The organism is Arthrobacter sp. YC-RL1, assembly GCF_001454985.1.
Taxonomy (GTDB): Bacteria; Actinomycetota; Actinomycetes; order Actinomycetales; family Micrococcaceae; genus Glutamicibacter; species Glutamicibacter soli.
The window spans coordinates 1,472,343-1,530,013 of sequence record NZ_CP013297.1; the positions used below are offsets into that span (position 1 = coordinate 1,472,343).

45 protein-coding genes and 3 tRNA genes (2 of these 48 cut by a window edge) are annotated in these 57,671 nt (G+C 65.4%); 31 read left to right on the plus strand and 17 right to left on the minus strand.

Annotated elements, in window-relative coordinates; all coding sequences use genetic code 11:
* A protein-coding gene (hemL, locus tag ATC04_RS06960; RefSeq protein ID WP_047119545.1) for a glutamate-1-semialdehyde 2,1-aminomutase crosses the window boundary here: on the plus strand, positions 1-826 show its 3' portion. It extends 482 nt beyond the left edge of the window; only the last 826 of its 1,308 coding nucleotides appear in the window; the start codon falls outside the window, past its left edge; its stop codon occupies positions 824-826.
* A gap of 390 nt (positions 827-1,216) precedes the next feature.
* The gene (locus ATC04_RS06965) at positions 1,217-2,758 is read left to right on the plus strand and encodes an amino acid permease (RefSeq protein WP_047119544.1); all 1,542 of its coding nucleotides are present in this window, start codon (positions 1,217-1,219) and stop codon (positions 2,756-2,758) included.
* Positions 2,759-3,113: 355 nt separating this feature from the next.
* Here the strand turns inward: ATC04_RS06965 and ATC04_RS06970 are convergent, their stop codons facing one another.
* The 4 genes from ATC04_RS06970 to ATC04_RS06985 form a co-directional block, all read right to left on the minus strand.
* On the minus strand, positions 3,114-3,968 hold the full coding sequence (locus tag ATC04_RS06970; protein ID WP_047119543.1) for a MetQ/NlpA family ABC transporter substrate-binding protein: 855 nt from the start codon (positions 3,966-3,968) through the stop codon (positions 3,114-3,116).
* A gap of 106 nt (positions 3,969-4,074) precedes the next feature.
* The gene (locus tag ATC04_RS06975) at positions 4,075-4,740 is read right to left on the minus strand and encodes a methionine ABC transporter permease (RefSeq protein ID WP_047119542.1); all 666 of its coding nucleotides are present in this window, start codon (positions 4,738-4,740) and stop codon (positions 4,075-4,077) included.
* Positions 4,741-4,744: 4 nt separating this feature from the next.
* Positions 4,745-5,737, minus strand: coding sequence for an ATP-binding cassette domain-containing protein (locus ATC04_RS06980; protein WP_047119541.1), 993 nt, complete (start codon positions 5,735-5,737; stop codon positions 4,745-4,747).
* A 258-nt stretch (positions 5,738-5,995) separates the two neighbouring features.
* Positions 5,996-6,679 (minus strand): 3'-5' exonuclease, encoded by a 684-nt coding sequence (locus ATC04_RS06985; protein WP_047119540.1) that lies wholly within the window; start codon positions 6,677-6,679, stop codon positions 5,996-5,998.
* Positions 6,680-6,766: 87 nt separating this feature from the next.
* Here ATC04_RS06985 and ATC04_RS06990 point away from each other — a divergent pair, with 87 nt between their 5' ends.
* The 3 genes from ATC04_RS06990 to ATC04_RS07000 are packed head-to-tail and all read left to right on the plus strand — an operon-like array spanning position 6,767 to position 13,694.
* Positions 6,767-7,156: an MGMT family protein gene (locus ATC04_RS06990; RefSeq protein WP_047119539.1), complete on the plus strand. Its 390-nt coding sequence runs from the start codon at positions 6,767-6,769 to the stop codon at positions 7,154-7,156.
* Positions 7,157-7,158: 2 nt separating this feature from the next.
* Positions 7,159-10,353: an ATP-dependent DNA helicase gene (locus ATC04_RS06995; protein WP_231735930.1), complete on the plus strand. Its 3,195-nt coding sequence runs from the start codon at positions 7,159-7,161 to the stop codon at positions 10,351-10,353.
* On the plus strand, positions 10,350-13,694 hold the full coding sequence (locus ATC04_RS07000) for an ATP-dependent DNA helicase (protein ID WP_047119537.1): 3,345 nt from the start codon (positions 10,350-10,352) through the stop codon (positions 13,692-13,694). Before ATC04_RS06995 ends, ATC04_RS07000 begins: the two co-directional genes overlap by 4 nt.
* A gap of 3 nt (positions 13,695-13,697) precedes the next feature.
* Here the strand turns inward: ATC04_RS07000 and ATC04_RS07005 are convergent, their stop codons facing one another.
* Positions 13,698-15,050, minus strand: a complete 1,353-nt coding sequence (locus tag ATC04_RS07005) for a phosphotransferase (RefSeq protein WP_231735931.1) — start codon at positions 15,048-15,050, stop codon at positions 13,698-13,700.
* A 228-nt stretch (positions 15,051-15,278) separates the two neighbouring features.
* On the opposite strand from ATC04_RS07005, the gene nudC reads away from it, so the two are divergent.
* From nudC to ATC04_RS07020, 3 genes are all read left to right on the plus strand, one after another.
* Positions 15,279-16,133 (plus strand): NAD(+) diphosphatase, encoded by an 855-nt coding sequence (gene nudC, locus ATC04_RS07010; protein WP_052772419.1) that lies wholly within the window; start codon positions 15,279-15,281, stop codon positions 16,131-16,133.
* A complete protein-coding gene (locus tag ATC04_RS07015; protein WP_047119536.1) occupies positions 16,133-18,256 on the plus strand; it encodes an ATP-dependent DNA helicase UvrD2 in 2,124 nt (707 codons plus the stop codon). Before nudC ends, ATC04_RS07015 begins: the two co-directional genes overlap by 1 nt.
* A gap of 123 nt (positions 18,257-18,379) precedes the next feature.
* Complete coding sequence (locus ATC04_RS07020; protein WP_047119535.1) at positions 18,380-18,991, plus strand: M48 family metallopeptidase; 612 nt, start codon at positions 18,380-18,382, stop codon at positions 18,989-18,991.
* A gap of 107 nt (positions 18,992-19,098) precedes the next feature.
* On the opposite strand, the gene ATC04_RS07025 is transcribed toward ATC04_RS07020, so the two are convergent.
* Positions 19,099-20,541 carry a zinc-dependent metalloprotease gene (locus tag ATC04_RS07025; RefSeq protein ID WP_047119534.1) on the minus strand — a complete coding sequence of 481 codons (1,443 nt, stop codon included), beginning with the start codon at positions 20,539-20,541 and terminating at the stop codon, positions 19,099-19,101.
* 177 nt (positions 20,542-20,718) lie between these two features.
* Between ATC04_RS07025 and ATC04_RS07030 the strand changes: the two genes are divergently transcribed.
* The 5 genes from ATC04_RS07030 (at position 20,719) to ATC04_RS07050 (ending at position 26,324) form a co-directional block, all read left to right on the plus strand.
* Positions 20,719-21,834: a S16 family serine protease gene (locus tag ATC04_RS07030; RefSeq protein ID WP_052772418.1), complete on the plus strand. Its 1,116-nt coding sequence runs from the start codon at positions 20,719-20,721 to the stop codon at positions 21,832-21,834.
* 212 nt (positions 21,835-22,046) lie between these two features.
* Positions 22,047-25,007, plus strand: coding sequence for a UPF0182 family protein (locus ATC04_RS07035; RefSeq protein WP_231735932.1), 2,961 nt, complete (start codon positions 22,047-22,049; stop codon positions 25,005-25,007).
* A 64-nt stretch (positions 25,008-25,071) separates the two neighbouring features.
* Positions 25,072-25,145 (plus strand) — tRNA-Met (locus ATC04_RS07040).
* An 841-nt stretch (positions 25,146-25,986) separates the two neighbouring features.
* Positions 25,987-26,063: transfer RNA gene (locus ATC04_RS07045), tRNA-Met, on the plus strand.
* Between the two features lie 184 nt (positions 26,064-26,247).
* Positions 26,248-26,324 (plus strand) — tRNA-Met (locus ATC04_RS07050).
* Positions 26,325-26,446: 122 nt separating this feature from the next.
* Here ATC04_RS07050 and ATC04_RS07055 read toward each other — a convergent pair.
* The 3 genes from ATC04_RS07055 to ATC04_RS07070 all read right to left on the minus strand — a co-directional run bounded on the left by ATC04_RS07055 (position 26,447) and on the right by ATC04_RS07070 (position 30,728).
* Positions 26,447-27,655 carry an IS1249 family transposase gene (locus ATC04_RS07055; protein ID WP_082123928.1) on the minus strand — a complete coding sequence of 403 codons (1,209 nt, stop codon included), beginning with the start codon at positions 27,653-27,655 and terminating at the stop codon, positions 26,447-26,449.
* A 209-nt stretch (positions 27,656-27,864) separates the two neighbouring features.
* Complete coding sequence (locus ATC04_RS07065) at positions 27,865-28,596, minus strand: PspA/IM30 family protein (protein WP_047119532.1); 732 nt, start codon at positions 28,594-28,596, stop codon at positions 27,865-27,867.
* A 74-nt stretch (positions 28,597-28,670) separates the two neighbouring features.
* Positions 28,671-30,728, minus strand: coding sequence for a TPM domain-containing protein (locus ATC04_RS07070; RefSeq protein ID WP_047119531.1), 2,058 nt, complete (start codon positions 30,726-30,728; stop codon positions 28,671-28,673).
* Positions 30,729-30,968: 240 nt separating this feature from the next.
* On the opposite strand from ATC04_RS07070, the gene ATC04_RS07075 reads away from it, so the two are divergent.
* The 4 genes from ATC04_RS07075 (at position 30,969) to ATC04_RS07090 (ending at position 35,253) form a co-directional block, all read left to right on the plus strand.
* Positions 30,969-32,516: a trypsin-like peptidase domain-containing protein gene (locus ATC04_RS07075; protein WP_047119530.1), complete on the plus strand. Its 1,548-nt coding sequence runs from the start codon at positions 30,969-30,971 to the stop codon at positions 32,514-32,516.
* A gap of 199 nt (positions 32,517-32,715) precedes the next feature.
* Complete coding sequence (locus tag ATC04_RS07080) at positions 32,716-33,537, plus strand: electron transfer flavoprotein subunit beta/FixA family protein (RefSeq protein WP_113606484.1); 822 nt, start codon at positions 32,716-32,718, stop codon at positions 33,535-33,537.
* Between the two features lie 13 nt (positions 33,538-33,550).
* Positions 33,551-34,495, plus strand: coding sequence for an electron transfer flavoprotein subunit alpha/FixB family protein (locus ATC04_RS07085; RefSeq protein WP_047119529.1), 945 nt, complete (start codon positions 33,551-33,553; stop codon positions 34,493-34,495).
* On the plus strand, positions 34,492-35,253 hold the full coding sequence (locus ATC04_RS07090) for a PIG-L deacetylase family protein (protein ID WP_047119528.1): 762 nt from the start codon (positions 34,492-34,494) through the stop codon (positions 35,251-35,253). The genes ATC04_RS07085 and ATC04_RS07090 overlap by 4 nt, the downstream gene beginning before the upstream one ends.
* Before the next feature lie 82 nt (positions 35,254-35,335).
* On the opposite strand, the gene ATC04_RS07095 is transcribed toward ATC04_RS07090, so the two are convergent.
* From ATC04_RS07095 to ATC04_RS07105, 3 genes are all read right to left on the minus strand, one after another.
* Entirely contained in the window at positions 35,336-35,941 is a 606-nt protein-coding gene (locus tag ATC04_RS07095) for an anti-sigma factor (RefSeq protein WP_047119527.1), read from the minus strand.
* Between the two features lie 121 nt (positions 35,942-36,062).
* Positions 36,063-36,524, minus strand: coding sequence for a tRNA (cytidine(34)-2'-O)-methyltransferase (locus tag ATC04_RS07100; RefSeq protein WP_047119526.1), 462 nt, complete (start codon positions 36,522-36,524; stop codon positions 36,063-36,065).
* Positions 36,525-36,566: 42 nt separating this feature from the next.
* A complete protein-coding gene (locus ATC04_RS07105; RefSeq protein ID WP_160309085.1) occupies positions 36,567-37,466 on the minus strand; it encodes a J domain-containing protein in 900 nt (299 codons plus the stop codon).
* A gap of 115 nt (positions 37,467-37,581) precedes the next feature.
* On the opposite strand from ATC04_RS07105, the gene ATC04_RS07110 reads away from it, so the two are divergent.
* Positions 37,582-38,481 (plus strand): diacylglycerol kinase family protein, encoded by a 900-nt coding sequence (locus ATC04_RS07110; RefSeq protein ID WP_047119525.1) that lies wholly within the window; start codon positions 37,582-37,584, stop codon positions 38,479-38,481.
* Here the strand turns inward: ATC04_RS07110 and ATC04_RS07115 are convergent.
* Both ATC04_RS07115 and folP read right to left on the minus strand, forming a co-directional pair.
* Complete coding sequence (locus ATC04_RS07115; RefSeq protein WP_052772413.1) at positions 38,478-39,215, minus strand: dihydrofolate reductase family protein; 738 nt, start codon at positions 39,213-39,215, stop codon at positions 38,478-38,480. The two genes, ATC04_RS07110 and ATC04_RS07115, sit on opposite strands and share 4 nt — an antisense overlap.
* A 17-nt stretch (positions 39,216-39,232) precedes the next feature.
* Positions 39,233-40,159: a dihydropteroate synthase gene (gene folP, locus ATC04_RS07120; protein WP_047119524.1), complete on the minus strand. Its 927-nt coding sequence runs from the start codon at positions 40,157-40,159 to the stop codon at positions 39,233-39,235.
* A 115-nt stretch (positions 40,160-40,274) separates the two neighbouring features.
* On the opposite strand from folP, the gene ATC04_RS07125 reads away from it, so the two are divergent.
* The 3 genes from ATC04_RS07125 to mnmA are packed head-to-tail and all read left to right on the plus strand — an operon-like array spanning position 40,275 to position 43,479.
* Complete coding sequence (locus ATC04_RS07125; RefSeq protein WP_047119523.1) at positions 40,275-41,081, plus strand: hypothetical protein; 807 nt, start codon at positions 40,275-40,277, stop codon at positions 41,079-41,081.
* A 29-nt stretch (positions 41,082-41,110) separates the two neighbouring features.
* The gene (locus ATC04_RS07130) at positions 41,111-42,346 is read left to right on the plus strand and encodes a cysteine desulfurase family protein (RefSeq protein ID WP_047119522.1); all 1,236 of its coding nucleotides are present in this window, start codon (positions 41,111-41,113) and stop codon (positions 42,344-42,346) included.
* Complete coding sequence (gene mnmA / locus ATC04_RS07135; RefSeq protein ID WP_047119521.1) at positions 42,343-43,479, plus strand: tRNA 2-thiouridine(34) synthase MnmA; 1,137 nt, start codon at positions 42,343-42,345, stop codon at positions 43,477-43,479. Before ATC04_RS07130 ends, mnmA begins: the two co-directional genes overlap by 4 nt.
* Before the next feature lie 96 nt (positions 43,480-43,575).
* Here mnmA and ATC04_RS07140 read toward each other — a convergent pair whose 3' ends face one another.
* The gene (locus ATC04_RS07140) at positions 43,576-43,890 is read right to left on the minus strand and encodes a DUF2249 domain-containing protein (protein ID WP_082123926.1); all 315 of its coding nucleotides are present in this window, start codon (positions 43,888-43,890) and stop codon (positions 43,576-43,578) included.
* A gap of 142 nt (positions 43,891-44,032) precedes the next feature.
* On the opposite strand from ATC04_RS07140, the gene ATC04_RS07145 reads away from it, so the two are divergent.
* From ATC04_RS07145 to ATC04_RS07155, 3 genes are read left to right on the plus strand one after another with little or no spacing between them, the layout of a single operon-like run.
* Positions 44,033-44,698 (plus strand): helix-turn-helix domain-containing protein, encoded by a 666-nt coding sequence (locus tag ATC04_RS07145; protein ID WP_052772412.1) that lies wholly within the window; start codon positions 44,033-44,035, stop codon positions 44,696-44,698.
* Positions 44,695-45,828 (plus strand): hypothetical protein, encoded by a 1,134-nt coding sequence (locus ATC04_RS07150; protein WP_052772411.1) that lies wholly within the window; start codon positions 44,695-44,697, stop codon positions 45,826-45,828. The genes ATC04_RS07145 and ATC04_RS07150 overlap by 4 nt, the downstream gene beginning before the upstream one ends.
* Entirely contained in the window at positions 45,825-48,530 is a 2,706-nt protein-coding gene (locus tag ATC04_RS07155; RefSeq protein WP_047119519.1) for a multicopper oxidase domain-containing protein, read from the plus strand. The genes ATC04_RS07150 and ATC04_RS07155 overlap by 4 nt, the downstream gene beginning before the upstream one ends.
* Here the strand turns inward: ATC04_RS07155 and ATC04_RS07160 are convergent.
* Complete coding sequence (locus tag ATC04_RS07160) at positions 48,527-49,036, minus strand: SRPBCC domain-containing protein (protein ID WP_052772410.1); 510 nt, start codon at positions 49,034-49,036, stop codon at positions 48,527-48,529. The genes ATC04_RS07155 and ATC04_RS07160 overlap by 4 nt on opposite strands.
* Before the next feature lie 197 nt (positions 49,037-49,233).
* On the opposite strand from ATC04_RS07160, the gene ATC04_RS07165 reads away from it, so the two are divergent.
* Both ATC04_RS07165 and ATC04_RS07170 read left to right on the plus strand, forming a co-directional pair.
* The gene (locus ATC04_RS07165; RefSeq protein WP_047119518.1) at positions 49,234-50,244 is read left to right on the plus strand and encodes an LLM class flavin-dependent oxidoreductase; all 1,011 of its coding nucleotides are present in this window, start codon (positions 49,234-49,236) and stop codon (positions 50,242-50,244) included.
* 289 nt (positions 50,245-50,533) lie between these two features.
* Positions 50,534-51,181 (plus strand): hypothetical protein, encoded by a 648-nt coding sequence (locus ATC04_RS07170; protein ID WP_047119517.1) that lies wholly within the window; start codon positions 50,534-50,536, stop codon positions 51,179-51,181.
* A 139-nt stretch (positions 51,182-51,320) separates the two neighbouring features.
* Here the strand turns inward: ATC04_RS07170 and ATC04_RS07175 are convergent, their stop codons facing one another.
* The gene (locus ATC04_RS07175; RefSeq protein ID WP_047119516.1) at positions 51,321-51,680 is read right to left on the minus strand and encodes a hypothetical protein; all 360 of its coding nucleotides are present in this window, start codon (positions 51,678-51,680) and stop codon (positions 51,321-51,323) included.
* A gap of 225 nt (positions 51,681-51,905) precedes the next feature.
* Here ATC04_RS07175 and ATC04_RS07180 point away from each other — a divergent pair, with 225 nt between their 5' ends.
* From ATC04_RS07180 to ATC04_RS07200, 5 genes are all read left to right on the plus strand, one after another.
* Complete coding sequence (locus ATC04_RS07180; protein WP_047119515.1) at positions 51,906-53,546, plus strand: ABC transporter substrate-binding protein; 1,641 nt, start codon at positions 51,906-51,908, stop codon at positions 53,544-53,546.
* Between the two features lie 142 nt (positions 53,547-53,688).
* Positions 53,689-54,780: an ABC transporter permease gene (locus tag ATC04_RS07185; RefSeq protein ID WP_113606472.1), complete on the plus strand. Its 1,092-nt coding sequence runs from the start codon at positions 53,689-53,691 to the stop codon at positions 54,778-54,780.
* A 2-nt stretch (positions 54,781-54,782) separates the two neighbouring features.
* Positions 54,783-55,760 carry an ABC transporter permease gene (locus tag ATC04_RS07190; RefSeq protein WP_047119513.1) on the plus strand — a complete coding sequence of 326 codons (978 nt, stop codon included), beginning with the start codon at positions 54,783-54,785 and terminating at the stop codon, positions 55,758-55,760.
* Complete coding sequence (locus ATC04_RS07195) at positions 55,757-57,445, plus strand: ABC transporter ATP-binding protein (protein ID WP_047119512.1); 1,689 nt, start codon at positions 55,757-55,759, stop codon at positions 57,443-57,445. Before ATC04_RS07190 ends, ATC04_RS07195 begins: the two co-directional genes overlap by 4 nt.
* Positions 57,446-57,586: 141 nt before the next feature.
* On the plus strand, positions 57,587-57,671 hold the 5' end (the start) of the coding sequence (locus ATC04_RS07200; RefSeq protein WP_047119511.1) for a chorismate mutase. 299 nt of this gene lie beyond the right edge of the window; 85 of the gene's 384 nt are visible here — the first part of the coding sequence; the start codon lies at positions 57,587-57,589; its stop codon lies beyond the right edge, outside the window.

Below are 57,671 nucleotides of genomic sequence, written 5' to 3' on the forward strand. Positions count from 1 at the left end.
CCTGCCGGGATCCGCCGGCGTCACCGCCGCCACCGCCGCCGAAACCCTGGTGCTGCCGTACAACGACCGCGCCGCCGTTCAAGCCGCCTTCGCCGAGCACGGAAGCAACATCGCCGCGGTGATCACCGAATCCGCACCGTGCAACATGGGTGTGGTGACCCCGGAGGAGGGCTTCAACAAGTTCCTCAAGGACACCACCGCCCAGCACGGCGCCCTGCTGATCCTGGATGAGGTGCTCACCGGCTTCCGCGCCTCGGATGCCGGCTACTGGGGCCTGACCGGACGCGTGGAAGGCTGGAACGCCGACCTGTACACCTTCGGCAAGGTCATCGGCGGCGGCCTGCCGACCGCCGCCCTGGGCGGCCGCGCCGAGGTCATGGACTACCTGGCCCCGCTGGGCCCGGTCTACCAGGCCGGAACCCTGTCAGGCAACCCGGTGGCCATGGCCGCCGGCATCGCCCAGCTGGAGAACGCCACCGACGAGGTCTACGCGTTCCTGGCCAAGCAGTCCGCCGCCCTGCAGGACGCCATCACCTCGGCCTTCAACGCCGAGGGCCTGGACCACTCGATCCAGCGCGCCGGCACCCTGTTCTCGGTCGCCTTCGGCACCTCCGCCACCGGCGTGCACAACTACGCCGACGCCCAGAAGCAGGAAGCGTTCCGCTACGCGCCGTTCTTCCACTCCATGCTGGACTCGGGCGTCTACCTGCCGCCAAGCGTGTTCGAAGCCTGGTTCGTCTCCGCCGCGCACGACGACGCGGCGCTGGACAAGATCGTCTCGGCCCTGCCGGCAGCTGCCAAGGCCGCGGCGGCCGCCACGGCCTAGGTTATTCGTCCCGGCAACGGGCATCGCAGGCTCCCCGGACATCTGCCCGACACCATGTGTCGTGCCAATGGGCGGGGAGCCTGCTGCGTTAAATGTGGGTTTCGTCTTCCCAATCCGCGAGTCCTGAGTCACAGGGCTTTGCTCCAAGGCGCCGGGGCTTGACGCAGACCTGCCCGCCGGCGTTGAGTGCTCCGAGCGGCGTGGACCGCGAAATCGACCCACGTCAGCCCGGTTATTGTTGAACAATGTTCGGCGGCCTCACAACTCCCGGGCTGCTGAAGATGATGCCTTGTTGCGTTCTGATCTGGGAAAATGCGAAAAATGGCTCCCATGTTGCACAGCTAAGCTTGGGCGGTAAGTTTTTCGCATTTCATCTCACAAGGGATCAAAGTGAGCCTATTTCGTACCAAGCCAGTTGAGAGTTTCCTGGCGGACGCCGCAGGGCCCGGGCGTCAGCTGAAAAGGACCCTGAACACCTGGGATCTGATGATCATGGGTGTCGCAGTATCGGTAGGTGCGGGAATCTTTTCCGTGGGCGCGCGGGCGGCAGCCAACTTTGCCGGCCCCGCCGTCACGGTATCTTTTGTCATCGCCGCACTAACCTGTGCCATGGCGATCATGTGTTACGCGGAATTCGCGACGGCGATTCCCGTCGCAGGTTCCGCGTATGTCTTTTCCTACGCCACCATGGGCGAGTTCATTGCCTGGACCATCGGATGGAACCTGATCCTCGAACTGTTCACCGCGGCAGCGGTCATCGCCAAATATTGGGGTATCTACCTCACTGAAGTGTTCCAGTTCGCCGGGATCCATCTCTCTGCGACCATCGACCTGGGTCCCGTGACCATGAGCTGGGGGCCGTTGCTGATTGTTGCGCTGTTCACGGTGCTGCTCGTTTTGGGGACCAAGTTGTCGGCGACCGTGGGGAACGTGTTCACCGTCATCAAGATCGCCGTGGTGCTCTTCGTGATCGCCGCCGGGCTGTTCTACTTCAACGCGGATAACATCACCCCGTTTGTCCCCGAAGCAGTTCCGTCCGCCGGGAACGGCACCGCCGACGTGCTCCAGCAGTCGCTCTTCTCCTTTGCCACGGGAGCCGCACCGGCCCAGTACGGCGTGGCGGGAGTGCTGGCAGGCGCCGCCTTGGTCTTCTTCGCCTTCGTCGGCTTCGATGTCGTCGCCACCAGCGCCGAAGAGGTCAAGAACCCGAACAAGACGCTGCCGCGCGGCATCTTCGCGGGCCTTGCGCTCACCACCCTGCTCTACATCGGCGTGTCCTTCGCGCTGACCGGAATGGTCTCCTACAAGGATCTTGCAGCCGTCGAGAATCCGACCTTGGCCACGGCCTTCGCAGCGGTAGGCAACGACGGCGCGGCCTCCATCATCGCCGTCGGCTCGCTCATCGGGTTGACCACCGTGGTGATGGTGCTGCTGATGGGCCTGACGCGTGTGGTGCTTGCCATCAGCCGCGACGGGCTGCTGCCGCATTCGCTGTCCAAGGTCAGCGCCAAGCGCGGCACCCCGGTGCGCATCACGGTCGTCTGCGGCACCCTGGTGGCCCTGGCCGCTGGCTTCACGCGCGTGGATGTGCTTGAAGAGATGATCAACATCGGTACGCTGTCCGCCTTCGTGATGGTCAGCCTGGGTATCCTGGTGCTGCGCCGCAAGCGCCCGGACCTGAAGCCCGCGTTCCGTGTTCCCTTTGGCCCGGTGATCCCGATCGTTTCGGCTTTGCTGTGCACCTACCTGATGCTCAACTTGGCCATTGAAACCTGGATGTATTTTGTCGTGTGGCTGGTCATTGGCGTGGTCATCTACTTCGCCTACGGCCGAGGCCATTCGCGGCTGAACGATGAGGAAGTCGCCGAGAACACTGCGTCCGCCGAGGCTGGGCCAGAACTCGAAGGCAGTTCGGCGGCATCAGCCCGGTAGCCGTGTAACCCGCTGGCCGTGCCGCTGGTATTGCCCGACCCCTCGGGCTTGTGAAAGCACCGATGCATTCCGCCGTCCCTGTGATCCAGGCGAGGAAGAATGCATCGGTGTTTTGTGTTGGTGCGCTGGCATCCGTGAGGATCCTCTGGGCGCCTGTGCCTTTTGGTCTCCGCTTCGTGGCCCAGTCACGGAAATGCCCGGGGGAGCGCGGCCGCGGTGCCGTCACCGACTGCGAGGGGGCTGGTCTGGCGGGCTGGGAATCAGCGGATGCAAAATAAGAACGGCCGCCCATCCGGTTCAATGACGAGAGTCGCTGAGGATGGGCGGCCGTGCAATTCATACGGTGCCGTGGAGACTAGAAGGCCGGGATGACGCTTCCGTCGGTCCAGGTGTCCTTGATGTAGGTGCGGACCTCGTCCGAGTGCAGCAGCTCTTCGAGCTTTGCGATGGCCGGGGTCTCTTCGCCTTCACGCCAGGTCAGGAAGTTGGCGTTCGGGTTGTTCTCGCCGGATTCCTGGGCCAGAATTTCGTCCTTGTTCAGCTTGGCCTGGACGATGAAGTTGCCGTTGATCACGGCGATGTCGACCGAGTTGTCCTTGGTGTAGTACTGCGGAACCTGCTCGGCGCTTACCTCGTCGAGCTTCAGGCCCTTGGGATTCTTGGCCTTGTCGTCCTGCACGGTCAGCACCGAGTCGGTGTCTTCCAGACCGGCCAGCAGGCCTGCGGACTCCAGCACGCGCATGCCGCGCAGCTGGTTGACCGGGTCGTTGTTCAGCACCACGCTGGCGCCCTCGGTAACGTCTTCCGGCTTGTCGAACTTCTTCGAGAAGACGGTCATCGGCTCAACGTGGATGCCGGCGCCGTGGGCGAACTTATAGCCCTTCTCGGCAACCTCGGTGGCCAGGTACTTCTCGGTCTGGAAGTAGTTGGCGTCCAGCGACTTATCGTCCAGGGAAGTGTTCGGGGTGACGTAGTCGTCGATTTCCACGACATCCAGGTCGATGCCTGCGTCCTTGGCCAGGTTCTCGTCGATGTAGGTCAGGATCTGGGCCTGCGGAACCGGGCTGGCACCGACCTTGAGGACTACCGGGTTCGCCGGATCCAGCGGCTGTGCCGAGGCGTCGGCGGCAGGTGCATCGCTGCCGCCGCAGGCGGAGAGGGCGAAGATTGCTGCGACACCGGTCAGTGCAAGAGCGAGCTTTTTGCGCATTGCGTGTTTCCTTAGTTTGACGTGCCGGGAACGGCGTGTGCGAGTGATTTTTGCCCGGAGAAGCCGCTGGCTTCCGGGCGTCCGTCGGATGGACCGATGGACGTTTCTAGCGGTGGTCGACCTTGCGGGCGATCACATCGCCGATGATCTGGACAACCTGCACCATGACCACGATGATGATGATCGTCATGAGCATGATCTCAGGGTTGTAGCGGGTATAGCCGTAGGTGTAGGCCATGCGGCCCAAGCCACCGCCGCCGACCAGACCGGCCATGGCCGAGTAGCCGATCAGCGTGACCACTGTCGTGGTGACGGCCGCGACGATGCCGGGCATCGCTTCGGGCACCATGACCTTGCGGATGACCTGCATCTTGGTGGAGCCCATGACCAGGGCGGCGTCGACCTTGCCGGAGGAGACGTCGCGCAGGGCGGTCTCGACCAGGCGGGCGAAGAACGGGATGGTGCCGATGGTCAACGAGACCGAGGCCGCGATGGGGCCCAGCGAGGTTCCCACGACAATGACCGCGAACGGAATCAGCGCCACCATCAGGATGGCGAACGGGATCGAGCGGGTGATATTCACGATGATCCCGGAGAGCACGACGTTCAGCCAGCGCACGGGCATCAGCCCGCCCTTGCCGGTGACGTGCAGCAGGATGCCGAGCAGCAGGCCGATGACCACGGTGACGACGCCGGAAATGAGCACCATCTCGATGGTTTCCCAGGTCGCGGTCAGCATGGCCTTCTGGACGGTAGGGGTGAGGAAATCCATGGGCTTACTTGGTTCCCTTCACGGTGACGGCAATGCCGTTCGACTTCAGATAATTGGTGATCGCCTCGACGTCCGCATCGACCGGCAGCTGGATGCGCAGGTGCGCGTACTGCTGGTCGCTGAGCTGTTCAACCGAACCGGCCAGGACGTTGACGTCGATGTTGAAGGTGCGGGAAACCGCTGAAATGACCGGCTCGGTGGCCTGGTCTCCGGTGTACAGGAGGTCGAGGATCATGCCGGCGCCGGCCGAACGCGGCGCGTCCCCTGGCAGCGGCAGCAGCGTGTGGGCCAGGCGGCCCTGGGCGTTGGTGATCACCGAGGCGATATCGCCGTGCTCGACAATGAAGCCGCCCTCAAGCAGCGACACCGAATCGCAGGCCTGCTTCACGACGTGCATCTCATGGGTGATGATCAGCACCGTGATGTTCAGGCGGTCGCGCAGCTTCTTGACCAGTTCCAGGATCTCGTCGGTGGTCTTCGGATCCAGGGCGCTGGTGGGCTCGTCGCACAGCAGGACATCCGGATCGGTGGCCAGGGCGCGGGCGATGCCCACACGCTGGCGCTGGCCGCCGGAGAGCTGCGACGGATAAGCCTTGGCGAACTTGGCCAGGCCCACAAGTTCCAGCAGCTCGGCGACCTTGGCGGCGATCTCCTTCTTGGGAGTGCCGGTCAGCTCCAGCGGGTAGCCGACGTTCTGCTCGGTGGTGCGGGAATCGAAGAGGTTAGCGTGCTGGAAAACCATGCCGATCCGGCGGCGCGCATCGCGCAGCTCGTCCGCGCTGACGTTGGTCAGCTCCTTGCCGTTTACCGACACGGTTCCGGAAGTAGGCTGGTCGAGCAAGGTCAGGCAGCGGACGAGGGTGGATTTACCAGCTCCGGAATGTCCGACGATGCCATGAATTTTCCCGGTAGGGACTTCAAGGCTGACCCCGCCCAGGGCGACAACGTCGTTGCTTCCCTGGCGGTAGACCTTGCGCAGGTCACTAACTGTGATCACTAGGCGTGTTCCTTCAGATTCTCAAAGGGTGTAGAGAGTACCCTCCATTCAACCACTATCGAACAAAATCGCCCGAATAACCCCCTGCATTGGGTCATCGTACTTAAAATCCGGCATTCAGCGACCCAGCGTCGAATATACTTCGCGCGATGGCCGCGATAAATGAACGAATGCCCTGTTTCACAGCGTGCCCAGCGAGCCCGAGCTCTCTGTGAAGTGCATTACCTTGCCGTCGCAACTCGGCCGCGGCAGGGCGTATTAATCATCCTTGATGGGCCATGCGCCGTCGACAAGCGCCTCGGGCTTGGTCTTGCGCAGGTAGGTTTGGAAGCTTTCGGCCTGTTCGCGCGCCCAGCCGATCTGCCAGCCGTGGAGCACCTGCGGGTCGACCTGGAGCTGCGGGTATTTCTCCGCGATCGCCCTGGCCACCGCCACGCAGGCGACGGCGTCGGCGAATGAGGTGTGCGCGTTTTCCAGCACCACGCCGTAATGCTCGCAGGCGGCGCCCAGAGTCCGCTTGCCTTTGCGCCATTTGTCGACCTGCTTGTCGATGATGAACGGATCGATCACGTTGCCGGGAATGAACGGCGGCATGTTGTAGCGCAGCGCCTCGGCATGCAGGACGGAGAAATCGTAGGCGGCATTGAAGGCGATCAGCGGAGCCTGCTCGGAGGCGAAGGCGAGCAGGCCCAGGATCTCGCGTACCGCCTGCGCCGCCGGAATGCCTTCGGCACGGGCCTTCTCGGTAGAGATTCCGTGCACGGCGGTGGCCGCCTCGGGGATCTCGATCCCCGGATCAACCAGCCACTCGCGTTGGTTGACGATATTCTCCTGCGCATCGAGCAGCACCACCGAGGCGGTGACGATGCGCGCGGTGGCGGTGTCAACGCCGGTAGTTTCCAAGTCAAAGCCTACGGCGAGGCCGTTCTGCCATTCAGTCATGGTTCAACGCTACAGCCCGGCGCGGACATGTCGGGTCTTGGACGCACCGGATGTGGAGCACGCCGGACGGCTTGGCACAATGGAGTCATGACCCCAGCCGAGCGCGAAGAATCACTGGCCTACCCCGATGCCGTCCACGAACTGGCCCAGCTGGTCCCGCGCGGTGCGGTCCTGAGCTACGGGGACGTGGCCGAGCTGCTGGGCAGCGGCTCCGCCCGGCAGGCGGGCAAGGCCATGGGGGCCGCCCCGGAGGGCACGCCGTGGTGGCGGATCCTGCGCTCCGACGGAACGATCACCGGGGCGCTGATGGCCGAAGCCTCCGGGCACTGGGCCGCAGAGGAGCTCGCGTCTCCCGGCCGGCGGATCGACATGAACCGCAAACGGTGGAAACCCGACCCCGCCCAGTGGGAGCGCATCGACGCGCTGCGCGCGGCGCTGGGCAACCCGAAAATGTCCGAGGCGGATGATCAACTATGAGTATGCACGACGTACCCGCCGAGGAATCGGCCCCGCTGCTGGAAACCCTGGCCGGCGCACGAACCCCCATGCTGGTCGCCGGTGCCCCCGGCACCGGCAAGACCACCGCGCTCATCGACACCGCGGTGGCCCGCCTGGACGACGGTCTGGACCCGCTCTCGCTGCTGGTCATCGCGCCCACCCGGCTGAGCGCCGCGGCCATCCGCGACGAGCTCAGCCGCCGCGCCCAGCGCACCTTCACCGAACCGGTGGTCCGCACCTGGTCCGCCTACGCGTTCGACCTGATCCGCCGTGCCCGGGTCGAGGGGCTGCTGCCCTTCGTCGAGCGCGCCCCGCGGCTGCTCTCGGGCCCCGAGCAGGACACCCTCATCGGCAACCTGCTCGAAGGCCACGCCCAGGGCCTGACCCCGGGCCCAGGCTGGCCTGCCGACCTGGAGCTGGCGGTGGAAACCCGGGGCTTCCGCAAGGAGCTGCGCGAATTCTTCGACCGCGTCTCGGAACTGGGCCTGGACCCGGCGGACATCGCCGACTACGGGCAGGCCGCCGCCCGCCCGGAATGGCTTGCCGCCGCCCGGTTCTACCAGGAGTACCGCGACCTGCTGGATTTGGGCAACGCCGAAGCCTTCGACCCGGCGGGGCTGATCACCCGCGCCGCGCAGCTGCTGGAGGAGAACCCCGACTTCCTGCACGCCGAGCAGGACCGGCTGGCGCTGATCCTGGTTGACGACCTGCAGGAAGCCACCCTGTCCCAGCACCGGCTGCTGGCGCTGCTGGGCCGCGACCGCCCGCTGCTGGCCTTCGCTGCGCCGGACAGCGTGGTCCAGGGATTCCGCGGCGCCCGCGCCGACCAGCTGCACCGCTTCTCCGCCCGCTACACCAGCGCCGATGACGCGCAGATCCTCGAACTGGGCACCGGCTACCGGATGGGCCCTGAAATCACCGAAGCCTGGCGCCGCATCGTGCGCCGCATCCCGGTGGCCACCGGAACCCGTGGCCGCGCCGTGGAGCCGGTGGCGGCCGCCGGCGTCGGGGCCGCGCAGGCGCTCACCTTCGAGAACTCCACCCTGGAAGAGCGCTTCATCGCCCAGCGCATCGTGCAGCTGAACCTCTTCGAAGGCAAGGACCTCTCGGACATCGCCATCGTGGTGCGCAACGGTTCCCAAGTGCGTTCGCTCAGCCGCTTCCTGGAAGGCCAAGGCATCGCCGTGCAGGTGCCCCCGGCCGAAATCCCGCTCAAGGACGAATCCGCGGTCCGCCCGCTGCTGGACCTGCTGGACCTGGCGTTCGCCGACGGGGCGGGCGAGGATCCGCTGCTGATGCAGAACCTGCTGCTCTCGCGCTACGGCATGAGCACCGCGCTGGAAATCCGCCGGCTGCGCCAGCTGCTGCGCCAGCAGGAGTCGTCCCGCGGCGGTCGGCGCTCCAGCCAGGAGCTGCTCGAAGCCTGCCTCGCGGAGCCGGAGCTCGCCGCGGACCTGGGTAAGCCGGCCTTCGGGCTGCAGCGTCTGCTGAAGATGTACACCGCGCTGCGCGAGGAGCTTGCCTCCGGCACCGCCACCCCGGAAACCGCCCTGTGGGTCATGTGGGAAGCCTCCGGGCGCGCCAAGGCCTGGCGGGAGGAAGCCCTGGGCGCCGGAACCACCGCACGCCGGGCCGACCATGACCTGGATGCGGTGCTGTCCCTGTTCCAGGCCGCCGAGCGATTCGTCGACCAGCTGCCCGGAGCAAGCGTGGAGCAGTTCATCGAGCACATCCTGCACCAGGAGCTGCCCATGGACTCGCTGGCCAGCCGCGGCTCCGGAGGCCAGCACGTCACGGTGCTGACCACCGCGGCAGCCGCCGGCAAGCAGTGGCCCATCGTTTTCATCCCGGGTCTGCAGGAAGGATCCTGGCCCAACCTGCGGCTGCGCGGCGAACTGCTGGGCTCGAACGCGCTGGCCGACGTGGTGGAGCACGGCATCGGGTTCCTGGCCACCCGGACCCCCACACATCTGGTCCGCCAGATCCGCAGCGACGAGCTGCGCAGCTTCAGCAACGCGGTCTCCCGCGCCAGCTCCCAGCTGATCTGCACCGCCGTGGACAACGAGGACTCCCAGCCTTCCTCCTTCATGGACCTGGTGGATCCGCCGGGGGATGAGGGCCGCGCCCCGACCCCGGTGCCGCGCATCCGCGCGCTACCCGCCCTGGTGGCGGAGCTGCGCAATACCGCAGAACGCGCCAAGGCCGCGCAGCTCGGGGCGATCGCCCCACCGCCGCAGGTCAGCGCCGACGACCTGTACCGGGATGCAGCCCAGGTGCTCTCCCGGCTGGCGGCGCAGCCGCGCACCGTCCGAGGGGCGCACCCCTCCTCCTGGTGGGGCATGCTGCCGTTGAGCAGCCATGGGCCGGTCATCCCGGAAGGCCAGCCGCGCAGGATCTCGCCCTCCAAGGTCGAGACCCTGGTCAAGTCGCCGCTGAACTGGTTTGTGCAAAGCGCCGGAGGCACCGCGGCCCACGACTTCGCAGCCTCCCTGGGAACCTTGATCCACTCCATCGCGGAGGAACACCCCGAGGCCAGCTGCTCGGAATACGAGCGCATCCTGGAGGAGCGCTGGCCGGAGCTGGAGAAGCCGGAGAACTGGGAAGGCCAGCGGGACTTCGACCGGGCCAACTCGATGCTCAAGAAGTTCGCCCAGTATTGCGTGGCCTCCCGCCAGGAAGGCCGCCGGCTCGTGGCCCGCGAGCTGCCCTTCAACGTGGAGGTCCCCACCGGCGGGGATCCGGTGCAGATCCGCGGCATCATCGACCGCGTCGAAGCCGATGCCAACGGCAGGGTCACCGTGGTGGACCTGAAGACCGGCGCCTCGGCGCCGAGCAAAAACGACGTGCTGGAGCACGCCCAGCTGGGCGTCTACCAGACCGCCATCCAGCTCGGTGCCCTGCAGGAGCACGAGCAGACTGCCGGGCTCTCGGACGACCCCGCCGGGGCGACCCTGGTCTACGTGGGCACCTCCGCCAAAAGCCCCGCATTGCGCGACCAGCCGGCGCTGGGCCAGGAAGACTGGGCCCGCAAACTCATCCTGGAAGCCGCCGAGCTGATGGGCCACACCGAATTCACCACCCGGCATGTGGCTGGATCCGCAGGCCTGCTGGGCAGCTGCACCCTTCCCGAAATCTGTCCGCTGTGCAACGAAGGACGACAGGTCACCGAACCATGAGCATGATCAAGTACACCCCGCAGGAGCTCTCCGAGGCGCTGGGGGAGAAGTTCCCGCCCACCAAGCAGCAGGCGCAGATCATCAGCGCCCCGCTGGAGCCCATGCTGGTTATCGCCGGCGCCGGATCCGGCAAGACCAAGACCATGGCTGACAAGGTGGTCTGGCTGGTCGCCAACCAGCTGGTGCGCCCGGAGGAAATCCTCGGAGTGACCTTCACCCGCAAGGCCGCCGGCGAGCTGTCGGTGCGCATCCGCGCAAAGATCGCCCAGCTGGTGGCCACCGGACTGCTCAGCGAGGAAACCACCCGGGACTTCCTGGACCCCGCGGTATCCACCTACCACTCCTACGCCAACACCCTGGTCCAGGACCACGGGCTGCGCCTCGGACTGGAGGAGGACACCGTGCTGCTGGGCGCCGCGCAGTCCTGGCAGCTGGCCCACACGGTGCTTGAAAGCTATACGGGGGACTACCGCCACCTGAACAGCGCCACCAGCACGCTGATCGACGCCATCGTGTCCTTCAGCTCCGAAGCGGCCGAGCACCTGCTCACCGCGCCCGAGGCGCACGGCTGGATCGACGACCTGGTGGCCCGGCTGCGCACCTTGCCGATGGACCCGGAGAAGAACAAGGCGCCCACGCAGGCCGCCCTCAAGCTCATCGACAAGCTGGCCTCCCGCGCCACCATCGCGCAGCTGGCCGAGGACTACGCGGCGCAGAAGAAGAAGCTCGGCGTCATGGACTACGGCGACCTGGTCGCCCACGCAGCGACCATCGCCCAGCAGGTTCCCGCCGCGGCGCTCGCCGAACGCACGACGCACAAGGTGGTGCTGCTGGACGAGTTCCAGGACACCTCGCACGCCCAAATGGTGCTGTTCTCCGAACTCTACGGCCAGGGCCACCCGGTGACCGCGGTGGGCGACCCCAACCAGTCGATCTACGGCTTCCGCGGAGCCAGCGCCGGGCAGCTGTTCCGCTTCCCGGAGAAGTTCCCGATCCACCGTCCCAACGGCCGCGAACTGGCCCACGTCAACCACCTGACCATCGCCTGGCGCAACACCGTCAACGTGCTGGAGGCCGCCAACGCCATCACCGGCGGCGGGGCGCAGCAGTCCACCGGGCCGGTGGCAGTGAAGCCGCTGGAGCCCTCGGCCTTCGCGCTGCCCGGGCGGGTGGTGCTCAACCGCTGCGCCACCGTGCGCCAGGAAGCCGAAGCCATTGCCGACCTGATCCAGGGCGAAGGCTTCGTCGCCGCCGATGGCACCGTGCTCACCAGCGCCGTGCTTTCGCGCAACCGCGGGCAGCTCGCCTCCATGGCCGAGGTGCTCGACGAGCGCGGCATCGCCTACCAGTTCGTGGGCCTTTCCGGGCTGCTCAGCACCCCGGAACTGACCGATTTGGTCGCTTGCCTGCACGTGCTGGTGGATCCGCTGCGCTCGGACAAGCTCATGCGGCTGCTGGCCGGCGCGCGCTGGCGGCTGGGCCCCGCGGACCTGACTGCCTTCGCGGACTGGTCCCGGCAGCTTGAACGCCGCCGGGCACGCGGACTGAACCCGCAGGAGATCCAGAACGAGACGGGGACGGAATCCGAGCCTGCGCTGGAAGCCGTCCGCGCGGAGCTGAACGACGGCGCCAGCCTGGTGGAAGCCCTGGACTACCTGCCGCCGGAGCACTGGACCAGCGGCGACGGACGCCAGCTCAGCGCCGAGGGCCGGGCCCGGCTGGTCCGGCTGCGCGAGGAGCTGGCCGGGCTGCGGCTGCTGGCCAACGACGACCTGGACACGCTGATCCGCGAGGTCGAACGATCCATGAACCTGGACATCGAGGTCGCCGCCCGTCCGTGGGTCGACCGCGACAAGTCCCGGGCGAACCTCGATGCCTTCGCTGACGTGGTCCGCGAATACTGCCGCAACGCCCCGCGAGTGGAACTGGCCGGATTCCTGATGTGGCTGGAACAGGCAGCCGAAAAGGAAAAGGGCCTGCCGCTGCCGGGCGAGGACGCAGACCCGAAGGCGGTGCAGCTGCTCACCGTGCATGCCTCCAAGGGCCTTGAATGGGACACCGTGGCGGTCATGTCGATGAACGACGGGGTGTTCCCGGGATCGAAGTCAGACCGCTGGACCAGCGGCGACAAGGCGGTCCCGTGGCCGCTGCGCGGCGATGCCAGGGATCTGCCGCAATGGGACACCGACCAGTCCTCGCTCAAGGAGCTGCTCGAAGCCGAATCCATGTTCACCTCCGATGTGGAAGACCACCACATCGCCGAGGAACGGCGCTTGGCCTACGTGGCGGTGACCCGCGCCAAGACCCTGCTGATCTGCAGCAGCAGCATCTGGACCAACAGCCGGACCAAGCCGACCGACCCATCGTTGTTCTTCAGCGCGCTGATGCCGCTGGCCGAGGGGGAGCACCCGCGGGCTGAGATCGGCGTGTGGGTGAAGGACGAGGATGCGCCGGAGCAAAACCCCAGCCGCATGACGCCGCTGGAGGCCGATTGGCCCTATGACCCGCTGGCCGGGCCCGAGATCCGCGGCGGCGTGGCCAAGAGCCCGCACCCGTATTCGCGGCGTGAGGTGCTCCAGGAACTTGCAGATGACGTCCTGTCGCCGGGCACCGGCCGCGAGATCAGCACCGACGTGGGTCGAGCCTGGGCCGAGGAAGCGCGGCGCCTTCTCGCCCAGCGTGAATTCCTGGCCAACCGGGAACGCGGCATCGAAGCGCCGGAACACGTGCGCGCCTCGCTCTTCGTCGAACTGGCCGAAGACCCCGTCGAGGTGCTGGAGAACCTGCGCCGGCCGGTGCCTCGCCGCCCGGGCCTGGCGGCCCGCCGCGGCACCGCGTTCCATGCCTGGATCGAGGAGTACTACGAGAAGACCTCGATGCTGGACTTGGGCGACATCATGGAGCCGGCCGACAGCTATCTGGACGACGCGCTGGACTTGGCATCCATGAAGGAGGCCTTCCTCGCCAGCGAATGGGCGCAGCTTCAGCCTGCCTATGTGGAGGTGCCGCTGGAAACGCGCGTGGGCCCGGTGGCAGTGCGCGGCCGAATCGACGCGGTGTTCCGCCTGGAGGACGGAACCTGGCTGATGCTCGACTGGAAGACCGGACGGGTGCCCTCGGGCAAGGACTTGAAGAGCAAGCTGGTCCAGCTGGCCGTTTACCGGCTGGGCTGGTCCAGGCTCCACGGCATTCCGCTGGACCAGATCAAGGCCGCGTTCTACTATGTTGCCGCGGGCGTGACGATCCATGCGGAGCACCTGTCCGGCGAACAGGAGCTCGAGGAAATGATCACCACTGCGTTCGAGCAGCTGGAAGAAGGGGAGCCGGCCGGCACCCCGTAAGCGTCACTTGGCGGAGTCGTTTCCATCCGTGTCGGAGGGGGACGATTCCTTCGCCGGAGCTGCGCCGTCGGGTGCCGCGGAACCAGCCTGGTTCCCGGTTTCCTGCGCGGCGGTGCCGGTCTTGGAATCACCGGCGGGCTTCTGTCCCTCGTCCTTCAGGCCAGGCGCTGCGGTGGACTGCTCCTTGGAATTGTCCAGGGTGCTCGACTCCGGGCCGTTCGAGTCGGAGCTGTCCTGCCCTGCGGCAGGAGCGGCTGCAGGAGAATTGCCACCCAATGCGGTGACCTTCGACGAATTGATGGTCGGCGCCGAAGACTTCGGCACCATGACCGGACGTTCGGTTGCAGGGGTCGGCTGCGCCGGGCTTGCGGCCGGGGTTGGTGCCGGGGTGCTGAGGGGACGCGGGGCCTCGACGACGGACAGCGGCTGCCCGCCGTATTCGGCGATATTCCGGTCCAGCTCCTGGAGCATCTCCTCGGCTTCGGCGATGCGCTCGGCATCCTTGCTGTCCAGCGACTTGACCAGCCACTGGGCCAAGGCGAACTCGGCGGCCAGCGCGGCGCGGCGCATGATGTGCGGGTCGGCGGACTTGCCACGGGCCTCCACATAGGCGGCGAATACGCGCTCGCTGAAGTTCTGGTCCTCGATGGCTGACAGCCACGCGAAGTCATCGGCGGGATCCCCCACATGCAGGTCGGTCCAACCCTTGACCGCAGAAATGCGCGACTGGGAAATCTGGATCTGCTCTTCATCGAAATCGCCGTGCACTACCGCCGCGTTGAAGCGCCACAGTGCAACGTCTTCCATGGCGTGTTCCCAGCGGCGCAGCAGCCGGCTGGGGACCTTGCCGGTAGCGGCGGCTGTATCCAGCTCGTTGAGCTTGCGCTGGCGCACCTCGTCGGCGGTGTAGGTCGGAAGCCCCGCGATCTCTACAGACTCGTCCGGGATCTGGTGGATCGCCGCCATGCACTGGCCCAGGGCCGTCGCCAAGCGGCTTCCCTCGTCAACCAGTTCGTCCAGGCTCGGGACACGGCCCGGGAGATCCTTGTAGACGAAGGTGCGCAGCGAACCCTGGCGCACCGTGCCGGCAACGCTGGGCAGCGCGAACGGCAGGGAAGCGCGGACCTTCGCGGAGAAGGCGCGCAATGCCGACAGTTCGGCTTCAAGCCTCATGCTCGCTTCGTCATGGCGCGGCGAACGCACGCGCCAACGGTGCTTCTGTGCGTCGATGAGCAGAGCTGAATCGAAATCTTCTGCATCATCGGATAGCGCGGCAAAGCCCACCGGGGACAACCCGGGTACAGCAGCGGTGGCAATAGCGGCGAGTTCCATGGCAGAGCGTTTCACAATGTCCACCGTATGCGAGATTCCTTTCTGCATCGTTGAATGACGCACGGAAGATAGGCCGTTTCCCAGCGAAATTCGGGTGTTGCGATGAAGATCATTGTCAATTATTTCCACAGCGTATTGCTGCCGCGGTCCCCGCTGCTCGAAGTGCACTAGGTTAGAAGTATGGCGCTGGCAGACATTTACCGTTCACCGATTAGTGGTTTGAGCTTTTCCCGGTCACAGATTCAACGACCTTTGACCGAACAGGACGATCCGGAGAAGCTGCCCCGCGCGCTTGCCGAAGCATCAACCCGGGTCATGCTGCTTTCCGAAACCGGTGCCGCCGTCACCGGCGACGGGCTGCTGTTCCTCGACGGCCCCGACTATACCCCGCAGGCCCAGGACCGCCAGGTGTACCTCGGAACCCACGGAACGAGCACCTACGTGCTGGCCATCGTCCAGGCGGAGCACTACCCGCAGATTGAACGCGCGCAGTGGATTAGCCTGCGCGAGGCATTCACGGTCCTTGACGACATCGAGGCCGAGCTTTTCGTCGAATCCCAGGCCATCGCGAACTGGATCCGTACCGAGAAGTTCTGCCCCCGCTGCGGGTCGGAAACCCGGTCGGCCACCTTCGGCTGGGGGCAGCGCTGCATGGCGAACGACCATGAGCTGTTCCCGCGCACCGATCCGGCGGTCATCGCCGCAATCATCGACGCCGAGGACCGCATCCTGCTCGGGGCCAACGCGGCGTTTCGAACGCACATGTACTCGGTGCTGGCAGGTTTCGTGGAAGCCGGAGAGTCGCTGGAATCCGCGGTACGGCGTGAAATCTTCGAGGAATCCGGCGTCCAGGTGGGGGACGTGGCCTACCGCGGCTCCCAGCCCTGGCCGCTGCCGCGTTCGCTCATGCTCGGCTTCACCGGTGAAGCGCTGAGCACCGAACTGGTCCCGGACGGCGCTGAAATCCAGGACCTGCGCTGGTTCACCCGTGAACAGCTTGCCGCCGAGCTACGTGCCGGCAGCTTGCAGATTCCCCGCGGTGCGTCCATCGCCCATGCACTGATCAAGTCCTGGTACGGCGAGGACCTTCCGGAGGCATCCAAGTAGTGAGCTCGTACGACAACCCTCCACTGCACGACCTGCTGGCAGGCCTCGACGCCGAACAGCGGCAAGCCGCCGAAACCCTGCGCGGGCCGCTGTGCATCCTGGCTGGTGCCGGCACCGGAAAAACCCGGGCCATCACGCACCGCATCGCCCACGGCGTCCATTCGGGCATCTACAACCCGACTAGCGTGCTGGCCCTGACCTTCACCACGCGCGCCGCCTCGGAGATGCGCACCCGGCTGCGCCAGCTCGGGGCCGCCGGGGTCCAGGCACGCACTTTCCACGCCGCCGCGCTGCGCCAGCTGCAGTACTTCTGGCCCCAGTCCATCGGCGGAACGCTGCCGAACCTGGTGGAGCACAAGGCTCCGCTGATCGCCGAGGCCGCGCGCAGGTTGCGCATCTCCAGCGACCGGGCCATGGTGCGCGACCTGGCCGCCGAGGTTGAATGGGCCAAGGTGTCCATGCATTCCCCGGAAAGCTACGCCAAAATCGTTGAAAGCCGCGAAATGCCCAACGGCCTGGCCCCGGTAAGCATGGCCAGGATCTTCCAGACCTACGAGGAACTCAAGGACGACCGCAGCGTCATCGACTTCGAAGACGTGCTGCTGCTGACCAGCGCCATCCTTGAAGAAGACGAAAAAGTCGCGGCGAGCGTGCGCCTGCAATACCGCCACTTTGTGGTCGACGAGTACCAGGACGTCTCGCCGCTGCAGCAACGGCTGCTTGACCTGTGGCTCGGCGCGCGCGACGAGCTGTGCGTGGTCGGCGATGCCTCGCAGACCATCTACTCCTTCACCGGAGCGCGCCCGGACTACCTGCTGAACTTCGGCACCCGCTTCCCGGAAGCCAAGGTCGTCAAGCTCGTGCGCGACTACCGTTCCACCCCTGAAATCGTGTCCCTGGCCAACAAGGTGCTTGCCACCCGCCGCATCGAGACCGCGGTGCCCGACCGCACCGTCACCTGGCCGGAGCCGCTGGAACTCATTGCCCAGCGCGACCACGGGCCAGCCCCCGAGTTCTTCGAGGCCACCGACGACGAGAACGAAGCCGACGAGGTCGCCCAGCGGATCAAGATGCTGGTCAAGCAGGGCCAGGACATCTCAGAGATCGCGGTGCTCTACCGCACCAACGGGCAGTCGCAGGCCTTCGAGCAGGCGCTGACCGCCCACTCGATTCCGTACGTCATGCGCGGAGCCGAACGCTTCTTCTCACGCCGCGAGGTCAAGGAGGGAATGCTCGCCCTGCGCGCCGCGCTGAACGTCTCGCAGGGTGACGACGTGGCACAGCTGGTCCGCGACGTGCTTTCCTCCCACGGTTATTCAGCCAACGCGCCCAGCGGCGGCACCGGCGCCGTGCGGCAGCGCTGGGAATCCCTGTCGGCCCTGGTGCGCCTGGCCGATGAACTCGTCGAGGGCCGCAAGGCGCAGGGGGAGAAGGCGACCTTGCACGATGTGGTCCGGGAGCTCGAAGAACGGGCGGCGATCCAGCACGCACCGACCCTTGACGGCGTGACGCTTGCGTCCTTCCATGCCGCCAAGGGCCTGGAATGGGACGTGGTGTTCCTGGCCGGTCTGAGCGACGGACTGGTCCCGATCACCTATGCCAAGGACCAGGCCGGATACGACGAAGAGCGCCGGTTGCTGTATGTCGGCATCACCCGTGCACGGATCCGCTTGTACCTGTCCTGGTCGCTGGCCCGGACCCCCGGCGGCCGGGCCCACCGCTACCCGTCGAGGTTCCTGGACGGCATCAAGTCGGTCCGCCAGGCCAGTAGCCGGCAGCAGGCCCCGGTCAAGCGCCGCGAGCAGAAAGTGACCCCGGCGGTGTGCAGCACCTGCGGTTCATTCCTCACCAGCGCCAAGGAGCGCAAGCTCAAGCGCTGCTCCTCGTGCCCGGCCACCTACGACGAAGCCCTCTTCGAAGCGCTTCGGGCGTGGCGCTCGCAGGTCGCCAGCACGAACTCGGTTCCCGCCTTCGTGATCTTCACCGATGCGACGCTGATGGCGATCTCCGAGCACCGGCCGACCTCCGAGCAGGCGCTGGGCAAGATCTCCGGCGTGGGCCGCACCAAGCTGGAGCGCTACGGCCAGGCAGTGCTGGAAGTGCTCTCCGACCACCTCGGCTAGGCTCTGCACAGCCCGCGCCGGCGACGGCGCAGCCGTGATACCCGCAGCCTGTCCTGAACCGCGCAGTCCGGGGCCCGATTCCGGGCCCCGGTTTCCTGCCCCAGCTCTGAAGGGAACGCACCCATGCCAGCCTTGCCAAAAACCGCGGACTTCCTCGCCCCGGACGAGATTCCGGTGCGCATCGTGCGTTCTGCCAAACGACGGAAGACGATCTCGTCCCAGTGGAGGGAGGACCGTCTTGTCGTCCAGGTGCCTGCGGCGCTGGATGAACGCTCCGAACAGATGCTGGTCGATGAGATGGTCAAGAAATATCGCCGGAATCGTGTGCAGCGGGCCGAAGCCACCAGCGATGCGAGTCTCGAAGCCCGGGCTGAGCAGCTGGATCGGCGCTATTTCGGCGGCTTGGCCCAGCCCGTCTCGGTGCGCTGGGTAAACAACCAGAACAAGCGCTGGGGTTCGGCTAGCGTGTATCAAAAGACAATTCGGCTGTCCTCGAAGCTGCTGCACACCCCGCAGTGGGTGCAGGACTACGTGCTGGTGCACGAACTCGCGCACCTGATGGCGCCCAAGGACGGGCACGGGGCCAAGTTCCAGGCGCTGCTGGACAGGTTCGAGCGCCGCGCCGAGGCGGACCAGTTCCTGGCAGGATTCAGCGCAGGGTTCCGGGCACACGCAGCAGAAAACGGGCAGGGCGCAGCCGAGGCCGGGGGATTCGACGGCGACGAGGACGAATAGTCGTTCCCGCACGATCGCTCGTCGAATCCGGGGCTCACTAAAAAGAGTGCGGGCACCGAACCGGGAAGTTCGGTGCCCGCACCTGTCAGCTGGTCTCCGCCAGGCGGTTATGCCTTGGGATCCTGCGGATCTTCGTCGTTCTTGTCCTTCTCGTCCTTCGGCGCCTCGGCGAGCGGGTCGATGCCGTCGAATTCGCCGTCGAGCAGCTTGCCCAAGGCCACGTCGAACTCGTCGAATTCATCAGCTGCCTCTTCGCGGCGCTTGGTGAATCCGGCGGGATCGCTCAGGTCCGTCTGGGTAGGCATCAGGTCAGGATGGTCCCAGATCGCGTCGCGTCCTTCGATGCCGCGTTCCTCGAACAGGTGCTCCCACAAGGCGGCTGCCTCGCGCAGCTTGCGCGGGCGCAGCTCCAAGCCGACCAGTGCGGCGAACGTGGACTCTGCCGGGCCGCCCGAAGCGCGGCGGCGGCGCATGGTCTCGCGCAGGTGGCCTGCGAACGGCAGGTTCTGAGCCGCTTCGGAGACTACATGGTCGACCCAGCCTTCGATCAGGGCCAAGGTGAGCTCCAGGTTTTCCAGGGCCTTGTCCTGGGCCTGGGTGCGCTGCGGGGTGAACAGACCCTCGCCGAGCATGGACTGCAGGGCCTCGGGGTTCGACGGGTCGATGCCGCGAACGGCTTCTTCGATACGCGACATGTCGATGTGGATGCCGCGGGCGTAGGACTCCACTGCGCCGATGAGCTTGGAGCTCAGCCAGGGCACGCGGTTGAACAACCGGGCGTGGGCGCTTTCGCGCAGCACTGCGTAGAGCAGCACTTCCTGCTCTGGAATTTCCAAGCCGTCGCCGAACGCGGCGACATTGGTTGCCACGATGCCCGGGGTGGTGCCGGCCAGCGGCAAGCCGATATCGGTGCCGCCGAGCACGTCCTTGGCCAGCTCGCCCAGAGCGGAGCCGAGCTGCATGCCGAACATGCTGGCGCCGAGGTTGCGGAACATGCCGTCGGCGTTGCCGAGCATGCCCTTCATCTCCTCGGGGATCTGGTCCTTCATGGCGCTGGTGATCGCCTGCGCCACGGATTCCGCCACCGGCTCCGTGATCTTTTTCCAGGTGCCCAGCGTCTTGTCGTACCAGCGCTTGCGGGTCCAGGACTCGATCGGGGCGGAACCCGTCTCGAAGGCGGTGGCGTTGTTCAGCCAGAGGTCTGCCAAGTAGGAGGCATCGGTGATCGCGCTCTGGCGTGCGACCGACACCTCGGGGTCGTCGCTGGCATAGGCCTGCAGGGCAGTGTCCGAGGCGAGTTTCCAGTTCACCGGACCGGATGAGGCATTGCTGCTCATCATGGCCGACATCATGGCTTGCGCCTGCTGCATCATTTTCTGCATTGCCGCAGGGTCGCCCTGGGCTCCCAGCGCATCCCTCAACTGAGGTGGAAGATTGTTTGGGTCGAATCCGCTGCCGAAGAGCTGACCAAACATCGCAGAGAACGGATCCTGCGGGTTGTTTTCGTCGTCGTTACCGTCGGGGCGGTTATTCGGGGGGTTCTGTGCCATGTACTTAAAGCTACCGCCTGCGGCTGGGAGTTCGCAGTCGGAACGGCCCCAGTTCGCTTTCGGCACATAGATTATGCACGCTTCCTCATGAATTTCACAGCATCGCTTCAGTAGGGTTAACAGTAGCCTTGCCATTCTTGGCATTGCTGCATCAAACTTCGGTCAGGAGCAGGGTACGTGTACGAACAGGAACCAGTCATTTCAGCCAGCGACTCGGCTCCCACCGGCGCGCCTGGCAAGGGTTCCCCGGGAGTGCGACGCACCAGCGCCGGAATGGTAGCCCTGCTGCTCATCGGCGTGATGATGTTCCTGCCCACGAACTTCGTGATCCGCTCGCCGGGGCCGGTGCTCAACACCCTTGGCGAAGTCGACGGCACCGAACTGATCACCATCGAGGGCGCCAAGTCCTATGAGTCCGAAAGCACACTGGACATGCTCACGGTGTTCGTCCAGGGCGGCGGCACCAACCGGGTGACCATCCCGGTGGTGCTTGAGGCGCTGTTCAACCCGACGAAAGACATCGCCCCCGAGGAAACCGTCATCCCGCGCGGCGTGACTACCGATGAGCAGTCTGAGCAGAACGACATGCAGATGGTTTCCTCGCAGGACCAGTCGGTGGCCGCTGCGCTGACCGAGCTGGGCTACGACTTCAAGACGTGGCTGGATGTTGCAGGCTTCGCCACCGAGACGAACCAGTCGGTCCTCAAGGAAGGGGACCGGCTGCTGAAGTTCGAGGGCAAGGACATCACGTCGCTTGAGCAGCTGAAGGCTGACCTGGACAAGCACGGCGAGGCGCCGGCGACGATGACCATCCAGCGCCCCGGCGGCAAGGACAATGCCAGGCAGATGGACGTTGAAGTTTCCACGACGCTGGGGGACACGGGCAACCGGCAGCTGGGCGTGCTGCTGAACACCACCCATGATTTCCCGATCGACGTGAAGTTCGGAGTCGAGAACATCGGCGGCCCCAGTGCCGGCATGATGTTCGCCTTGGCGATCATCGACCGGCTCACCGAGGGATCCCTGGCCGGGGACCACCATATTTCCGGAACGGGAAGCATCGACCAGGCCGGCAACGTCGGTCCCATCGGCGGCATCGCCCAGAAAATGGTCTCCGCCAAGAAAGAAGGGGCGACGGTGTTCCTGGCCCCGGCGGAGAACTGCTCGGAAGTCGTCGGGCGAGTTCCCGACGGCTTAGATGTTGTCAAGGTATCGACGTTGCACGAAGCTCGCGAAGTCCTTGAAAAGGTCGCCGGCGGCGCAGATCCGGCCAGCATGGCGACCTGCGAATAGATTTAGCTGCGCATCACGGGAAGAATGTGGTGCAGGCAGCAAGACTGGTGCGTATCGCTCGCACGTGGATTAGGTACATGAGTTCTGACGTGAAAGCAGCGTCTGGGACACAAGGTAAGGAATAAATAGTGTCATACGGATCGGATACACCGTCCGGGGGCCCACCGCGGCCCCGCCAACCGCAGCAACCGTCCAGGCCCTCGGGCAAGAAGGTGTCGCCGCTGACTCTGACCATCTTCGCGGTGGTCATCCTGGTCGCGGTGTTCGTTTTCCTGTCCAATTTCTACGCAGATATCCTGTGGTTCAATCAGCTGGGCTACTCCGAGGTCTATTGGACCGAACGCATCGCCAAGGTGGTGATCTTCCTGATCGCCCTGCTCCTCATGGCCGTCCCGATGTGGTTCTCCATGCGCAGCGCCTACAAGCACCGTCCGGTGTACGCGCCGGACGGCGGGCGCGCAGACTCGATGTCGCGCTACCAGAGCCAGCTGGAGCCGGTGCGCCGTTTCCTGATGATCGGCATCCCGCTGGTGGTCGGCATCTTCGCCGCCGTGGCTGTCGCCGGCCAGTGGAAGACCATCCTGCTGTTCCTCAACCGCACCCCGTGGGGCAGCACCGATCCGCAGTTCAACATGGATCTGTCCTTCTTCATGTTCTCGCTGCCGTTCATCGCGCTGCTCAACGGATTCCTGATTTCGGTAGTCCTGCTCAGCGGTGTGGCCGGTCTGCTGACCCACTACCTGTACGGCGGCATCCGCGTTGAGGAACGCGGCGGCATCACCATCGGCAAGGCCGCGCGTGTGCACACCGCGATCGTGGTGGCGGTCTTCCTGCTGCTGCAAGCCGTGAACTTCTGGATCGGGCAGTACGAAACCCTGACCGACCAGTCCGGCCGCGTGGCCGGTGCACTGTACCGCGACGTGCATGCGGTGATCCCGGCCCAGATGATCCTGGCGATCGTCGCCGTGCTGATTGCCATTACCTTCGTGATCGCCGCCATCACCGGCCGCTGGCGCCTGCCGCTGATCGGCACCGCCATGCTGGTGATCACCATGATCGTCGCCAGCGGCGTCTACCCGTACATGGTGCAGCAGTTCCAGGTCGTGCCTTCCCAGCGTGCGCTGGAAAGCCCGTACATCGAGCGCAACATCGAGATGACCCGACAGGCCTACGGCCTGGACGACATCGAGGTCACCCAGTACGACGCGACCGTGACCACCGAGAAGAACGCGCTGGCCGAGGAAACCGCGACCACCGCGAATATCCGCCTGCTGGACCCGAACCTGGTGTCCGCCGCCTTCGCGCAGCTGCAGCAGTTCCGCGGCTACTACACCTTCGCCGACACCCTGAACGTGGACCGCTACAAGGTCGACGGCAAAGTGGAGGACACCGTGATTGCGGCCCGCGAAGTGAACGTTTCGCCGACCGACACCTGGGTCAACCAGCACATCTCCTACACCCACGGCTACGGCCTGGTGGCCGCCTACGGCAACCGCGTCGCGGCCGGCGGCCGCCCGGACTTCATGCTCGGCGGCATCCCGACCAGCGGCACCCTGGCCAGCGACAAGGACTACGAGCCCCGCATCTACTTCGGCGAGAACTCGCCGCAGTACTCGATCGTCGGCGGCCCGGACGAGGGCTGGGACGACCGCGAGCTGGACCGCCCGAGCACCAGCGGCGACTCCCAAGACACCCGCTACACCTTCACCGGCGACGGCGGACCGAACGTGGGCAACATGTTCAATCGCATCGTCTACTCGCTGAAGTTCGCCTCTACCGACCTGTTGCTTTCGCAGGACGTTAACGCCGATTCGCAGATCCTCTACGACCGCGATCCGCGTGAGCGCGTCAGCAAGGTCGCACCGTACCTGACCTTGGATTCGAACGCCTACCCGGCGATCGTCGACGGTCGCGTGCAGTGGATCATCGACGGCTACACCACGTCGAACAACTTCCCGTACTCCCAGCAGCAGCAGCTGTCCTCCGCGGTCACGGATTCCCTGACCAACGCCCAGGACATCGATGCGCTCAACGGACGCGTGAACTACCTGCGCAACTCGGTCAAGGCCACGGTTGACGCCTACGACGGCTCGGTGAAGCTGTACGCCTGGGATGACGAGGATCCGCTGTTGAAGTCCTGGCAGAGCGTCTTCCCGAACACCATCAGCCCGATGTCGGACATGTCTGCGGAACTGATGGAGCACGTTCGCTATCCGGAGGACATGTTCAAGGTGCAGCGCGAGGTCCTTTCGACCTACCACGTTGACGATCCCGGAACCTTCTACGAGGCCAATGATGCCTGGGCCGTCCCGGACGACCCGACGACCGCGAACACAAAGGTCAAGCAGCCTCCGTTCTACATGTCGCTGAAGATGCCAACGCAGGACGAGGCATCGTTCTCGCTGACTTCGACGTTCATCCCGGCCAGCTCGGCCAGCGGCCAGCAGCGCAACGTGATGTTCGGCTTCCTCGCAGCCAATGCGGATGCTGGAACCAAGGCGGGCGTCAAGGCCGAGGACTACGGCAAGCTCAGGCTGCTGGAACTTCCGACGGACACGGCAGTGCCGGGTCCGGGCCAGGCCCAGCAGAACTTCGACACGAACACCAAGGTGACCCAGGAGCTCAACCTGCTTCGCCAGGGTGCCTCGGAAGTCAAGAACGGCAACCTGCTGTCGCTGCCTGTTGGCGGCGGTATCCTCTACGTGCAGCCGGTCTACGTCCAGTCCTCGGGTGCCACGAGTTACCCGACGCTGCGCAAGGTGCTGGTGGCCTTCGGTGACCAGGTCGGCTTCGCCGATACGCTTGCCGAAGCACTTGACCAGGTGTTCGGTGGCGACTCGGGCGCTGTGACCGGTGAAACCGGCGCCAAGCCTGGTGAGAAGCCGAGTGACGGCGACAATGGATCGAAGCCGACGCAGACCGACGCCCAGAAGCTCTCTGATGCTCTGAACGCCGCGAACGCTGCGATCAAGGCCGGACAAGAAGCCTTGGCCAAGAACGACTTCGCCGCCTACGGCAAGTCGCAGAAGGATCTGGAAGCCGCACTGCAGAAGGCCATCGAGGCCGATGCAGCTATCAACGGAACCCCGGAGAAATCCGAGACCCCGGCCCCGGAACAGGGCAGCGAACAGGGAACTGAATCGCCTGCCCCTACCGACGGGAACAACGGTTAATCCAGTTGGCACGAATGCCCGATTTGCGTTTCACTCCGCGATGATGCAATAATTGACTAGTCATCGCGGGGTGGAGCAGTTCGGTAGCTCGCCGGGCTCATAACCCGGAGGTCAGAGGTTCAAATCCTCTCCCCGCCACGAAAGCCAAAAAGACGGAAGCGTAAGCTTCCGTCTTTTTGCATTTCCGAGCTGTGGGTTCGCGCGATGCCCACGTCAAGGAGGCGGATTTTCCGAGGTGCCGGTGGCCGTGCTCGGGGCTCTTCGCGCAGCTCAATACCAATGGAGCGCAGTCTTCCGGCCCGGTGCATCTCCAGGGCGGGCGGGTTAGGATCGGGTTCAATGCGGCTTCGGCTTTCAGTAGTCTGCGCAAGGTTCAGCAAATCAATCCATACCGCGAATCGCGCCCTGCTCATTTCCCACGTAAGACGCTGTTATCCGCCGAGCCATTGAGCGGCCGGGGCTAGCTGGAAGAACTCCGCAATGAATTCCATCCGGAATGCAGGGGAGTAGCGGTATCACTTACTGGCAGCGCACAAGCGCAGCCTTTGGCCGACTGCGCGCTACGGGGTGCGGAGGCGGCCGTGAGGCTCCCCGGCGCCGTTCTGCAGGGCGAAGGAGCAGCGTCAGGGGGTCGGAGGCGTAGGGGTGATCAGGCCCACCAGAGGAATGCGCCCCGACGTCCTGCTCACAGTTGCCCTGAGGCCTTTTCGAGGACTTCTGTCAACAGCGGCCCTTGCCATACGGTTTCGGTTGACTCGACTCATGGCCTCGCTCCGGCTGTTTTCCATGATGGACGGGAGGGACAGTGGCCGCCGGCGGCCGGGTCACTGGTTGTATCGCCGCACACTTTTCCGCCAGAATCTGCGACATCATATTGCCGGCGTGAGCCCGATGGACACCTGAAGGCTGTCGGGTGACGAAAGCCACCGTCGCTCGATTCGCGATTCGGTTTCCCTGTTGGTAATGTTGTATTTACCGACGCGGGGTGGAGCAGTTCGGTAGCTCGCCGGGCTCATAACCCGGAGGTCAGAGGTTCAAATCCTCTCCCCGCCACCAAGGCAAAAGACGGAAGCGAAAGCTTCCGTCTTTTTTCATTTCCGGGCTGGCGGTATCGAACCCGGCCGAAGTCGATGTCCTGGAATATTCCACAGGGGAGTGTCCTCCGAGTTGCATGGTGATGGACGACACGGGTCCCGGATTCGCGTAAATGGTTACGCATTGGTAATGTTGTATTTACCGACGCGGGGTGGAGCAGTTCGGTAGCTCGCCGGGCTCATAACCCGGAGGTCAGAGGTTCAAATCCTCTCCCCGCCACCAAGGCGAATGGAGATCCGAAAGGGTCTCCATTTTGTTTTCCCGGCAAAGTTCAGGGCTATAGGCCAAAATGTGTGTCTGGCCCGGGCATGTTGCCAAGGCCAAACCCCACTATTCATTGATTATCAGTGCGTTGAGGCGCTTCTCCCGCCCCATCCTATCCTCGCGTAAAGCCCTTCCTCAGCGGTCGTCCCTGTGCCATAGAGCTCTGGTCCGATCTGCTCCTCCACGAGGTCTTCAGCTGCTTGTTTCCTCGCCCGCGGCGTGTAGTGTTCGGGCCGGATCAACGCGCCGAGGCTGGTGCGTGAATCCTTGGCGGTATGTTGCCAGCAAAACCATTCCACCGCTGCGCGGCGGTGCTCGGTGGGCATGCCCCGGTGGTGGAAGATCATGGTCCGGATCCCGGAATTGATCGCGCCTTCGATCATGTTCGTTGTGGCATTGATTCCCAGTGCGTGGAGATCTTCTCTGAGATAGGTGAACAGATGCCCACGTTTCAAGGCAGTGTTCATGCTGGAGTAGGCCTTGCGCAACCGGTCATGCGTGTACCACCAGACCCGGGTGCTTCTGATGCCTTTGGGTCGGGTGCCGGTGAAGTCTTTGGCGTAGGTTTTCTCGTTGAGGTAGTGCTGGAATTCGGTGTGCCACGCGGCGAACAGCGCGATCCAGGCGGTGGCTTCGTCCCGGGTCTTGATCCTGGTCAGCCGCAGGCTCAAAGCGCGCAGGGCCTTGCCAGCAGTGGTTTTGGGTTTGAGGGTGAGCTGGGTGCGGACGTTGCGTTGGATATGCACCAGGCAGCGTTGGACCTTCACCTGCGGCCAGAGTTCTTTCAAGGCTTTGAGCAGCCCGCTGCCTCCGTCGGTGACGACGACCTTGGGCTCGGCCAAGGGGCGTAGTAGTTCGAGCCAGGCGACGGACTTCTCTTGGTCGCACCATTGACAGCCGATGACCTTCCCGTTGGCGATGGCGATCAGCGCGCACCAGCCTTTGCGCAGGTAGATCCCGTCGACTTGGATCTCGTCGAAGACTTCTCCGGTGTGGGGAAGGGTGGGGTGCACGTTCCAGCACCAGGCGGTATGCCGGCGGAAGGTGCGGGCGCTGGAAGTCGCGTATTCGGCTTGGGTTTGCTTGCTGAGGATCCAGCCGACGAAGGCGGTGAGTTGGTTGCGGGCAGTGGTATCTGCCCGGGTCAGGGTGCTTGAGGCGCCGCAGCTGGTGCAGCGCCATCGTTGGGTGCCTTTGGAGGTGGTGCCGTTTTTCTTGAGTGGAAAATGACAGATACTACAGAGGTGGGTTTGTCTACTATCTTTCACACTTATGGATTCAATACCCATGTGATTGCTGATCCTGCCCCGGGTTGCCGGGGCGGGATCAGGATTGCAGACACACTTTTTGGCCTATAGCCCAAAGTTCACCGGACACGTGCCGGCAGGGTCGCACTGCGCCGGTTGGCTAAAACGGGAAAGGGGCTCGAGCCTGGCAAGACAATGAAAATGTCTTGCCAGGGCTCGAGCCCCTTTCCGGCGATCACGCCGGCAGGCGTCTAGCCTTCCAGCTGGCCGGTCTGCTTGGCCTTCAACGCTGCCAAGCGGGCCTCGACCTCGGTCTGCTCACCGAGATCCTCCAAGGACTCAAACTGTGCATCCAGGCTGGAGGACGCTAGCTCCGCCGCACCGCGGACCCGAGCCTCTTCGCGACGGACCTTTTCTTCGAAGCGGCCGATCTCGCTGGACGGATCCATGATGTTGACGGCCTTGACCGCCTCATTGACCTGGTTCTGGGCGTGAGCGGCCTTGGAACGGGCGACCAGCTCATCGCGCTTGCTGGAGAGCTCGGTACGCTTTTCCTTCATCTGGTTCAGGCCGGTCTTCAGCTTCTCGACGATTTCACGCTGGGAAGAGATCGTCGGCTCAGCAGTCTTCATCTCCGATTCAGACTGCATCTGGCGCTGGATGGCCACCTTGGCCAAGTTGTCGAACTTGGCCGCATCGGCGGCGTTTCCTGCGCTGCGGAACTCATCAGCCTTGTTGGAAGCAGCTAAGGCCTTGTTGCCCCAGTCTGCTGCGGCTTGCTGGTCTTCCTTGTAATCGTCTTCGATCATCCGCAGGTTGCCGATGGTCTGGGCAATCGCCTGTTCGGCTTCGGCGATGTTGTCGTTATAGTCCCGAACCATCTGATCCATCATCTTCTGGGGATCTTCTGCGGAATCAAGCAGTGCATTGATGTTGGCCTTCGCCAGCTGGGAGATACGTCCGAAGATTGACTGTTTGGTCATGGTTGCCTCGTCCTGTCTGATTGATGATTATGAAATCGGGTCGTGCACACTTTGAAAAACACTTGGCCGACGGGCTAGAAGCTGCCGCCGCTTCCGCCGAAGCCGCCGCCGTCCCCTCCGCCGAAGCCTCCGCCGCCTCCACCGAAGCCGCCGAAACCACCGCCACCGAACATGCCGCCGTCGCCGTTGTTGCCGCCGCCGTGGCCGCCGTGGAGGATCGAATCAATGAGGATTCCACCGAGCACGGCACCGCCGATGCCGTCGAACATTCCGCCGCGTCCGCGGCCACGGCCTCCGTAGCCGCCGCCGAAGACGTCCCCGCCGCCGAAACCGTTGACGTCCTGTTCAGCCATGCTTGCGGCCTGGTCGGCCAGCTGGATCGCGCGCTGTGCTGACGCAACTGCCGCGGACGGATTACGGTTGGCCTGCGAACGAGCGTCGTCGTAGGCGCGCTGCGCTTCGGAAAGCCGGGTGCGCGCCCAGGAGCGGACGCCGCCGCGGCGGGCACGAATGTAGTCCTCGGTGCCGTTGATCCGCGATTCGGCCGTATGCAGCAGGCTCTGCAGCTGCTCGCGTGCGGCTTGCTCCTGCTCTGCCTGGTTGCGCAGATTGGCCAGCGACGTCGCCAGCGGCTTGCTTGCCTGATCAAGCTGGGCAATGAGGGCCAGTGGGTTGTGCTTGCTACCTATCGACTGCTTGATGTTGTTCAAGGCGCTGAGCACGCCGGCAACGGGACCGGCCAAAGCAGGCTGGGAACCGTTGTTCACCAACGCCTGCGCCTGGGCTACATCCCGCGAGGCGAGCGCTACCGCGGATTCCAAATCCGATTCTGCCTGGCTTAGAGCCGTCGCCGACTTGTTGATGGCTTCAAGCAGGACTTCTGCCTGGTCCTGAGCTTCCTCGGCGTTCTGGATCAGCAGCGCGGCGTTCGCGCGGTCGCTGCCCAGCTGCTCGGAAGCCTGTTTCAGCGCCGAGGCGGCGAAGCTCAAACGGTCAGAGGCCTGCTTGGCATTGTCCAGGATTTGCGAAACCGCGGACTGGTCGTACTTGTCGGTGAGCTGTTCGAGGATCGCAACCCGGGCAGAGAGCTGCTGATTCAGCGGTTCCTGCTCGGCGGCAACTTCGGTGATCCGGGTTTCTGCGTTCTGCTCCAACTGGCGCAGTTTCTTGAAATCCTCGGCATGCTTCTGCAGCGTCTCATTGACCTGCCCGCAGCGATTGATAATTTCGCCGAGCCATGAACGCTGGTCTTGTTCGGTGTCCGGGATGTCGTCATCCAGCTGCTGCTGAAGACGGAACGATTCGGACAGGTGCTGCTTGGCTTGGGCCAGGTCCTGGGTGAACACCTCGATGGACTCTTTGCCGTATTGGGCTTCGGCGAATCCCAGCTCCTGTTCGGAGGAGCGGATTGAGTCATCTGCAGCGACGAGCAGCTGGTCAGCTTGCCGGCGCAGCTGATCCAGTGGAACCAGCTGCTGTTGCGGTACGCCGGAGGATCCGGGGCGCTGTCCTGTTGGTAGCTGCGCTGACTTCGACTTTCCGCGGCGGCTCAACACCATGAAGGCGACGACAGCGCCACCGGCGATGACGATCATGACCCAGAAGAAGCTGAAGCCGGAGGAAGAATTGGAAGAACCGCTTCCGGCGATGGCTCCGCTGTCGACATTCTCAATACCCGCAATGGCGCCCTCTGCAGCACCCAGCCAATCGTCGTCGCTCAAGGCAGGCAGAACGTCATTCGAGAAGATCTCTTGACGGTACTCGTTCACCGGGCTGTTGTTGGAACTACCCAGGAATGCTTGGCGTGACTCGGTGCCGACCACCAAGATGACATCGTTCGTGCCCATGTTCTTCTTGTTGAAGACTTCCTTAGCCCAGTCTTGGGGATTCTCTGGATTAGTGAACTCATCGACATAGATAGCGAATAGGCTGTAACCAGTGTCCTTGCGCAGCTGCGAAATCTGGTCTTCCAGCTGCGACACATCTGAACCAAGTACGTTTGAATTGTCAACAACGAAGTCGCCGGGAGGTATCGTGACCGGAGATTCCGCCATGGCCGGCGATGTCAAACCCACCGCGGCCACCGAGGCCAATAGTGCTCCGGCCACTATGCGCCGAGCTTTGCTACTCATGCTTTCCCCACCTGAACTGCTATGTCGAACTAAAACCAAGGGTGAAACCCCGATTTGGTAAATACAGGAAGCCGTATTCACACTTCGATTTGATTCTATTTGCCCCAGTGAAGCACGTCTACGACATTCCGCTTCCAGAATAGTTACTCACAGGGCGTGCTAAGTTTGCGCAGTTTCATGCCACAGAACGCAACGGAATAATCGAATTCAAGAGATCCTAGAGTCGAAAGAGACGGAACAATGAGCCAGAACCCGAACGAGCCACGCGACAACACTGCTGGTGGCTCTGCACACTCGGGAAGCAATCCCGATGTCAATGTGCCGGCATCGTCTGAGCCGACAGTCAACCTTCCCCGGGTCGGCCAGAACCCCCAGGGCACCGATCAGCCGACCGCCGCCTACCCGCGCTCCAACCACAGCGAGGACGCAACTTCGGAGTACCAGCACGCCGGGGCAGGAAGCTCATACAACTACTCGAATGCCTCGGAGAACACGTCGAGCGCCGCCTATGGTTCGGGGTACTCCGCCTCGGACTCGCAGCACGTGAACTACCCGGTGCCGCCTGAACGCAAGCCATCGGGCAAGAAGACCTTCGCCGGCACCACCCTGGTTTCCGGCATGGTCGCCGCGGCCCTGGTCGGCGGCCTGGCCGCTGCGGGAACGACCTACTTCCTCTCGGACACGGGAAGCGGCAACGGCACCACCACCCCAGCCCCGCAGGCGGGGGTCGTGATCAACAATCCCAACTCCGTCACCGAAGTCACTGCGGCAGCCGCCAAGGCCAGCCCCAGCGTGGTGACCATCGAAGTTTCCGGTGGCGGTTCCAGCGGATCGGGTTCGGGCATCATCCTGGACAATGAAGGCCACATCCTCACGAACACCCACGTGGTGACGCTGGGCGGCAAGGTGGCTGACCCCGACATTTCGGTGCAGACCAATGACGGACAGGTCTACAGCGCGAAGGTCGTCGGCACCGACCCGATGTCGGATCTGGCCGTGATCAAGATCGATGCCAGCAACCTGGTACCGGCAACCCTCGGTAGTTCCGCGGACCTGAACGTCGGCGACACCTCGGTGGCCATCGGCGCACCTCTGGGATTGAGCGGCACGGTGACCGACGGCATCATCTCGACACTGAACCGCACGATTTCCATCGCATCCTCGGCAGTGCCTGAGAACACCGCGCCTGAAAGCAACGGCGACAACGGAAGCCAATTCAACTTCCAGTTCCCCGGCGAAGAACAGCAGCAGCGCTCGGCCGGCACCATCTACGTCAACGTCATCCAGACCGACGCGGCCATCAACCACGGCAACTCGGGTGGTGCGCTGGTCAACTCCAAGGGCGAAATCATCGGCGTCAATGTCGCCATCGCCTCGGCCGGCGGCACCGAGGACTCCGGTTCCATCGGCGTGGGCTTCGCCATCCCGATCGATTACGCCAAGCGCATCGCGAACGACCTGATCGCCAACGGCACCGCCACCCACGGTTTGCTGGGGGCCACCGTCCAGGCTACGGCAGGAGCCAAGGATTCATCCGGCGCCGCGACCACCTCCTTTTCGGTAGGCGCGACCATCGTCGATGTCACCAAGGGTTCGGCTGCGGACAAGGCCGGGCTGAAGTCCGGGGACGTGATCACCTCGGTCAACGGCCGAGCGGTCCGCGACTCGCAGACCGTCACGGCAGCGGTCCGCGAGGTGCCGGCCGGTGGCGAAGCGAAGATCACGTACCTGCGCAACGGGCAGGAGAATACCGCAACGGCCACTGTGGGTTCGTTGAGCAGCAACTAAATATGACTCCAAGAGTCGTCATATTGTCATTGTGAGACACGTGACGCGGTCTGGTGATTAACCAACCGCGTCACGTGTTGTTCTCTGAGCGATAAACGGCAACGGGGTGACCGTTGGTGGATACGATAGAGGCAGATGAAAACTTCCGGCGCCAGATGCCCTGCGCGGCCGGATTCCTTATACTTCGAGGAAGGCGCGAATGAGCGACGCGAGCACTACGCCACTGACCATCGTGGTCTTGGTCAAACATGTCCCAGATGTCCAGTTTGACCGGCATATCGACCAGGAATCCCTGCGGCTGGACCGGTCCGAGTCGGTTCTTTCGGAACTGGACGAGTACGCCGTCGAGGCGGCGCTGGCCCTCGTAGAGGACAACGGAGGGTTCGCGGCGGGTCACCAGGTCATCGCGGCGACCATGGGAGCAGGCAGCTCGGTGAATTCGGTCAAGAAGGCGCTGCAGATGGGCGCCTCCTCGGGGCTCCACCTGAATGACGCAGCGCTCGCCGGTTCGGACGCCGTGGCTACCTCCAAAGCCCTGGCGGCATTGGTGCGCCACGTGCCCAATGTGGATCTCGTGGTCACCGGCATGGCATCCACCGACGCCGAAACCTCGGTGGTTCCGGCGCAGCTCGCCGAACTGCTCGGCTTCGCCCAGCTGACCCATGCCGCCTCGGTGGCCTTCGATGCCTCGGCCCGCGAGCTGACCGTCGACCGCGAGCACCTGAATCAGCGTGTGACCCTCAAGGCAGGCCTTCCTGCCGTACTGTCGGTTACCGATCAGGCCAACGACCCGCGCTACCCGAACTTCAAGGGCATCATGGCCGCGAAGAAGAAAAGCATCGAGGAAGTCGATTTGGCCGGTATCGGCCTGGCTGCGCAGGAAGTCGGGGCTGAGGGCTCCACCACCTCGGTGCTGGCCGCCGAGCAGCGCCCTGCCCGGCCAGCCGGCACCATCATCCATGACAGCGGCGACGCAGGCATTGCCCTGGTCGACTTCCTGGCCGCACAGAAGCTGATCTAAGGACCTATTGAACATGTCTTCTGCACTTGTATTTTTCACCGACCTCAGCGCCGCACCCGGCAAGGCGCAGCGCGAGCTGCTGACCTTGGCCTCGCGCTTCGGGACCGCTGTGGTGGCCGCCGCCACCGAGATTTCCGCCGAGGCCCGCGAGGCCATCGCGGGCTACGGCATCGGCACCGCCTTGCAGGCGGCCAATCCGGGGCGGGGATTCGGCGAGCATGAGCTGGCAGTGCTGGATGCCGCACTGCAGCACACCGATGCGGACCTGGTGCTGCTGGGCAACGACAGCTTCAGCCGCGAACTCGGCGCACGCATCGCGGTACGCCGCAATGCCGCCATCGTCACCGACGTGATCGACGTATCCGCCGAACTGATCGCCACCAAGGATGAGCTCGCCGGAAGCTACACCGCCAGCGCGAAGTCCACCACCGGCGTGCTGATCGCCGCCGTCAAGCCCAACAGCATTGAGGACGCACCGGCAGGCTCCGCAGGCACCGTGCAGGTCACGGATCTGGTCCTCGGCGACGCGGCAGCGCCGAAGGTGAGCATCGTGGCCGTGGAGGAGAAGGTCGCCTCGGAACGTCCGTCGCTGAGCGAAGCCCGCGTGGTGGTTGCCGGCGGGCGCGGCGTCGACGGCGACTTCGGTCCCCTGGAAGACCTTGCCGACGCGCTGGGCGCCGCCATCGGCGCTTCGCGCGCCGCGACCGACGCCGGGTGGATTTCCCATGACGCGCAGGTGGGCCAGACGGGCGTCACCGTGTCGCCGCAGCTGTATATCTCTGCCGGAATCTCCGGGGCGATCCAGCAGAAGGCCGGAATGCAGACTAGCAAGTACATCATCGCAGTGAACAAGGACGTCGACGCGCCGGTCTTCGACATCGCGGATCTGGGGATCGTCGGGGATCTGGCCAAGGTGCTGCCGCAGGCCGCCGCGGAGATCAGGCGCCGCCGAGCATGATCGATACAACCCAATTCATCACTGCCCAAACCGAACGGGTTCTGGCCTTCGCCGCCCACCCGGACGACCTGGACTTCGGTGCGGCCGGAACCATCGCCGCGCTCACTGCGGCCGGTGTCGAGGTGCAGTACTGCATCATGACCGACGGGGACGCTGGCGGATTCGACGAACGCGACCCGCAGGAGACCGCGCGCCTGCGCCACCTGGAGCAGACCGTGGCAGCCTCGAAGGTCGGCGTGAGCACCGTGCACTTCCTCGGTGAGCGCGACGGCTTTCTGGAGCCCACCCATGAGGTCATCCGCAAGGTGGTGCGCCTGATCCGCCAGGTGCGCCCCACCATCGTGATGGCCATGCACCCCGAACGCAACTGGGACCGCATCCAGCGCTCGCATCCGGATCACCTGGCCTGCGGCGAAGCGGTCACCCGGGCGATCTACCCGGCTGTGGAGAACCCCTTCGCCTACCCGGAACTGGTGAGCGACGAGGGCCTGAACGCGTACAAGGTGCCTTGGCTGTGGCTCTACGGGGCTCCGCGCGAGAGGGAAAACGGTTTCGTGGACATCACGAAGTTCTTCGAGCAGAAGATGGATGCGCTGCGGGCTCATTTCACCCAGCACCCCGACGTCGCCTCCATGGAACGCTTCGTGGAGCACCAGTGCCGGACGAATGCCGAACGCGGGGGGCTGCCAGCCGAAGCGCTGGCCGAATCCTTCCACCTGGTCGCCGTGAACGCGGACGACACGATTTCGGGCTTCTAGCGCCGGAGAATATCACAGCACAAAACGCGAGGCGCGTTCCCGAAAGGGAACGCGCCTCGCGTTTTGCGGTCTTGGACGGCGTCTAGTCGTCCGCGCCCGGGGCGTTGGCGCCGCCGGCGCCGTTGTCCTGGGCGTCCGGAACCTCGGAGGCGGCCGGATCCAGCGGCAGGTCCACCGAAGCCTCGGTGTCCTCCGACGGAGCCGAAGGAATCGCGGATCCTTCGACGGTGATGTGGATGGCCAGGACATCGCTGGCCGGGGTCAATCCCGCATCGACGTCGTCTCCGGTGGACGAGGCGACAACGGAAACACCGGTTTCCTCATGGACGGCCCACACGACATACTGCTGGCCGTCGGCAAGACCCGGCAGGCTGGTCAGTTCCACGCCGATGGCGTCTTCCGATTCGGAGGAGCTGAGGACGGCCTGGCCGCCGTTCTTGAGCTGGATGGTCTGCGTCACCGCGTCGTCGGCCTTCGCAGCCTTGGACGCCTTGGGGCCGCCGTTGAGCAGCGAGAAGACCACGAGAGCGAGAACCGCAACGATCACGACGCCGACAACACCGAGGATCCAGCGCTTCGGCTTGGAGCTCCTCTCGGCGCGTGAACTGCTGGCCACTTGGTCAACCAGGTCTAGACCCAGGTCGTCGTCCTGGGGCTCGTCGCGGTGCTGGGAATGGCTACCGTTCATTGTCTTGGTTTCTCCCGGGGTTGTGGTCAAAGTTCAATACCTGCTGATCCGCAGGCACATATCGAGCCTACTTTATAAAGATTGGGTAAACCTGTATACGTGGCCGTACTTCGCTGGTACTTTATGCTCCGGCAAAGCCGTGCTGGCGCCACGCCTCGAAGGCCACGATGGACGCAGCATTAGCCAGATTCAGCGAGCGGCGGCCCGGGAGCATGGGAAGCTTGACCAGGTCGGTGACGCGGGGATGCTTCTTGTCCTCGGCGCTCAGGCCCACCGATTCCTTGCCGAAGAGCAGGATGTCGCTCGGCTCGTAGCTGATATCGCTGTAGATGGTCTGGCCTTCGGAGGTGTAGGCGAAGACCCTGCCTTCCCCGAGAGCTTCGAAGGCGGCCTCGAGATTTTCGTGCACGGTCACGAACGCCAGATCGTGGTAGTCCAGGCCGGCGCGACGCAGGTTCGCGTCCTCGAAGTTGAATCCTAGGGGTTTGACCAGATGCAGTTCTGCACCGGTGATGGCAGATAGTCGGATGGCATTGCCCGAGTTGCCGGGAATTTCTGGGGCATTGAAAACGATACGAAACACACTTCCAGTTTAAGGGGTGCGAGCGCAGATCGATTCATCGGCCTAGTACATGCCGCCGATCAGCCGGGCGAGGACTTCGCGGTCCACGACATTCGGAGAGGGCCCGGAGCCGAGGAACAGCTTGAGCTCGCGCACCAGACCCGCCGCATTGAGCACGTTGGCGGAGCTGGCGAGCGAAGGCTGGGCATTGCGGTGGTACTCGATCACCGGTTCGTGGTGGTTCCCGTTGGAAGCCAGGACCAGCGTGTAGGCGGCGACGTTCATCTGCATGAAGGCCCGCTGCATGCCTGAGATCTGGATTTCCGGGGGCTGGGTCATCTTGTTGCCGTGCCGCAGCACCGAGCCGTCGAAGGCGTAGTAGCCCTCAGGCAGGGTCATCGTGTTGATCACTGCCATCCGGTATCCGGCGGTCAGCACGTGGTCGTAGTGGCCGCCGTTGGGGGAGCGCAGCCCGTTGACCAGGCGTGCCGCCGGGAGCACGTTGAGCACGTTTCTGCTCAGCAGACTGATGGTCGTGGCTTCGCGTTGCAGCCTCGAACGGGAACTGAACAGTCCACGCTTGCGCGGTTCCCCGTGCATCCGCTGCGCGGATCGCTTGGAGTCCAGGGTGGTGAAGTTGACATCGTCCAGCGGCGGAACGTACTCGGTGGGCAGCTGGGCCTTGGGCTGCTGCGGCGTGGTGCGCAGCCGCTCGTCGTACTGGCGGGCGCTGAAGCCTGCCCGCGGCGCCTGGCCCGGCGCCTGGAAGCTGCGCTCGAAGGAGTCATCGGACTGCTGGTCGCTGAGTTGCTGGAACGCGCGCTGGACTTCCTTGAAGGCGTCTTCGCTCCCGCCCAAGTCCGGATGCGTGGCACGGGCAGCCCTGCGGTAGGCAACCTTGATTTCTTCCATGCTTGCCGTGCGGGATACGCCAAGGATTTCATGGGGGCTCGGCGAGCTCATAGTCAGGCAAGTTCCTTTCGGGGCGGCGCATTGTCGCCGACCCTCTCTATGGTATCGAAAGACCTGTGGCCAATGCTTTTCGAAACTGTACGTTCGCTGAGTATTGTCTATAGGCATGGCCACCCAGCAACGCTTCGAGCGCCTTCAGATCGTTTTCCACCCCGCCTCGGGCAGGGGACTGGGATGGCGCCGCGCCAGGCAGTTGGCCGGACGGCTGGCGGATGCGGGCACCGTGGCGCACCTGCTCGACGTCTCCTCCCAGCCGACGGCGCGGATCGCCGCGCAGCTGAAGTCCGCGGACGCAGTGGTGGTCGTGGGCGGTGACGGGCTGATCCACCACGTGGTGCAGGTCTTGGCACGAACCGGGATTCCGCTCGGGATCATCCCGGCGGGCAGCGGCAACGACACCTGGCGCATGCTCCGGGACGCCAATCCGGCGCAGTCGATGGACCGGGTCGCCGCATTCATCGCCGGGAGCGCTGCAGCGCACCCGGTCGACCTGTTGGAAGTCGAATTCGACGAGGCCCCGCAGATCGTGCGGCTGACTGTCGGAGCGATCTCCTGGGGATTCGAGGCAACGGTCAACGCCCGCGCCAACCGGCTGCCGCGCCGGCTGGGTTCGCTGCGCTATGTCGCCGCGCTGCTGCTATGCATCCCGAAGCTCAAGGCCTTCTGCACCGAGGTCGACACCGGCGGGCTGGAGTACGGGGGACCGGCGTTGGCCGCGAGCATCGCCAATATCCGTTCGCTGGGCGGCGGCATCACGTTGTTCGCTTCGGCCGAATTCGACGACGGGCTGGCGGACCTGTCGCTGGTGCGCGGCGAGCGGATCGCCCCGGTGCTCAGGCATGTACCGCGGATACTTGCCGGGAGAAACCATCCGTTCCGGGTCGCCGTCAGGGCGAAGGCATTCCGCGTGGAGACCTCGGAAGACTGCTACGCCGACGGTGAACTGCTGGGCCGCGGAGCATTCAGCGTGCGGGTTGCTCCCGGCGCACTGCACCTGATGCGCTAGCGGTCGGCGCGGTACTCCGCGAACAGCATCGAGTCTTCCTCCAGCAGGGTATGCAGCGTCAGGCTGCGCTGCTGCTCGCTCTGCGAGCGGGCGATGCGCGACCCCGCGCCGGCGGCCAGGACCGGGGAGTAGCTCACGCACAGGGAATCGATCTGGCCGGCGGCGACGAATTGCCCGAAGATGTGTGGTCCGCCTTCGGCATGGATGGCCTGCAGGCCCCGCGAATCGAGGTCGGCGACGATCTGCGCCGGGTCCGGGCCCTGGCCGTTGTCCGCGACCTGGACCAGCTGGACATGCTCCGGATAGCTGTCGCGCTGCTGCCCGGTGACCTGCTCGCAGGTGTAGAGCAGCACCGGCCCGGGCGAGGACGTCAGCACCTCGGCGTCCGGGGCGATGGACAGATGGTAGGACACGATGGCGAGCACCGGGTGGGCGCCCAGCCCGCGGGCGGTGCGCCAGGCCTGGTCCGCGTCGGAGACCAGCGGGCCGGCGTACCCCTCGGCGTGGACCGTGCCGGAGCCGACCAGCACCACATGCGCCGGCCGGCGCAGGAGGTTGAAGATCCTTTGGTCCCCGTCGGAGCCGAGCGCTGCCGACAGCCCGCCGAGCTGCGCGCTGCCGTCGACGCTGGAGACGAAGTTGAAGCGGACGAACGGCCGCCGGGTGCTGGCGTAGCGGGAGAGCAGATACTCGTCGTCGACGTGGTCAATGGGCTGGGGCAGCAGGGCTCGCATGGATCTCCTCGGATGCTCTAGGCGCTGGCTTTGCGTTCGGGATGCGCCGGGGGATTGACGTCTCCCATATTGTGGATCTGCCGCACCGGCTGGCGCCAGCCCTGGGCGGCTTCGATCAGACGCACGGTCTGCACGGATTCCGGGATGTTGTGCATCCGCAGGATCCGCGCCCCGCCCATGGCGCACATCGTGGCCGCGACCATGGAACCGAGCATGCGCTCGGACTTCGGCAGGTCCAGGGTCTCCCCGATGAAGTCCTTGTTGGACACCGCCGCCAGAGCCGGGTAGCCCAGTTCGGCGATGGCCTGGAAACCGGCGGTCAGATCGAGAGTATGGCGGGTGTTCTTGTTCAGGTCGTGCCCGGGGTCGACGATGAGCTTCGAATCCTTGATGCCGACGTCCTTGGCCAGCTGAACCTTGTCCTGCAGGTAGCGGCGCACCTCGGCTAGCACGTCGTCGTAGTGCGGGCGGGGGTAGGTGGTGCGGGGCTTGGCCAGCGAATGGGTCAGCACCAGGTGCACGTCGTTCTCGGCCACCACCTTGGCCAGCTCGGGGTAGGCCAGGCCGGTGGTGTCGTTGATGACGTCGGTGCCGGCGTCGATGGCCGCCTGCGCGACCAGAGGGTGGAAGGTGTCGGCGGAAATCACCACGTCGCTGTGGCGGCGCACCTCGCGGATGACCGGGACCACGCGCTCCGCCTCCTCCCGCCAGGGCAGTTCCGGTCCCGGGGAAAACGGCACCCCGCCGATGTCCACCCAGTCCGCCCCGGCCTCCACCGCGCGCAGCGCCGCCGCCACCGCCTCGTCCAGCCCGAACGTCGACCCGGCGTCGTAGAAGGAATCCGGAGTGCGGTTAATCACCGCCATCACCGCGATCCGGCGCGAGAAATCGATGCTCCGGCGGGCGAACTGGTGAACCGGGACCAGCAGATCTGGCAAGTACATCGGTGGCGGCTCCCTTGAAGTGGCTGGCTGACGGGTTCGGACCTACTTCATCATTCATATCACTGCACCGGGCAAAACCCGTGGTGGCAGGCGTTCGGCTCGGTAGTCTTAGGACATGCAGTTTTCCCATGTATCCGCTGAATACGGCCAATGGATCATCGACGCCTGCGCCGATGCCGACCCGCTGACGGTCACCGCCCAGGTGCCGGTCGGCTATGAACGCTATGCCCGCATCCTGCATCCGGCGCTGGACGAGGAGGACCGGCAGGTGCGCTGGTCCACCGTGGCCGCCAGCCGCCACCACGTGCTGACCGCCGCCGATTCGTTTGAAACGGTTGCCGGACTGGATGCCCAGGGCAACCCGGTTGCCGAGGACGCCTGGGTCGACACCGACCTGCCGCTGGACGAGCTGCCGGCGAACCAGTGGAAGGACCTGGCCCTGCAGCTGATCCAGGCCAGCGGGAAGCAGGACTTCGTGCTGGGCCTCTGGGCGGGCTATGCCTTCATTGAAGGCGGCGAGCGCATCCAGATCGAGCTGGAACCGGATCCTGCGCTGAGCGACGAGCAGAATGCCGCGGCCCATGCCGCCGCGCTCGCCGAGGCGCAGAAGCCGGCCTTCGCGGTTCAGGACCTGGCCCCCGGTCCGCTGGACCTGGGCGGCGGCTACCGCAACTACCACCTATTCCAGGCCGACGCGGCGTTCCTGAGCGACCCGCTGTGGGCGAAGACTGCGGCGGGGGAGCAGCGCCAGCGTCCCGCGCTGGTGTTCCCCGAGGACCGTTCGTGGATGCTGTCCACCGAGCCCTATGATGACTGCACGCTGATCGGCGGGCCCTCCGCGCTGATCGAGGCGATCTTGAAGGATCCGGGCCTCGAAGCCATCGAGGTCGGGCAATTCACACGGATCGGCCATTCAAACTAGGTGCGCGAAGCTCGTACCATGGAAGGGATATGAATACTTCCGCCGTATACCTGGACCACGCGGCAACCACGGACATGACCCCGGCGGCGCTGGCCGCCATCACCGCCCAGTTCGCTGCCACCGGCAACCCCTCGTCGCTGCATGCGGCTGGCCGTCGCGCCAACCGCGTGGTCGATGATGCGCGCATCGCGATCGCGGCCGCGGCCGGCGCGCATTCCAGCGAGCTGATCTTCACCTCCGGCGGCACCGAATCAGACAACTTGGCGCTCAAGGGCCTGTTCTGGAACCGCGTGGACTCCAACCCCGCGGCGCGGATGATCCTGGTATCCGGGATCGAGCACCATGCGGTGCTGGACACCGTCACCTGGCTGGCAGAGCACGAGCAGGCCGAACTGTGCTGGATGCCGGTGGACGCCGACGGCGTGCTGGACCTGGACGGCGTGCGCGCCCTGCTCGATGAGCACCACGAACGCATCGCGCTGGGCACCATCATGTGGGCCAACAACGAGGTCGGCACCGTGCAGCCGGTCCCTGAATTCGCGGCCCTGCTGGCCGGGTACGGGATCCCCGCGCACAGCGACGCGGTGCAGGCTTTCGGCGCGGTGCCCACCGACTTCGCGGCCTCGAAGCTGGCGGCCATGTCCATCAGCGCCCACAAGATCGGCGGCCCGGTGGGCATCGGCGGACTGCTGGTGCGCCGCGACGTGACCCTGATGCCGGTCCAGCATGGCGGAGGACATGAACGGAAAATGCGTTCGGGAACGCTGAACGCGGCGGCGGCGGCAGGCTTCGCCGCGGCCGCCACGGAAGTCGCGGAGCACCTCGCCGAGGAAGCCGCGCGGCTGAGCGGGTTGCGCGAATACGCGGTGCAGCGGATTTCGCAGCTGGTCCCCGAGGCGGTGCTCAACGGCCCGCGCGACGCGGAGAACCGGGGCGCCCGGCTACCGGGGAACCTGCACTTCACCTTCCCCGAATGCGAGGGGGATTCACTGCTGTTCGTGCTGGACATGCTGGGGATCGCCTCCTCCACCGGATCGGCGTGCACAGCCGGGGTCCCGCAGCCCTCCCATGTGCTGCTGGCCATGGGCCGGGATGCCCGGTCGGCGCGCAGTGTGCAACGTTTCACACTGGGGCATAGATCCACCCGGGCAGACGTTGACGCATTATTGGAAGCCTTGCCGCAGGCCTATGAGCGGGCAAGGAAGGCTGGAATGGCAGCCGATGAAAGCAGCATCCACACGGCAGGAACGGGTTTTACGCGATGAAGGTACTAGCAGCAATGTCCGGCGGCGTGGACTCGGCGGTCGCCGCGGCCCGTGCGGTCGAGGCCGGCCACGACGTGGTCGGCGTGCACCTGGCCCTCTCGCGCATGCCCGGAACCCTGCGCACCGGCTCGCGCGGCTGCTGCACGGTGGAGGACTCCAACGACGCCTGGCGCGCCTGCGACAAGCTGGGCATCCCGTTCTACGTGTGGGATTTCTCCGACCGTTTCGCCGAGGACGTGGTGGACGACTTCGTTTCGGAGTACGAGGCAGGCCGCACCCCGAACCCGTGCATGCGCTGCAATGAGAAGATCAAGTTCGCCGCCCTGCTGGAAAAGGCGCTGGCCCTGGGCTTCGACGCGGTCTGCACCGGCCACTACGCCAAGGTGCTGCGCGACGAGCAGGGCAATCCGGAACTGCACCGCGCCGCCGACTGGGCCAAGGACCAGTCCTATGTGCTGGGTGTGCTGACCCACGAGCAGCTGGAGCACTGCATGTTCCCGCTGGCCGAAACCCCGTCCAAGGCCGAGGTGCGCGCCGAGGCGGCCGCCCGCGGCCTGACCGTGGCGAACAAGCCGGACAGCTACGACATCTGCTTCATCCCCGACGGCGACACCCGCGGCTGGCTGGCCGAACGCATCGAGATGAAGCCCGGCGCGATCGTCGACCACGAGGGCAACGAGCTCGGCGAGCACGCCGGAGCCCAGGCCTTCACCGTCGGGCAGCGCAAGGGGCTGCGCCTGGGCCGCCCGGCTGCGGACGGCAAGCCGCGCTTCGTGCTGGAGATCCGCCCGAAGGAAAACAAGGTCATCGTCGGCCCGGAGGCCCTGCTGGCCGTGGACCAGCTGCGCGGCATCCGCATCTCCTGGGCCGGACTGCCCATCGGGGAAGTGGCCAGCGGCGCCGAATTCGACTGCATGGTGCAGGTGCGCGCCCACGGCGACCCGGTCGCCGCGATGGCCCACATGGAACGCTCGGCCGAGGGCCGCGACGAACTGGTGGTCAACCTGCCCGAAGGAATGCGCGGCGTCGCCCCGGGCCAGACCATGGTCGTCTACCAGGGCAGCCGAGTGCTGGGCCAGGCGACCATCGACTCCGCCCGCTCCAGCGCCTGGGATCCGGCGAAGGTCGGATAACGCGCCCCAAGGATTGCGCTTCACGAGCGATGGCCCCGGCCTGCGCGAAACCTCAACGGGTTTCGCGCAGGCCGGGGCCATCGCTGTTTCGACCGGCTAGCTGCGCACGAACTTGAGCTTCCACCGCTGCGGGCCTTCTTCGAGGTAGCTGACCTCGAAGGCCGTCGCATCGCGCTGCCGCAGCTGGGCCAGCAGCGGCAGCGGATTATGCGTGGCCGACAGCACCAGGCCTGCGCCGGGCCGCAATGAATCCAGCGCGCCGAAGATGGCCGCGTGGCGGACCGCATGGGGGATCGCCTGGACATCGAGCTGGGGGAGGTCCTCGTCATGCCCGCCGCAGGCGCAGCCGCCCGGTGCCTGCTGCTTCAGGGCTTCTTCCCTGCTGCCGGAAATCTCGATGCGTTCTGTCATGATCTGCTCCCTTGCCCTGGTCCGGCGTCGTCGCGTGGGGCGCATGCCGGTCCGCGTGGTGCGGTTCGATTTATTTTATTACACTTAACTTAGTGGAAAATAGCGGGGCGGGAAAGAGCTGGCTCCAAGGAGGCGCGGAATCATGGGCAAAGGACCGGATGGCGGAGCGCCCCGGCGCAGCGGAGGAGGGCGCGTTCACTCGTCGACCCGCGAGCGGATACTGTCGCTGGTCGAAATGCGGAGCGAGGGCCTGAGCCTGCCTCAGGTGGCCGAGTTCATGGGCCTGCATGAGAACACTGTCCGGAGCCATCTGGACGCGCTGCTTGCCGACGGGTACGTGCAGCGGGAGTCCGCGCCCGCCGCCGGCCGCGGGCGGCCAGCTTGGATCTGGCGGGCCGCGGCGCCAACCCCCTCGCCGTTCGCCGCGCTGGCCAACGTACTGGCCGACCAGGTGGCGCTGCTCAGCGACAACCCGGCCCGGGCCGGCATCGAGGCCGGCCAGCGCTGGGGCGCAACGCTGCCAGAAGCCGCCCTGGAAGGCGATGCCCGTGGCGCCGTTATCGACTCGCTGGCTGCGCTCGGTTTTGCGCCCCGCCTCGAAGCCGACCACAGCGTGTCGCTGCTCTCCTGCCCGCTGCTCAGCGCGGCCCGGGAGAACCCGCAGGTCATCTGCAACGTGCATCTGGGGATCGTGCGGGGGATCTTGCAGTCCCACGGACGGGATCCTGCAGGAAGCCGGATCCTGCCGTTCGCGCTGGAGCACGGCTGCCGCCTTGAACTATCGCCACAGCGCGAGGGGCAACGATGAGCCCGGCCTCCTATGCTGCGCCGTCCAGGCCCAAACGCCGGGGACGGTGGCGCCTGGCCCTGATGCTCCCGGCTGGCCTGTGCCTGCTGGCCGGGCTGGATGCGGCGCTGATCCTGCTGGATGTACCCGCCCCGGTGCAGATTGCCGCGTGGGGGCCGGCGCATTCGCTGGCCATGGTCTTCGGGTTTGTCGGAGCGCTGATTGCCTTGGAGCGAGCGGTGGCCTGGGGGCGGGCCGCGGGCTACGCGGCGCCCGTCCTGCTGGCGCTAGGCGGTGGCAGCCAGCTGTTCGCCGCGCCCCGGGCGCTGACCGGAACGACGCTGATCCTGGGCATGGCCACCCTGCTGGCCACCTACTACCCGTTGTGGCGCAGGCAGCGTGCCGACGCGGTGCTGATCCAGATGCTCGGCGCCTGCGCCGGGCTGGGCGCCACCGTGCTGTACGCCGGCGGAGTGGAGATCTCCTTGCTGCTGCCGTGGCTGGCCGCGTTCCTGGTGATGACCATCGCCGGGGAACGGGTTGAGCTGGCCCGCATCCAGTTGACCTCGCGCTCGCAAGCCCTGGCGGTGGTCCTCAACGTTGCGCTGCTCATGTCCGCCGCGGCGTCCACGCTGTTCGTCCAAGCCGGGACCGTGCTCTTCGGCCTGGTGCTGTGCGCACTGGTGCTCTGGCTGGCGGTCAACGACGTCGCGCGGCGCACCGTCAAGTTGAAGGGCGCGCCGCGCTACATGGCGGCCTGCCTGCTGGCCGGCTACTTCTGGCTGCTGGTTGCCGGCGTCGTCTGGATGCTGGGGTACCCGGCCGGCTCCGGCGCCTATGATACTGCGGTGCACGCGGTTTTCCTGGGCTTCGTGATGTCCATGATCATGGCCCATGCGCCCACGATCCTGCCGGCCGTACTGGCCATCGACCTTCCCTACCGCCAGGCCATGTGGCCGCCGGTGATCCTCATGCATGCCGGCTTGGTGATCCGCCTGTGGCTCGGCAACGGGTTGGGTGGGCAGCTGGCATGGCAGGTCGGTGGTGTTCTCAACGTCGTCGCGCTGCTGCTTTTCGTGTTCGTGGCCCTCGCCAGCGCGTTGCTGGCGCTCACGTCCGCACCTACCTCCGGGAAGGAATCCGTTAAATGAACCTGCCGTTGAGCACCGGGCCCGCCGCAGCGAAGGTCCCCGGCCGGGGTTTCTGGCCTCTGCGCGACCTGCCCACGGCGCTGTGGCTGATTCTGGTGGTTGTCGTCGCGCTGGTCCACCGCCAGCTGCCGGCGCCCCGCTGGCTGCTGATCCACCTGCTGCTGCTCGGCGCGCTGTCCCACGCCATTCTGGTCTGGTCGCAGTACTTCGCCACCGCGCTGCTCAAACGCGTGGTGACCGTCCAGGAACGCCGCCGGCAGTCGCTGCGCCTGGGGCTGATGAACGGCGGCGCCGCCGTGGTGGTTGCCGGGGTGCTTGCCGAACTGTGGCCGTTGACGCTGGCCGGTGCGCTGCTGGTCGCCGTGGCCGCGGCATGGCACGGAGCCTGGCTGTACCGCAGCCTGCGCGGCGCGCTGCCCTCGCCCTATGCCGCGAGCGTGCGCTACTACATCGCCGCCGCCTGCTTCCTGCCGATCGGCGCCGGGCTGGGAACCTGGATTTCCGCCGGGCTCGCTTCTCCGCTGCATGAGCGGCTGACCTTGGCCCATGCACTGGTGAACCTGCTGGGCTGGGTCGGGCTGACCGTCGCCGGAACCCTGATCACGCTGTGGCCCACGATGCTGCGCACCCGCATCGCCCCCCATGCCGCGGTGCGCCTGCGCCGGGCGCTGCCGGTACTCGCAGCCTCGGTGCTGGTGGCCGCGGGCGGGGCGGCCGCGGGGCTGCTGCTGGTGGCAGCCCTGGGTGTGCTCGGCTATCTGGCAGGGCTGGGAATGACGGCCTCGCCTTTCATCCATGCCGCCAGGGCCAAGCCGCCGCGCAGCTTCGCCACCTTGTCGGTCCTGTCCGCGGTCTGCTGGTGGACGGGCACCCTGGTGTGGACGCTCTACGCCCTGGCTGCCAGCGGCGACTGGACGCAGATGGGCCGGCACTTCGACACCATCGTGCCGTACCTGGCCGCAGGCTTCGCCGCGCAGATCCTGCTGGGCGCGCTGTCCTATCTGGTGCCCGTGGCGCTGGGCGGCGGGCCGCGCCCGGTCCGCGCGGCGGCCACGGCCTTCGACCGTGGAGCCGCCTGGCGGGTGAGCATGGCCAACGCAGCGTTGCTGGCCTGCGCCCTGCCGATCTCCTCGCTGGTGCGTGTGCTGTGCTCGGTGCTTTACCTCGGCGCCATGGGCAGCTTCATCCCCTTGCTCTTCACCGCCTTGAAGGCCCATCGCTTGGCCAAGAAAGAAGCCGCGGAATCCGCAGGCCAGCCGAGGGCCCGCGAGCGCGGCCCGGTGGAACCCGAAGGCGCCCGCCCGCCCGGCCAACGCCTGGGCCAGGCGGCCGCAGGTCTTATGTCGGTTGTGCTGGTGATCGCCGTCGGCGTAGCACTGGATCCCGCGGCCGCCGGGATCCGCCCGCCGGCCGCTTCCACCGCGCAGCAGCCGGTCGACCCTGCCAACGCACCGGTCAAGACCGTGCAGATGACCGCCAAGGACATGCGGTTCACACCCTCCACCATCGAGGTGGAAGCAGGAACACGGCTGGTCATCGAATTGGCCAACACCGATGCCACGCAGGTCCACGACCTGGTGTTGGCCAACGGGAGCGACTCCGGGCGCCTGGCACCGGGCCAGAGCGCCACCGTGGACGCCGGGGTCATCACCGCAGACATGGAGGGCTGGTGCTCCATCGTCGGGCACAAGCAGATGGGCATGGTGATGCGGATCGTGGTGACCGGCGCCGCCGCCGCACCCGGCGACACGGCACCAGAGACGTCCCACGGACACCTGCAGGATGCTGGCCAGCCGCCCGCGGCCGCGGGACCCGACCTGCAGGCCCAGCCCGCGGACGGATTCACCGCACGCAACCCGGTACTGGATCCACTGCCTGCGGACACCGGCAAGCCGGCGCTGCACAAGCAACGCTTCACGGTCAACGAGCTGCAGGCCGAAGTGTCGCCGGGGTTCACGCAGAACCTGTGGACCTTCAACGGCACCGCCCCGGGTCCGGTCCTGCACGGACGGATCGGCGACAAATTCGAAATCACGCTCTACAACGACGGCACCATGGGCCACTCCATCGACTTCCACGCCGGGTCCCTGGCCCCGGACAAACCGATGCGAACCATCGCCCCTGGCGAGGAACTGACCTATACGTTCACCGCCACCAAGTCAGGGATCTGGATGTACCACTGCGCCACCGCACCCATGAGCTCACACATCGCCAACGGCATGTACGGAGCGGTCATCATCGAACCCGAGGACCTGCCCGCGGTGGACAAGTCGTATGTGATGGTGCAGTCCGAGTACTACCTCGGCGCGGAAGGGCAACCGGTGGACGTGGACAAGACTGCAGGAGGGAACCCCGACCTGGTGGTGTTCAACGGCTATGCAAATCAATACTCCTTCGACCCGCTGCAGGTTGCCACCGGTGAACGCATCCGCATCTGGGTACTCGCCGCGGGCCCCAACAGGCCCAGCAGCTTCCACGTGATCGGCGGCCAGTTCGACACCGTGTACTTCGAAGGCGCCTACCAGCTGGACGCCCGCGATCGAACCGGCGGGGGTTCCCAATCCCTGGCCTTGGCCCCCGCGCAGGGAGGATTCGTGGAGCTGGCGCTGCCCGAGGCCGGGAACTACCCGTTCGTCACGCACTACATGTCGGACGGCGAGAAGGGGGCGCACGGCATGATCAGGGTTTCTGATCCTAACTAGCGCTCGCCGTAGCCCCCGGGTCCTTCCATGCCGCCCGGGTCCGGAGCGTCAGCGGCAGCGTCGGCAAGGAACCTGCCGAGCTGCGCCAGCACGATGCGGTGACCGGAACGGCTGCCCTCGATCATGCCCGCTCCGACGAAAGAGGTCACCTGGCTGGTGACAGCCACCTGCGTCGCGCCGCCCAACGGCTCCAAGATCCAGGAGACCAGTGCGGAGGACAGCGGTGTCTCGTTGGTCCATACGGTTTCCGCATAGACGATCAGCTGCTGCTCGACCACGCGGAGGTACTGCGCCTCGACGAGGAAATCTAGGGAACCCAGCGGGCCGCAGCGGTAGCTCTCACGTCCGCCTTCGCGGAAGTGCTCGGCGGCGTACTCGATGCCTTCCCCTGCCGGTACGCCCCACACGCAGCGGCGCGCGGGGTCGGCATAGGCATCCCAGACCTCGGCACAGGGAAAGGGGATGCGCCTGCTCAGCGTGATGGTCTCATGGACAAGTGCATTCATTGCGCCGCTTTTCCTCGGTTCGGCTAGTTGCTCGCAATTATTGGCACTGCAACGGGCGAATGCAAGGGCCTCCTAGGGGGATCGGCCTGCGGACAGGGGCATGTTGTGAGCGTACTCATAACAGGAATATTGACGCGTCAATTACTATTGTGTCTGGTAGGTGAAAAGACCACCGACTTTGTTCAAACGGAGATGACATGCCAAAGAAAATTGGTTTCCTGACCTTCGGCCACTGGTCGGGCACTGCAAACTCCGCGGTTCCCACGGGCGCCGCCGCGGTGAGGCAGATGGTGGATCTAGCGCAGGCCGCCGAACGCAGCGGCTTCGACGGAGCCTGGCTGCGGGTGCACCACTTCGACCGTTCGCTGTCCGCACCGTTCCCTCTGCTGGCGGCCATGGCCGCCTCGACAACCACACTTGAAGTCGGCACCGGTGTGATCGACATGCGCTACGAGAACCCCCTGTACATGGCCGAAGAAGCCGCGGTGACTGATGCCATCGCCCGTGGCCGCATGCAGCTGGGCATCAGTCGCGGTTCACCCGAGCCCGCAGCCAACGGCCAGGAGCTGTTCGGCTACACGCTGGGCGAGGGCGAGAGCTGGTCCAGCGTGACCCGCGAACGCGCAGCCACCTTCCGCGAAGCCATTGCAGGCACGCCCATCGCCCGCCCGGTGCATCCCGAGCAGCACGGCGGTCGGCTGCTTCCGATCACCCCGGTCTCCCCGGGATTGGAAAACCGCATCTGGTGGGGCGCGGCGGGATTCGAGACTGCTGAGTGGGCCGGTCGCGAAGGCATGAACCTGCTGTCCTCGACCCTGCTGCTGGAGGACGACGGGCGTCCCTTCCACATCGCGCAGCGCGACCAGATCCGCCGCTACCTTGAGTCCTACCATGCAAACGGGCACACGACAGGTGGGCAGACCGCGGTGACGCGCAGTGCCTTCCCGGTGCTCACCGATACCGACGACCTGTACTTCGGGCGCCGCGAGCGCGGCGACTCGGTCGGGCAGATCGAAGGCATGCGGGCGCGCTCCGGCCCGACCTATGCGGGCTCCCTGGACGAGCTGGCCGAGCTGTTCACCCGCGATGCGGCCATGTCCGAAGCCGACTACCTGCTTTTCGCCCTGCCGAACCAGCTGGGCGTCGACTACAACGAGCATGTGATGACCAACATTACGAAGGTCGTCAAGGACATCGGCTGGAAGTAGCCGCCGCGCTGGGGTTTGAAGCGACCCGGCCCCTTGACGTACGGCGCATGGACTGCAGGAAGGTCGAGGGGCGCTTGTGTGATTCGGGCGTTGCTTCTCCGCCGCATATAGCATCGGCGGCGCCGAAATGGAAATCCAATGCCTTGGCGAGGAAATCTGCCGCATATGCTCGCAGCGTCAAGCGCTTGATGATAGCTTGTTGCCCATGTCGCCTCAGGTGGGGATCTATTTTTCCAGGGCGATGCAGGCAGATGCCACATGATGTACCGACTATGTATTGGAAGGTTTTATGCGAGCACGAAAATTGCTGTCCGTCTCCGCCGCCCTGTTGCTGGGAGTATCCCTGAGCGCGTGCAAGAGCGCCGACCCTACGCCGTCGTCGGGCGAAGCGGCGGCTGGCGCCGAAGCGGCCCCGCCGGCCGATCCGCCCATCGCCACCTCCGGCGGCAAGTTACCCTTTCCCAGTTGTGCAGAAGTTGCAGAGCTCAGCGGCGGCCTGTTTGACGGTTTGGTGTTTGCCGACGAAACCGTGACCACCTATTCGGATAACCCTGGGGAAACGGACGTGAGCTGCATCTGGATTACGGAGGCTGCCGCGAAGCAGTCGACAGACCTGGCGAAGCATGCGACGGTGGGGTTTACCTTCCAATGGGAAGATGACGCGTTCGAATATGAGTCCCTCGAGTCAATGGGAATGGCGTTCAGCACGCCTCAGACCGAGGAGGTCGGAGCTTTCCTGCTCAACAAGAAGGAATCCCTGGACCTTGACGGTCCGCCAAGCCTGAGCGGCCCGCAGTTGGTCAAGGGGAACCTGAGCATCGGAGCAACCGGTATTGGGGCCATGGCCGGAGACGCCGTGGTCCTGGACTTCACGAACCAGGACATGTTGGACGTCCAGGTGGAAATCCTCAAGTACATGGAAAGCCGTCAGGCCTGATCGCACGCGCTGACCGGATGGAGCCAGGAGCGAAGCGAAAAAACCCTGCGGTGGCTGCCGTCCCTCGGGACGTCAGGCGCCGCAGGGTTTTCTCGACGTTGGATTAACCGCCAAGGGTCACGGGCCCTGCAAGCGGTTGCTAGTCCTCGTCGACGATGCCGTACATGCGCGCGGAGATATCCGGGTACTCGACCCGTGTCCGGCCGGCTTCCAGTTTCGGCAGCTGGGCGGGGGAGTGATGAGAGCAGTGCACGAAGTCAAAGGTCGGCCACCATTTCTTTGGTCGTTCGTAGTCCTCGGTGCCGCATACTTCGCAGACCAGATGCACCCAGACCGGGCGCTTGCCGGTCCGGTTGGCGCGGGACTGGGCCAGCCATGCCGGCGGATTTGAATTCAGCTCGCGGAACTCGGCTTCGCTCATCTTCGAGGGGATGCCGTGCTTCTTGGCCATTTCTAGGGGGATATCCAACGCAATGGCGGCGTCTCTACGTGTCATCATCGCCTACCAGCCTAATCTACCGGCGCGCCGCGCATTCAAGCCGGGTGGGAAACTGGAGGTCAGGCACGGAAGCTGTGAGCCAAAGCATCGAAATCAGGCCCGGAAGTGAAATTTTTGCGACTTGACCCAGTGTGCTATTGGTCATAGGTGGGCTGTATCACTTAGTCTATGTGAAGCATGTGTTTTCAATCACCGCAAGCATGCGCACAGATTAAGGATCTCTTCATGACTCGCAAGAAGAACGGGCTGCGACTCGCCGCAGCTGCTTTGGGACTCTCCGCCCTCGCCCTGACCGGCTGCACCTCTTCCGCCACCAACGAAGGCGACGTATCGGGTGCGCCAGGCGGCGACGCATCAGGCGCGCCGATCACCCTGGGAACCACGGACAAGGTCACCTCGCTCGACCCGGCCGGTTCCTACGACAACGGTTCATTCATGGTCATGAACCAGATCTTCCCCTTCCTGCTCAACTCCGAGCCGGGCAGCCCAGAGCCGTCCAACGATCTGGCCGAGTCCGCCGAGTTCACCTCGGACAATGAATTCACCGTCAAGCTCAAGCCGGGCCTGAAGTGGGCCAACGGCAACGATCTGGACTCGAAGGACGTGAAGTTCACCTTCGACCGCCAGCTGAAGATCGCCGATCCGAACGGCCCGTCTTCGCTGCTGGGCAACGTCGAGTCCATCACCGCACCGGATGCCACCACGGTGGTCTTCAAGCTGAAGGTCGCCAACGACCAGACCTTCCCGCAGGTGCTCACCTCGCCGGTCGGCCCGATCGTGGATGACGAAGTCTTCCCAGCCGACAAGGTCCTCGCCGACGAGGAGATCATCGCAGGCAAGGCCTTCGGCGGCCAGTACGTGATCGACTCGTACAACAAGAACTCCCTGATCTCGATGTCCGCCAACGACGCCTACGCCGGCGTCCTCGGCGCACCGGCCAACAAGTCGGCGGCCATCAAGTACTACGCCGACTCGAACAACCTGAAGCTGGATATCCAGCAGGGCAACATCGATGTCGCCTGGCGCTCGCTGACCCCGACCGACGTCGAGGACCTGGGCAAGGAAGAAAGCCTGACCGTCCACAAGGGACCGGGCGGCGAGCTGCGCTACATCGTGTTCAACTTCGACACCATGCCGTACGGCGCCAAGACCGCGAACGCCGATGCCGCCAAGTCGCTGGCCGTGCGCCAGGCCGCCGCGAACCTGATCGATCGCCAGGCCATCGCCACCGAGGTCTACAAGGACACCTACACCCCTGCCTACTCCTACGTGCCGCAGGGCTTCACCGGCGCCATCGAGCCGCTGAAGGACCTGTACGGCACCGACGGCAAGCCGGATGCGGCCAAGGCCAAGAAGGTGCTGGAGGACGCCGGAGTGGACATCCCGGTCAGCCTGCCGCTGCAGTACAACCCGGATCACTACGGCCCGAGCTCGGGCGACGAGTACGCCCTGGTGAAGAAGCAGCTGGAAGCCGACGGCCTGTTCAAGGTGGACCTGAAGTCCACCGAGTGGGTCACCTACCAGAAGCAGCGCGTCACCGACTACCCGGCCTACCAGCTGGGCTGGTTCCCCGATTACTCGGATGCCGACAACTTCCTGTCGCCGTTCTTCGCCAAGGACAACTTCCTGTCGAACAACTACGACAACCCGGCGGTTGACAAGCTGATCTCCGAGCAGCGCGGCATGGCCGACGCAGCCGCACGCACGAAGGCCATCGAGGACCTGCAGACCATGGTCGCCGAGGACCTCTCCACCCTGCCGCTGCTGCAGGGCGCGCAGGTCGCCGTGGCGGGTAAGGACGTGCAGGGCGTCGAGAAGACCCTGGACCCATCGTTCAAGTTCCGCATGGGCGTTCTGAGCAAGTAATCATCAGCGCACCGGCGTGATTTGAACCCCAGGGGGTTCGCCGCGCGGAATCCATGGGATCCCGCGCGGCGGATCCCCTAAATCTGCGCCCGGGGATCTCCCGGCGCAACGCACGTATTTTGCGATTTCCAAAGGATTGACGATGACCATCACGTCTCCACCGGGACAAGTTCCCAGCCCGCTGGCGGCACCCAAGCCAGCCAAGCAGAAGGGCGGGGGATTCCTCCGTTACGTGATCACGCGCTTCCTGCTGATCATCCCCACCGTCTTCATCCTCATCACGGTGGTCTTCTTCCTGATGCGCGTGACCGGCGACCCGATCACCGCCGCGCTGGGCGGGCGACTGACCCCGGACCAGCTCGCCGCCCGTATCCACGAGGCCGGGTACGACCGGCCGCTGTTCATCCAGTACTTCGAGTACCTGGGGCAGATCTTCACCGGCAACCTGGGCCGCACCCTGACCGACAACACCGCGGTTACCGACATCCTCACCACCTACGGCGCCGCCACCCTGGAACTGGCCATCAATGCCGTGCTCGTGGCGCTGATCGTGGGCATTCCGCTGGGTCTGGTCGCCGCGAAGTTCCGCGACCGCTACCCGGACGCCATCCTGCGTGTGCTGGCCATCCTGGCCTACGCCACCCCGGTCTTCTTCGCCGGCCTGCTGCTCAAGCTGATCTTCGGCGTCTGGCTGCATTGGCTGCCGATCGCCGGCCGCGCAGGCTGGCAGACCGAACTGCAGCTGACCACGCTGCAGGCGCCCACCGGCATCTACTGGCTCGACGCGCTGCGCAGCGGCAACATGGAGGCGTTCGTGAACGTCACCCAGCATGCCATCCTGCCTGCCATTGCGCTGGGCCTGCTCACCGGCGGGGTGTTCCTGCGCCTGGTGCGCACCAATGCCATCGGCACCCTGGGCCGTGAATACGTGGAGGCCGGGCGCTCGCGCGGCGTCAGCGAATTCCGCCTCACCACCAAGCACGCCTACCGTCCCGCGCTGATCCCGATCATCACCGTAATGGGCATGCAGATTGCGCTGCTGCTCGGCGGCGCGGTGCTAACCGAAACGACCTTCGAATGGAAGGGCCTGGGCTTCAAGCTCGCCGAATACCTCACCGCGCGCGACTTCGTGGCAGTGCAGGGCATCGTGGTGCTGCTGGCGATCATCGTCGCCTTCACCAACTTCATCGTCGACGTCCTGGCCGCACTGATCGACCCGAGAGTCAGGTACTAATCATGAGCACCGCTACTCTTCCCGCCTCGAACAAGTCGTGGGTCCAGAAGCTCCCGATCATCTCCCACCTGAAGATGTCCTCCGGGCTCCAGCGCGGCATGCTGGTCAGCGGCCTGATTCTCACGAGCCTGTTCCTGATCACCGCGATCTTCGCGCCGCTGATCGCACCGTTTGGCTTCGCCCAGTCGGGCGACGCCAACGGCGACTTCCCGCGCCAGGCCGCGCCGGGCGGGGAATTCATCTGGGGCACCACCTCCGGCGGCTACGACGTGTTCTCCCGCACCGTCTTCGGCGCGCAGACCGCGATCTTCGTGATCATCGCCGCCGTGGTGATGTCGCTGTTCCTCGGCGTGCTGCTGGGCCTGGTCTCCGGCTACCTGGGCGGCTGGTTCGACCGCATCATGGTGGTCCTCGCCGACGCCATCTACGCCTTCCCGTCGCTGCTGCTGGCCATCGTGATGTCCATCGTGATCTCCCAAGGCCAGTCAACAGTGTTCGGCGGCGTCATGGCCGCGGCCATTTCCATCACCGTGGTGTTCATCCCGCAGTACTTCCGCGTGGTGCGCGCCGAGGTGATGCGCCTGAAAGCCGAACCGTTCGTGGAATCCGCACAGGTCATCGGCGCCAGCCCGTGGCGGGTCATGTTCACCCACCTGCTGCGCAACGCCACCCGCACCCTGCCGCTGATCTTCACGCTGAACGCCACCGAGGCGCTGCTGACCCTGGCGGGCCTGGGCTTCCTGGGCTTCGGCATCGAGCCGACCAGCGCATCGGAATGGGGCTACGACCTGAACCGCGCGATGTCGGACGCCACCAGCGGCATCTGGTGGACCGGCTTGTTCCCGGGCCTGGCCATCGTGATCACCGTGCTGGGCATGACCCTGGTCGGCGAGTCCATGAACGATTTGAATGACCCGCGCCTGCGCCGCTTCAGCCGCAAGAAGGCCAAGCGCATCACCCAAGCAGGAGCCGGAGCATGAGCCACGCAGCGCCAACCATCACCGAGGACCGCGGCGCCGTGCTGCGCGTCGAGGGCTTGAACATCGACTTCGTCACCGACGCAGGTGCGGTTCCCGCCGTGCGCGGCGTGGACTTCACGGTCAAGGCCGGGGAGATCCTGGCCATCGTGGGCGAATCCGGGTCCGGCAAGTCAGTGACCGCGCGCACCGCGCTGGGCATCATGGCGGAGAACGGAGCCGCCAGCGGAGCTGTATACCTCAACGGCAAGGACATGCTGACCCTGCACGGGGCGGACCTGCGCGCCGCCCGCGGCCGGGACGTGGCCATGGTCTTCCAGGAGCCCTCGACCGCGTTGAATCCGGTCTACACCGTGGGCTGGCAGATCATGGAGGGCATCCGCGCCCACAACAAGATTTCCAAGAAGGAAGCCAAGGCGCGCGCCATCGAGGCCATGCGCCAGGTCGGGATCCCGGATCCCGAGCAGCGGGTGGACTACTACCCGCACCAGTTCTCCGGAGGCCAGAAGCAGCGTGTGGTGATCGCCGCGGCACTGGCCCTGAAGCCCGGGCTGATCGTGGCCGACGAGCCGACCACGGCACTGGACGTCACCGTGCAGGCGGAAATCCTGTCGCTGCTGCGCGAGCTGCGCAGCGAGCTGGGCACCGCCATCGTGATCATCACCCACAACATGGGGGTGGTCGCCGACATTGCGGATCGGGTCATCGTGATGAACCAGGGCAAAATCGTGGAGGAAGCCGAAGCGCTGACCCTCTTCGAGGCCCCGCAGGAGGAGTACACCCGCTCGCTGCTTGCCGCCGTGCCGCACCTGGGCCGCGAAAGCGCCTCCGAAGGCATGGCCGAACGCCCGGTCGCCGGCGCCGAGGTACTGGTCGAGGCCAAGGACCTGGTCGTCCACTTCCCGGGACGCCTCGGCACCCCCGGCTTCACCGCCGTGGACAAGGTCGATTTGAAGATCCACGCCGGGGAAGTCTACGGCCTGGTCGGCGAGTCCGGCTCCGGCAAGACCACCATCGGGCGAACCATCGCCGGCCTGAACCGGATGACCTCCGGCTCGCTGAAGGTGCTGGGCTATGAAATGGCGCAGTTCAAGGAACGCAGCTTCAAGCCGCTGCGCGAGCAGATCGGCTTCGTGTTCCAGGACCCGGCCGCCAGCTTCAACCCGCACCTGACCATCGGCGAATGCGTCGCCGAACCGCTGATGGTGCACCGCGAACTCGGCGCCTCGGCCACGCGCGCCAAGGTGGCCCAGCTGCTTGAAGCGGTGCAGCTGCCCTCGGGCTTCGCCAACCGCTACCCGCATGAGCTCTCCGGCGGCCAGCGCCAGCGCGCCTCACTGGCCCGCGCCCTGGCGCTGGAGCCCAAGCTGCTGATCGCCGACGAACCGACCAGCGCGCTGGACGTCTCGGTGCAGGCCAAGGTGCTTCAGCTGTTCCGCGAGCTGCAGGCCGAGCTGGGCTTCGCTGCCCTGTTCGTCTCCCACGACCTGGCGGTGGTGGACCAGTTGGCGACCTGGGTGGGCGTGCTGTTCCGCGGCACGCTGCTGGAGGAAGGTCTGGGCTCGCAGGTGCTGGCCAACCCGCGCAACGACTACACCCAGCGGCTGATCGCCTCGCTGCCGGTTCCCGACCCGCGCGAGCAGGCCCAGCGCCGCGCCCGCATCGAGGAGCTGAACGCCAAGGGCTGAGCCGGCTTCCGGCCCCGCCTGAACGCCCGCGCAGCGCGCCTCCCCGTCCCGGGAGCGTGCGCTGCGCGGGCGTTCGGCGTTCGCCGGTGTCCGGCGTCACCTTCTGGGTGAAGCGCTCGGTGACCACGTAAACTGAAAATCATGAGCGAGCCGAACCTGACCGAAGAGAAGAACGCCTTCGACCCGCACGCGAGTTCCCTGCAGGGCGAAGTCCAGCAGGAGGTGC

Excerpts from the sequence above, each read along its gene's own strand:
- ATC04_RS07170 (WP_047119517.1), top strand. The coding sequence starts at position 50,534 with ATGCGAGCACGAAAATTGCTGTCCGTCTCCGCCGCCCTGTTGCTGGGA.
- ATC04_RS07070 (WP_047119531.1), bottom strand. The coding sequence starts at position 30,728 with ATGAGTAGCAAAGCTCGGCGCATAGTGGCCGGAGCACTATTGGCCTCG.
- ATC04_RS06985 (WP_047119540.1), bottom strand. The coding sequence starts at position 6,679 with ATGACTGAATGGCAGAACGGCCTCGCCGTAGGCTTTGACTTGGAAACT.
- ATC04_RS07085 (WP_047119529.1), top strand. The coding sequence starts at position 33,551 with ATGTCTTCTGCACTTGTATTTTTCACCGACCTCAGCGCCGCACCCGGC.
- ATC04_RS07105 (WP_160309085.1), bottom strand. The coding sequence starts at position 37,466 with ATGAGCTCGCCGAGCCCCCATGAAATCCTTGGCGTATCCCGCACGGCA.
- ATC04_RS07160 (WP_052772410.1), bottom strand. The coding sequence starts at position 49,036 with ATGAATGCACTTGTCCATGAGACCATCACGCTGAGCAGGCGCATCCCC.
- ATC04_RS07080 (WP_113606484.1), top strand. The coding sequence starts at position 32,716 with ATGAGCGACGCGAGCACTACGCCACTGACCATCGTGGTCTTGGTCAAA.
- ATC04_RS07155 (WP_047119519.1), top strand. The coding sequence starts at position 45,825 with ATGAACCTGCCGTTGAGCACCGGGCCCGCCGCAGCGAAGGTCCCCGGC.
- ATC04_RS07110 (WP_047119525.1), top strand. The coding sequence starts at position 37,582 with ATGGCCACCCAGCAACGCTTCGAGCGCCTTCAGATCGTTTTCCACCCC.
- ATC04_RS07125 (WP_047119523.1), top strand. The coding sequence starts at position 40,275 with ATGCAGTTTTCCCATGTATCCGCTGAATACGGCCAATGGATCATCGAC.
- ATC04_RS07090 (WP_047119528.1), top strand. The coding sequence starts at position 34,492 with ATGATCGATACAACCCAATTCATCACTGCCCAAACCGAACGGGTTCTG.
- ATC04_RS07140 (WP_082123926.1), bottom strand. The coding sequence starts at position 43,890 with ATGACAGAACGCATCGAGATTTCCGGCAGCAGGGAAGAAGCCCTGAAG.
- ATC04_RS07185 (WP_113606472.1), top strand. The coding sequence starts at position 53,689 with ATGACCATCACGTCTCCACCGGGACAAGTTCCCAGCCCGCTGGCGGCA.
- folP (WP_047119524.1), bottom strand. The coding sequence starts at position 40,159 with ATGTACTTGCCAGATCTGCTGGTCCCGGTTCACCAGTTCGCCCGCCGG.
- ATC04_RS07145 (WP_052772412.1), top strand. The coding sequence starts at position 44,033 with ATGGGCAAAGGACCGGATGGCGGAGCGCCCCGGCGCAGCGGAGGAGGG.
- ATC04_RS06975 (WP_047119542.1), bottom strand. The coding sequence starts at position 4,740 with ATGGATTTCCTCACCCCTACCGTCCAGAAGGCCATGCTGACCGCGACC.
- ATC04_RS07195 (WP_047119512.1), top strand. The coding sequence starts at position 55,757 with ATGAGCCACGCAGCGCCAACCATCACCGAGGACCGCGGCGCCGTGCTG.
- ATC04_RS07165 (WP_047119518.1), top strand. The coding sequence starts at position 49,234 with ATGCCAAAGAAAATTGGTTTCCTGACCTTCGGCCACTGGTCGGGCACT.
- ATC04_RS07055 (WP_082123928.1), bottom strand. The coding sequence starts at position 27,655 with ATGGGTATTGAATCCATAAGTGTGAAAGATAGTAGACAAACCCACCTC.
- ATC04_RS07065 (WP_047119532.1), bottom strand. The coding sequence starts at position 28,596 with ATGACCAAACAGTCAATCTTCGGACGTATCTCCCAGCTGGCGAAGGCC.
- ATC04_RS06970 (WP_047119543.1), bottom strand. The coding sequence starts at position 3,968 with ATGCGCAAAAAGCTCGCTCTTGCACTGACCGGTGTCGCAGCAATCTTC.
- ATC04_RS07175 (WP_047119516.1), bottom strand. The coding sequence starts at position 51,680 with ATGATGACACGTAGAGACGCCGCCATTGCGTTGGATATCCCCCTAGAA.
- ATC04_RS07130 (WP_047119522.1), top strand. The coding sequence starts at position 41,111 with ATGAATACTTCCGCCGTATACCTGGACCACGCGGCAACCACGGACATG.
- ATC04_RS07190 (WP_047119513.1), top strand. The coding sequence starts at position 54,783 with ATGAGCACCGCTACTCTTCCCGCCTCGAACAAGTCGTGGGTCCAGAAG.
- mnmA (WP_047119521.1), top strand. The coding sequence starts at position 42,343 with ATGAAGGTACTAGCAGCAATGTCCGGCGGCGTGGACTCGGCGGTCGCC.
- ATC04_RS07115 (WP_052772413.1), bottom strand. The coding sequence starts at position 39,215 with ATGCGAGCCCTGCTGCCCCAGCCCATTGACCACGTCGACGACGAGTAT.
- ATC04_RS07095 (WP_047119527.1), bottom strand. The coding sequence starts at position 35,941 with ATGAACGGTAGCCATTCCCAGCACCGCGACGAGCCCCAGGACGACGAC.
- ATC04_RS07180 (WP_047119515.1), top strand. The coding sequence starts at position 51,906 with ATGACTCGCAAGAAGAACGGGCTGCGACTCGCCGCAGCTGCTTTGGGA.
- ATC04_RS07075 (WP_047119530.1), top strand. The coding sequence starts at position 30,969 with ATGAGCCAGAACCCGAACGAGCCACGCGACAACACTGCTGGTGGCTCT.
- ATC04_RS06995 (WP_231735930.1), top strand. The coding sequence starts at position 7,159 with ATGCACGACGTACCCGCCGAGGAATCGGCCCCGCTGCTGGAAACCCTG.
- ATC04_RS07020 (WP_047119535.1), top strand. The coding sequence starts at position 18,380 with ATGCCAGCCTTGCCAAAAACCGCGGACTTCCTCGCCCCGGACGAGATT.
- ATC04_RS06990 (WP_047119539.1), top strand. The coding sequence starts at position 6,767 with ATGACCCCAGCCGAGCGCGAAGAATCACTGGCCTACCCCGATGCCGTC.
- ATC04_RS07025 (WP_047119534.1), bottom strand. The coding sequence starts at position 20,541 with ATGGCACAGAACCCCCCGAATAACCGCCCCGACGGTAACGACGACGAA.
- ATC04_RS07150 (WP_052772411.1), top strand. The coding sequence starts at position 44,695 with ATGAGCCCGGCCTCCTATGCTGCGCCGTCCAGGCCCAAACGCCGGGGA.
- ATC04_RS07000 (WP_047119537.1), top strand. The coding sequence starts at position 10,350 with ATGAGCATGATCAAGTACACCCCGCAGGAGCTCTCCGAGGCGCTGGGG.